The sequence below is a fragment of the Candidatus Endomicrobium procryptotermitis genome (genome assembly GCA_031279415.1).
GTDB lineage: Bacteria > Elusimicrobiota > Endomicrobiia > Endomicrobiales > Endomicrobiaceae > Endomicrobium_B > Endomicrobium_B procryptotermitis.
Window position 1 is genome coordinate 1 of the sequence record JAITIP010000030.1, and the last position, 56368, is coordinate 56368.

Annotated in this window: 52 protein-coding genes, 2 tRNA genes and 2 pseudogenes; 1 reads left to right on the forward strand and 55 read right to left on the reverse strand. The window is 36.8% G+C overall.

Going from position 1 to position 56368, the window contains the following annotated elements; all coding sequences use genetic code 11:
• Position 1: 1 nt before the first annotated feature.
• The 54 genes and pseudogenes from LBD46_05715 to rfaD form a co-directional block, all read right to left on the reverse strand.
• A complete protein-coding gene (locus tag LBD46_05715) occupies positions 2–2242 on the reverse strand; it encodes a type I restriction enzyme HsdR N-terminal domain-containing protein (GenBank protein ID MDR2426658.1) in 2241 nt (746 codons plus the stop codon).
• 55 nt (positions 2243–2297) lie between these two features.
• Positions 2298–3491, reverse strand: a complete 1194-nt coding sequence (locus LBD46_05720) for a DUF362 domain-containing protein (protein ID MDR2426659.1) — start codon at positions 3489–3491, stop codon at positions 2298–2300.
• The gene (smc, locus tag LBD46_05725; GenBank protein MDR2426660.1) at positions 3460–6930 is read right to left on the reverse strand and encodes a chromosome segregation protein SMC; all 3471 of its coding nucleotides are present in this window, start codon (positions 6928–6930) and stop codon (positions 3460–3462) included. The genes LBD46_05720 and smc overlap by 32 nt, the downstream gene beginning before the upstream one ends.
• Before the next feature lie 44 nt (positions 6931–6974).
• Positions 6975–7169, reverse strand: a complete 195-nt coding sequence (locus LBD46_05730) for a hypothetical protein (GenBank protein MDR2426661.1) — start codon at positions 7167–7169, stop codon at positions 6975–6977.
• Positions 7163–7624 (reverse strand): hypothetical protein, encoded by a 462-nt coding sequence (locus tag LBD46_05735; GenBank protein MDR2426662.1) that lies wholly within the window; start codon positions 7622–7624, stop codon positions 7163–7165. The genes LBD46_05730 and LBD46_05735 overlap by 7 nt, the downstream gene beginning before the upstream one ends.
• A 69-nt stretch (positions 7625–7693) precedes the next feature.
• Positions 7694–8806 (reverse strand): hypothetical protein, encoded by a 1113-nt coding sequence (locus tag LBD46_05740; GenBank protein ID MDR2426663.1) that lies wholly within the window; start codon positions 8804–8806, stop codon positions 7694–7696.
• A gap of 26 nt (positions 8807–8832) precedes the next feature.
• Entirely contained in the window at positions 8833–10020 is a 1188-nt protein-coding gene (locus LBD46_05745) for a pyridoxal phosphate-dependent aminotransferase family protein (protein MDR2426664.1), read from the reverse strand.
• Between the two features lie 24 nt (positions 10021–10044).
• Positions 10045–11025, reverse strand: coding sequence for an NAD-dependent epimerase/dehydratase family protein (locus LBD46_05750; GenBank protein MDR2426665.1), 981 nt, complete (start codon positions 11023–11025; stop codon positions 10045–10047).
• A 22-nt stretch (positions 11026–11047) separates the two neighbouring features.
• A complete protein-coding gene (hypE, locus tag LBD46_05755; GenBank protein MDR2426666.1) occupies positions 11048–12049 on the reverse strand; it encodes a hydrogenase expression/formation protein HypE in 1002 nt (333 codons plus the stop codon).
• A complete protein-coding gene (gene hypD, locus LBD46_05760; GenBank protein ID MDR2426667.1) occupies positions 12042–13109 on the reverse strand; it encodes a hydrogenase formation protein HypD in 1068 nt (355 codons plus the stop codon). Before hypD ends, hypE begins: the two co-directional genes overlap by 8 nt.
• Positions 13099–13701 (reverse strand): TIGR00730 family Rossman fold protein, encoded by a 603-nt coding sequence (locus tag LBD46_05765; GenBank protein ID MDR2426668.1) that lies wholly within the window; start codon positions 13699–13701, stop codon positions 13099–13101. The genes hypD and LBD46_05765 overlap by 11 nt, the downstream gene beginning before the upstream one ends.
• Positions 13701–13919, reverse strand: a complete 219-nt coding sequence (locus LBD46_05770; GenBank protein ID MDR2426669.1) for a HypC/HybG/HupF family hydrogenase formation chaperone — start codon at positions 13917–13919, stop codon at positions 13701–13703. Before LBD46_05770 ends, LBD46_05765 begins: the two co-directional genes overlap by 1 nt.
• A 1-nt stretch (position 13920) precedes the next feature.
• The gene (locus LBD46_05775) at positions 13921–15090 is read right to left on the reverse strand and encodes a HEAT repeat domain-containing protein (protein ID MDR2426670.1); all 1170 of its coding nucleotides are present in this window, start codon (positions 15088–15090) and stop codon (positions 13921–13923) included.
• An 86-nt stretch (positions 15091–15176) separates the two neighbouring features.
• Positions 15177–16388 (reverse strand): HNH endonuclease, encoded by a 1212-nt coding sequence (locus LBD46_05780; protein MDR2426671.1) that lies wholly within the window; start codon positions 16386–16388, stop codon positions 15177–15179.
• Complete coding sequence (gene hypF / locus LBD46_05785; GenBank protein ID MDR2426672.1) at positions 16363–18624, reverse strand: carbamoyltransferase HypF; 2262 nt, start codon at positions 18622–18624, stop codon at positions 16363–16365. Before hypF ends, LBD46_05780 begins: the two co-directional genes overlap by 26 nt.
• Positions 18599–18958, reverse strand: coding sequence for a hydrogenase maturation nickel metallochaperone HypA (locus tag LBD46_05790; GenBank protein ID MDR2426673.1), 360 nt, complete (start codon positions 18956–18958; stop codon positions 18599–18601). The genes hypF and LBD46_05790 overlap by 26 nt, the downstream gene beginning before the upstream one ends.
• Before the next feature lie 154 nt (positions 18959–19112).
• A tRNA-Gly gene (locus tag LBD46_05795) sits at positions 19113–19184 on the reverse strand.
• A gap of 85 nt (positions 19185–19269) precedes the next feature.
• Positions 19270–19351, reverse strand: a tRNA-Leu gene (locus tag LBD46_05800).
• 11 nt (positions 19352–19362) lie between these two features.
• Positions 19363–19671, reverse strand: a complete 309-nt coding sequence (gene secG / locus LBD46_05805) for a preprotein translocase subunit SecG (protein MDR2426674.1) — start codon at positions 19669–19671, stop codon at positions 19363–19365.
• A gap of 122 nt (positions 19672–19793) precedes the next feature.
• Positions 19794–21041: a phosphoglycerate kinase gene (locus LBD46_05810; GenBank protein ID MDR2426675.1), complete on the reverse strand. Its 1248-nt coding sequence runs from the start codon at positions 21039–21041 to the stop codon at positions 19794–19796.
• Between the two features lie 107 nt (positions 21042–21148).
• Positions 21149–22165 carry a type I glyceraldehyde-3-phosphate dehydrogenase gene (gap, locus tag LBD46_05815; protein ID MDR2426676.1) on the reverse strand — a complete coding sequence of 339 codons (1017 nt, stop codon included), beginning with the start codon at positions 22163–22165 and terminating at the stop codon, positions 21149–21151.
• Between the two features lie 110 nt (positions 22166–22275).
• Positions 22276–23319 (reverse strand): peptide chain release factor 2, encoded by a 1044-nt coding sequence (gene prfB, locus LBD46_05820; GenBank protein MDR2426677.1) that lies wholly within the window; start codon positions 23317–23319, stop codon positions 22276–22278.
• Positions 23320–23334: 15 nt separating this feature from the next.
• Positions 23335–24882 (reverse strand): apolipoprotein N-acyltransferase, encoded by a 1548-nt coding sequence (gene lnt, locus LBD46_05825; GenBank protein MDR2426678.1) that lies wholly within the window; start codon positions 24880–24882, stop codon positions 23335–23337.
• Positions 24860–26386 (reverse strand): apolipoprotein N-acyltransferase, encoded by a 1527-nt coding sequence (gene lnt, locus LBD46_05830; GenBank protein MDR2426679.1) that lies wholly within the window; start codon positions 26384–26386, stop codon positions 24860–24862. The genes lnt (LBD46_05825) and lnt (LBD46_05830) overlap by 23 nt, the downstream gene beginning before the upstream one ends.
• On the reverse strand, positions 26370–27902 hold the full coding sequence (lnt, locus tag LBD46_05835; protein ID MDR2426680.1) for an apolipoprotein N-acyltransferase: 1533 nt from the start codon (positions 27900–27902) through the stop codon (positions 26370–26372). Before lnt (LBD46_05835) ends, lnt (LBD46_05830) begins: the two co-directional genes overlap by 17 nt.
• Before the next feature lie 33 nt (positions 27903–27935).
• Positions 27936–28037: pseudogene (locus LBD46_05840) on the reverse strand (SEC-C domain-containing protein).
• Positions 28038–28121: 84 nt separating this feature from the next.
• Positions 28122–30566 (reverse strand): annotated as a pseudogene (secA, locus tag LBD46_05845) (preprotein translocase subunit SecA).
• A 90-nt stretch (positions 30567–30656) separates the two neighbouring features.
• Positions 30657–31784, reverse strand: a complete 1128-nt coding sequence (hemW, locus tag LBD46_05850; protein MDR2426681.1) for a radical SAM family heme chaperone HemW — start codon at positions 31782–31784, stop codon at positions 30657–30659.
• The gene (locus LBD46_05855) at positions 31785–32720 is read right to left on the reverse strand and encodes an SPFH/Band 7/PHB domain protein (protein MDR2426682.1); all 936 of its coding nucleotides are present in this window, start codon (positions 32718–32720) and stop codon (positions 31785–31787) included. It abuts the gene before it with no gap.
• A gap of 18 nt (positions 32721–32738) precedes the next feature.
• On the reverse strand, positions 32739–33164 hold the full coding sequence (locus LBD46_05860) for an NfeD family protein (protein MDR2426683.1): 426 nt from the start codon (positions 33162–33164) through the stop codon (positions 32739–32741).
• A 17-nt stretch (positions 33165–33181) separates the two neighbouring features.
• A complete protein-coding gene (gene lepB, locus LBD46_05865; GenBank protein ID MDR2426684.1) occupies positions 33182–33952 on the reverse strand; it encodes a signal peptidase I in 771 nt (256 codons plus the stop codon).
• Positions 33953–33983: 31 nt separating this feature from the next.
• The gene (lepA, locus tag LBD46_05870; protein ID MDR2426685.1) at positions 33984–35774 is read right to left on the reverse strand and encodes a translation elongation factor 4; all 1791 of its coding nucleotides are present in this window, start codon (positions 35772–35774) and stop codon (positions 33984–33986) included.
• 22 nt (positions 35775–35796) lie between these two features.
• A complete protein-coding gene (gene ptsP / locus LBD46_05875; GenBank protein ID MDR2426686.1) occupies positions 35797–37548 on the reverse strand; it encodes a phosphoenolpyruvate--protein phosphotransferase in 1752 nt (583 codons plus the stop codon).
• Positions 37549–37556: 8 nt separating this feature from the next.
• The gene (locus LBD46_05880) at positions 37557–37820 is read right to left on the reverse strand and encodes an HPr family phosphocarrier protein (protein MDR2426687.1); all 264 of its coding nucleotides are present in this window, start codon (positions 37818–37820) and stop codon (positions 37557–37559) included.
• A gap of 1 nt (position 37821) precedes the next feature.
• Positions 37822–38604 (reverse strand): PTS system mannose/fructose/sorbose family transporter subunit IID, encoded by a 783-nt coding sequence (locus tag LBD46_05885; GenBank protein ID MDR2426688.1) that lies wholly within the window; start codon positions 38602–38604, stop codon positions 37822–37824.
• Between the two features lie 2 nt (positions 38605–38606).
• The gene (locus tag LBD46_05890; protein MDR2426689.1) at positions 38607–39248 is read right to left on the reverse strand and encodes a PTS sugar transporter subunit IIC; all 642 of its coding nucleotides are present in this window, start codon (positions 39246–39248) and stop codon (positions 38607–38609) included.
• Complete coding sequence (locus tag LBD46_05895) at positions 39245–41311, reverse strand: DUF1926 domain-containing protein (protein MDR2426690.1); 2067 nt, start codon at positions 41309–41311, stop codon at positions 39245–39247. The genes LBD46_05890 and LBD46_05895 overlap by 4 nt, the downstream gene beginning before the upstream one ends.
• A gap of 6 nt (positions 41312–41317) precedes the next feature.
• Positions 41318–41818 (reverse strand): PTS sugar transporter subunit IIB, encoded by a 501-nt coding sequence (locus LBD46_05900; GenBank protein MDR2426691.1) that lies wholly within the window; start codon positions 41816–41818, stop codon positions 41318–41320.
• Between the two features lie 15 nt (positions 41819–41833).
• Positions 41834–42244, reverse strand: coding sequence for a hypothetical protein (locus LBD46_05905; GenBank protein ID MDR2426692.1), 411 nt, complete (start codon positions 42242–42244; stop codon positions 41834–41836).
• Positions 42241–43194 (reverse strand): YvcK family protein, encoded by a 954-nt coding sequence (locus tag LBD46_05910; GenBank protein ID MDR2426693.1) that lies wholly within the window; start codon positions 43192–43194, stop codon positions 42241–42243. The genes LBD46_05905 and LBD46_05910 overlap by 4 nt, the downstream gene beginning before the upstream one ends.
• A complete protein-coding gene (rapZ, locus tag LBD46_05915) occupies positions 43184–44044 on the reverse strand; it encodes an RNase adapter RapZ (GenBank protein ID MDR2426694.1) in 861 nt (286 codons plus the stop codon). The genes LBD46_05910 and rapZ overlap by 11 nt, the downstream gene beginning before the upstream one ends.
• Positions 44041–44985 carry an HPr(Ser) kinase/phosphatase gene (gene hprK, locus LBD46_05920; protein MDR2426695.1) on the reverse strand — a complete coding sequence of 315 codons (945 nt, stop codon included), beginning with the start codon at positions 44983–44985 and terminating at the stop codon, positions 44041–44043. Before hprK ends, rapZ begins: the two co-directional genes overlap by 4 nt.
• Positions 44985–45443, reverse strand: coding sequence for a PTS sugar transporter subunit IIA (locus tag LBD46_05925; GenBank protein ID MDR2426696.1), 459 nt, complete (start codon positions 45441–45443; stop codon positions 44985–44987). The genes hprK and LBD46_05925 overlap by 1 nt, the downstream gene beginning before the upstream one ends.
• A gap of 35 nt (positions 45444–45478) precedes the next feature.
• Positions 45479–46036 carry a ribosome-associated translation inhibitor RaiA gene (gene raiA, locus LBD46_05930; protein MDR2426697.1) on the reverse strand — a complete coding sequence of 186 codons (558 nt, stop codon included), beginning with the start codon at positions 46034–46036 and terminating at the stop codon, positions 45479–45481.
• A gap of 47 nt (positions 46037–46083) precedes the next feature.
• The gene (gene lptB, locus LBD46_05935; protein ID MDR2426698.1) at positions 46084–46803 is read right to left on the reverse strand and encodes an LPS export ABC transporter ATP-binding protein; all 720 of its coding nucleotides are present in this window, start codon (positions 46801–46803) and stop codon (positions 46084–46086) included.
• Positions 46800–47519, reverse strand: a complete 720-nt coding sequence (locus LBD46_05940) for a hypothetical protein (protein MDR2426699.1) — start codon at positions 47517–47519, stop codon at positions 46800–46802. The genes lptB and LBD46_05940 overlap by 4 nt, the downstream gene beginning before the upstream one ends.
• The gene (lptC, locus tag LBD46_05945) at positions 47467–48009 is read right to left on the reverse strand and encodes an LPS export ABC transporter periplasmic protein LptC (protein MDR2426700.1); all 543 of its coding nucleotides are present in this window, start codon (positions 48007–48009) and stop codon (positions 47467–47469) included. The genes LBD46_05940 and lptC overlap by 53 nt, the downstream gene beginning before the upstream one ends.
• Positions 47978–48892, reverse strand: a complete 915-nt coding sequence (locus tag LBD46_05950; GenBank protein MDR2426701.1) for a lysophospholipid acyltransferase family protein — start codon at positions 48890–48892, stop codon at positions 47978–47980. Before LBD46_05950 ends, lptC begins: the two co-directional genes overlap by 32 nt.
• Positions 48889–49428, reverse strand: coding sequence for an HAD hydrolase family protein (locus LBD46_05955; GenBank protein ID MDR2426702.1), 540 nt, complete (start codon positions 49426–49428; stop codon positions 48889–48891). The genes LBD46_05950 and LBD46_05955 overlap by 4 nt, the downstream gene beginning before the upstream one ends.
• Positions 49409–49684 carry a hypothetical protein gene (locus LBD46_05960; GenBank protein MDR2426703.1) on the reverse strand — a complete coding sequence of 92 codons (276 nt, stop codon included), beginning with the start codon at positions 49682–49684 and terminating at the stop codon, positions 49409–49411. The genes LBD46_05955 and LBD46_05960 overlap by 20 nt, the downstream gene beginning before the upstream one ends.
• Positions 49681–50505: a 3-deoxy-8-phosphooctulonate synthase gene (kdsA, locus tag LBD46_05965; GenBank protein ID MDR2426704.1), complete on the reverse strand. Its 825-nt coding sequence runs from the start codon at positions 50503–50505 to the stop codon at positions 49681–49683. The genes LBD46_05960 and kdsA overlap by 4 nt, the downstream gene beginning before the upstream one ends.
• 22 nt (positions 50506–50527) lie before the next feature.
• Positions 50528–51256: a 3-deoxy-manno-octulosonate cytidylyltransferase gene (kdsB, locus tag LBD46_05970; protein MDR2426705.1), complete on the reverse strand. Its 729-nt coding sequence runs from the start codon at positions 51254–51256 to the stop codon at positions 50528–50530.
• A 1-nt stretch (position 51257) separates the two neighbouring features.
• Entirely contained in the window at positions 51258–52244 is a 987-nt protein-coding gene (gene rfaE1 / locus LBD46_05975) for a D-glycero-beta-D-manno-heptose-7-phosphate kinase (protein MDR2426706.1), read from the reverse strand.
• Positions 52245–52260: 16 nt separating this feature from the next.
• The gene (gene rfaD / locus LBD46_05980) at positions 52261–53223 is read right to left on the reverse strand and encodes an ADP-glyceromanno-heptose 6-epimerase (protein MDR2426707.1); all 963 of its coding nucleotides are present in this window, start codon (positions 53221–53223) and stop codon (positions 52261–52263) included.
• Between the two features lie 206 nt (positions 53224–53429).
• Here rfaD and typA point away from each other — a divergent pair, with 206 nt between their 5' ends.
• Positions 53430–55268 (forward strand): translational GTPase TypA, encoded by a 1839-nt coding sequence (typA, locus tag LBD46_05985; GenBank protein ID MDR2426708.1) that lies wholly within the window; start codon positions 53430–53432, stop codon positions 55266–55268.
• Between the two features lie 130 nt (positions 55269–55398).
• Here typA and LBD46_05990 read toward each other — a convergent pair.
• On the reverse strand, positions 55399–56368 hold a 970-nt coding region (locus LBD46_05990), incomplete at its 5' end, for an OmpA family protein (GenBank protein MDR2426709.1).

The window sequence follows — 56368 nt, forward strand, 5'->3', positions numbered from 1 at the left end:
ATTACAACAATCCCTCTAACGTTAATTGTGCGTTTTTCCTTAAAGTCCAGCCGTTTTTGCCAGAACGGTAAGCTATATCTTCTAAAACACTTAATATTGTTTGCTTTTTAGGCGTCGTCCCATTTTTCAACAGAGGCATGATATTTAAAACTATCTCATCAAAATCAACAACTTTATTCTCTCTTTCCATTCTCCTAAGATAACTTATAATATAGTATTTTATCCTCAATTTAACATCTATTTGCGCCGTGAACTTTTTGTTTTCTTTTATACTATATATTTCTGTTTCTTCATCATAATCAAATTTTTCAAGCAATAATGGCGTCAAATCTGAATACTCTTTTTTTAATAAATCTAAAAATCCCAGCTCTAACCCTTTAATAATCAATTCGTCATTTATTTGCTCCAAACTAGCTCCGTTGTTTTTTGCAATTATTCCCTCTATCGTCTGCATTACTATATCCGCTATCTTCATCCCTAGATTCGCTTTCATTATTGATTTCGGATTCTTTACTTTCCTGAAATTTATTATAAGCTGCCCCGATAAAACTGTAAATGGATTTTGTCTTTTCTTAAAACTTGTCTGTCCGTTTTTTTGCGACACTGCTCCCGCATATTCAAAACCACAACTTTCCGCAGTATCTATAATCAAATGCCAAAATTCAGGGTCTTTATGTGCAAAAACAAAAGATAACCACCTATCATATTTTAATACACGATACATTTCTTTTATGCTCTTTGATATTAATTCATTGTAATCCTCTTTTGTTTTATTATGCTCCCCACCTTCTATTGCTTCAAGTTCATAATCTTCTTCGCTGACTTTTAAATCAAGCCATGCGTTCCACATTACAGATAAATCTAAATAAGGAATTTTTTTCCCGTATGGAGGATCCGTGTAAATATAGTCAACTGTTTCATTCTTTATAAATGATAAATCCGTTGCCGTACCTTTGACAATTTGAATATTGTCAATCGTCTGCTCATTGATGAAATACTCTATTTCTTTTTTGGCTTCTAATATGCGTTTAAATCTGAGTTCAAAATATTTGATTATATTAAGATTTGAAGGTTGAGGAGCGTTTCTATATCTAAAATATCTAAAAACAGATTCTCCTCCGCCAAATTCCCCACCGACAGCATACCAAGTTTTATTTGCTCTTCCTATAATACCTGAAAATATTAACAATAAAGAATCTCTTATATTTTTATCTTTCTGCTTTAAAATTGTTGATTTTAACAATGCAAGTTTTGCTGTCTGCTCATCGCTAAATAGCTTGTCCACTGTATCAACGTCAGAACTTTTTGGCAGTGCAAGTTTTCTAGGCAATGGATATTTCTTCAAGGACTGTTTAATTTCTTTTTCTGTTTTCGGCTCTTTCTCTATATATTCTTGCTTTACTTGGCTAAATGCTGCACCTAATTCAGACACTTTAACTGGCGATATTAAAGATTTTACTAAAAATACAGCCATCGGATTTAAATCTATGTTTATCGCTTTTCGCCCATTCATTAACGCTTCTATTGCCGTTACGCCCGAACCGCCAAAAGGGTCTAACACTATATCCCCTTTTTGCGTAAAATTTTTTATATATTCTGCGACAACATTCCATACTTGTCGTGTAAAATATCCATGAACTCCACAATGTCTTTTTGCTGCTCTTTTTTTTACTTCAATCTCATCTAATAAAGGCCTATTCCCATAATCAAAACTATTCCTATATTTTTTACACGGCTCATAAACAAAATCTTTCCCACTGTGAAAACTATCAGACGAAATGTAATATTTCAACTTTTCCCAATTGTCGTTTATATCTTCTATCGCAAAAAATAAAATTGGCCTCTCCAATATTGAAGTTCTAAAAAGTGAAAACTCTCTGCCATTGCATAAAGCAAAATATAAACTCCTTATTTCAGGATGCATCGCATAACTGTATACCTGCTCAATATTTCCACCGCTTATAATATTTTCTTTCGGCGCTTTCGCATCTATAACACAAGAATATTTCCCTTCTATTTCTAACAAATAATCAGGAATTATTGGAATTTCTTTTTGTTGACTCCCTATTTTCAATTTAAAACTTTTACTGCGCACTATGCTTTCTTGTCTATACCCCAAACTTTTCAGCAAAGGCAAAATTATCTCTTCCCTGACACTGTCTTCTTTAAAATCCAAGTTTTTAAAAAGTTCCTTAAATTTTAATTTATTAAATTCAGGAACTATATAATCTACCTTTGGCATTTCCAGCTCCATTTTAGAGGTATTTTTGTTTTTATTAAAATAGTGTTTTTTACCTTTATACAGCGTTTTTATTATATTTACGCTCTAAATACATCAAAATTTTAGCCAGGAAGCTTCTTTTAAAATCTACCGCTTTGTATGGACAGAGTTCATGACAGCAAAAACAGCTTATGCATTTTTCGTCTGTCACTGAAGGATATTTTTCGTTATCTTTTCTTTTTATGGCTTTTACTGGACAGGATTTCGCACAAAACATGCATCCAACGCATTTTGAAATATCAATTACCGGCCTAATCCATAAAAATTTGCCTATGATTTTTACCAGAGGTTTCGGCACTATATCAAGTGCTTTGGTTTGTGGAAACGAAAATTTATTTAAATTGAAATCTCCTGGAAGCACGCCAACAATCGACAAGCGGGTTAAATCTTTTTCTTTTATGTCCAAATTTTTGAAAACATGGTTTTTTGATATATTTCCACCTAAAAAACTAAAAAGAAAAACGTCAAGCATAAGCGTGTCTGTAGAAGCCGCTATTAAATCGGCTTTCCTTATATCGCCAGAACTAGGACCATTGCCTTCCATAGCCAAAATCCCGTCAATCAAAGTAAATCTTATTTTATTTTTTAAAAATAAATATATATTGGACAAAAGACGGGCAAAATCGGCATTCTTTGAAGCGTATTTGTGATATTCAACTTTTATCATGCCGGGAATACAGCCATATAAATTTTTAATTCCGGCAGTAAAAGCCATAAGAGAATGAGTTTTCAATTTTGGAAGATTTATTATGCCGTCGCAGTCCAAAACCGCTTTTGAAAAAAGTACTTTTTTAATATTTGCATCGTTAACATCGATTTTATGAGACCCTGCGGATTCAAAGCTTATAAGTTCGACATTTTCTTCTCTGCAAACATCCGACATGCCGGTAACTTTCCACAAATTATTTATATCCAACGAATATATTCCACCCGGACTGTCTCCAACTGAGACAACCGCCCCAACACTTTTTACAAGACGTATTATGGCTCTCACTATTTCTGGATGAGTAGTAACGGCTTTATCAGGAGTTTTAGCGCTTAGAAGATTGGGTTTGATGAGAATTTTTTCGCCCGGCTTTATAAACGACGAAATTCCGCCTAGAAGATTTAACGTTTCCCTGACGGCACTATCTGCTTTGTCATAGCCGCAGCATTTTAAAAGGCTTATTTTTGTCATCTTAACCGACGGATGTCTCTTGGGAATTGTCATCTTTATTGATTCTAACCGAAATAATTTTCGACACACCGTGTTCTTCCATAGTAACTCCGTAAAGAATATCCGCCATCTCCATAGTTCGCTTATTGTGCGTAACGACCAAAAATTGCGTTTTTGAAGAAAATTCTTTTATCATCGCTATGTATCTTCCCACATTGGCGTCATCAAGAGACGCGTCAACTTCATCCAGTATACAGAAAGGAGAAGGTTTTACCATAAAAAAAGCAAAAAGCAGAGCTACCGCAGTTAAAGCTTTTTCTCCTCCGGAGCATAAGGAAATATTTTGAAGCTTCTTTCCGGGAGGCTGTGCATAAATGTCAACCCCGCTCTCAAGAAGATTGTTTTCATCGGTCAGCATTAGATCGGCTTCCCCTCCGCCGAAAAGCTTTCTGTAGAGATCTTTAAAATTGCCTCTGACAACATCAAACGTTTTCCTAAAATTCTCTATTGTAGATGTATTTATTTTCTTTATAACTTCATGCAAATCGTCTTTGGCTTTGAGCAAATCACGCTGCTGGGTCAATAAAAAATTGTATCTCTGTTCCAAAGCATCGTACTCTTCCTGCGCGGCCAAATTTACAGAACCTAACGATTCCATTTTTCTTTTTATTTTGTTTATTTCCTCATGATTAACTTCTACTCCGTCATAATCATTTTTTATCTCTTCATAGGGCTTGCCGTAAGTTTCAATAAGACGTTTTTGTAAATCGCTTTTTTGGTATTCAAAATTTTTCAAATCAACCTGCATGGCGGTCATTTCGGTGTTCAAATCGTCAACTTTATTTCGCATTTCGTGACATTGCGCAGTTTTTTCATCTATGCTGTCCTGAAAATTTTGCTTGTCATTTAGTGAAACCTGAATTAACGCTTCTTTTTGCGACTGTTCTTCGTAGTGCCGGCGGATTTGCACGGTTTCGGTTTCCTGCGAGGTTAAAAGCTCTGAAAGCTTTGCTTCATTTTCGGCAGTTTTATTTATGGCATATTCTATCTGCCGTTTTATGTTTTCTATATTGTCGAAAATATACTGTCGGCCTTTCTGTTTATTTCCCATTTCGGAAGCTTTTTTATCCCATGCGCTTCGCGCGTCCATCATAAGCGGAGCGATTTCCTCCTCTTCTTTTCTTACGAAAATTATCTCGCTTTCGGCATTTTTCAATTCTTTGTAAAGAGCATTTTCTTCATCGTCAATTTTTGTTATCCGTTCGTCAAAAATGGAAATTTTTTCGCTAAGCGAGCCGATATCTCCACTTTTTGAATCGATTTCTTTTTTATGCCTGTTTATCTCATCAACCGTATTTTTTATGTCGTTTCTTTTCTCTTCAATCTGCTCCCGCCTGCTTTCAATCTGTGTTTTAATTTTTACCGTATCAAAGCTGAATTTTTCTTTTTCAAGTCTGGAATTTATCTGATATTCATCAATGCTCTCTATTTCAGATTGAACCAAAGTGATTTCTACTCTAATTTCGGCACTTTTCTCCCGAAGTCTTTTAATCTGATCTTCGATTAAAACAGGTTTTTCAAACGAACTTTTTCCACCGCCCTGAACTATGACGTTTCCGTAAACTTTTGAACCTGAAGTTATAATATTTGCACATATAAATTTAATTATTTTTTCATTTTCCGAAGAATATCTGATATACTTTATAAGTTCTGTAAAACCCATCGGCAATCCCAGCGCAGGTGAACCCTGCCCTTGCGGAATTTTTTCTTCAATGATAAATGAAAGCCTGCAAAGCCCGTTATCTTCCAAAAACTTTATGGCTTCTTCAGCTTTTGCCGAATCTGTGCAGACCAAATAGTTAAGTTTTTCTCCTAAAGCCGAAGCTATAAGTTCGTCTTTATCGTCATCTGAATCTATTAAGCTGCTTACCGGGCCCCTTGCTATACCTAAGTTTAACACGGATCTTATGGCGGAACGCAGCGGATCGCGTTGATCAAATTCCTGAAGAGTGGCGATTCTTGATTCATTTGAAGCAAGATTTTCTTTAAGCGCGGAAAGTCTGCTTTCCAAATCGTTTGTTTTTTCTTCATTTTCCAAAACGGTTTTATTTATTTCTTCTTTTTTTGACTCAATTAAAATTAAAGATTCGTTTGCAGCGGCAAGTTCCGCTTTGATAGCGGAAATTTCGCGGTTTGCAGGTTCTATTTCGCTTTCAAGCCTTGCGATTATTCTATTTAAAGAAGCCATTTCGGCGTCAAGATGTATTTTCGTTTCGGAAAATTCGGCCTTTGAATTTATCAGGGTTTCCTTTTCTGTTTCAAGTTCAGAAAGCCTTGAACGTATTGCTGTTTCCTGAGTTTCTATTTCCAAAAGTCTAGATTTTATCGAATTATAGCGCTGCTCTTTTTCTTTATATATTTTCTCAAGATTTTCAGTTTCTGCCACAAGAGAGCTGTCATCGGTATTGATCGAATTTAACTGCTCTTCATATTGAATGACTTTTCCCCTGTTAATTTCAAGCTCTTGGGAAAGAGCTTCCTGTTCAGCTCTTATTTCCGACTCTCTTTGAGCGGAATTCCGTATTATTTGATCGGCAACGCCTATTTTGGTTTTTATGTCGCTTAATTCTCTGTTAATATTTACATATTGTTCGTTTTTTTCATCCAGAGAAAGACGCATTTCCTGAATGTCGGCGTCCAGACGGTTTGCCGAAGTATTATTTTCTTCGAACTCTTTTATCTTTGGATCGAGTTCTTTTTTTAATCTGTCAATCTCATTATTTCCGTAAGCAATGTGCTGCACAAGCGCGGCGGTTTCGTATTTGGCAATATCTTCCTGATATTTTTTATATTGTTTGGCTTTTTTTGCGGCAATATCTAAAGCCGCAATCTGATGTTTATGTATTGCAAGAGAGTCGGATAAACGCGACATGTCTATGTCGATTTTTTCAAGCCTTCTTAAAGTCTCTTCTCTTCTGACTTTATATTTTGCCACACCTGCGGTCTCTTCGAAAAGTTCTCTTCTGTCTTCGGGTTTTGCAGTAGTAAGAAAATCTACTTTCCCCTGCTCTATTATGGAATATCCGTCGGAACCTATTCCCGTATCTAAAAACATATCTTTTATGTCTTTAAGCCTACAGTGCGTCTTATTTATAAAGTATTCGCTTTCTCCACTTCTAAAAAGCCTTCTTGTTACGGTCACTTCAGAGTAATCTATAGGCAGGACATTTTGCGAATTGTCAAATGTAAGAGAAACTTCCGCCATACCTGTAGTAGCTCTTGTCTGTGTCCCGCCAAAAATAACTTCCTGCATTTGAGAACTTCTCATGGATTTTGCGCGCTGTTCTCCTAGGCACCAACGTATAGCATCCGATATATTGGATTTGCCACAGCCGTTAGGTCCTATAATGCCGGATATGTCTTTTTCAAAGCTTAAAACGGTTCTGTCGGCAAAAGATTTAAAACCGCATACTTCGATTTTTTTTAAATACATTATTTTTTCCGTGATTTCATGATTTATTTATATCGGCAAGAGATTCAATATTCTTCTGGAGAAAGCCCTGCATAAGCTTTTCTGAGCCTGTCCTGATAATCATCATCTTCGTTTTTACTTAAAACCGTAGCTATCAAAACAAAAGTGGAATAAGCAAATGCCGCAAAAATACAGAGTTTGCCTATATCTTTGTAAAGTCCGCTTATTCCGTCAGTAGTATTTTTTTTTCTAATCAGCATATTCTGCACTTCCTAGGAGCAGTTTCCATGATAAGATTTCCGCCGGGATCCATAAGCCTTACAACTATAAAATAATCGTCCTTTGCGAAATATGTCCAGTCAAACCACCAATATCCCGCGTCATATCTGCAAGGCTGCCATTCGCCGTTATTAAACGAAATTTCAACATACCCATCAGTTGATGCACCCACTCTTATTGCATAATGATTGCCGTATATCGTCTCCATATCTATCGGATGATCTATTACTATATATGCATTCGGGTAATTGTTAACCTCAGTTTTTATTTCTTTAGTTTCCTCTACAGATTTCATTTTCTTGGCATCAGAGGTTTTTGTCGTCTTTTTTCTTGTTTTTGTCTTTGTCTTTTTTGCAGTGGTTTTATTTTTTATTTCATTCTTTTCTTCAGAATCGGATATAGTCGTAACTTTTTTCTTTGATACCTTCATTGCCATTTCTTTTCCTCCGCAAAAGTTTTTATAGTATTTGATTTTACAAACTTTTCACTATAAAATCAATTATTATTAAGCACCATATATGCTGTACTTTTTATATATTTTTCCATTCATCATTTCGGCGGTACGCCGCGTCATGACATTGTCATCAAGTACCCATGAAAGCTCACAATGTTTATACCCGTTTTTTAAAGCGTTTTTCAGCCCTTTTTCATACATTATAGCTTCAATACCTTTATGTCTGTACTCTTTTATCACTCCCATGACCATAAGTCTGAGTCTGTCGATTTTATTCTTATAATACAGATATTTGAAGATACCAAAAGGTAAAAGACTTCCATTAAGCTTTTTTAGTACCTGATTATAATCTGGCAAAGAAATAAGCATTCCGACAGGCACACCAGAAAGCGATGCTATTATTATCATATCAGGATCGAGAAGCGGCTTCATTTTTGAAGCCAACACTGCAAACTCCTCATCGCTCCAAGGAACAAAACCCCAATTTTTTTCCCAAGCTCTATTATATATGGATATCGCGGATTTTAAATCTTCGTCAAAAGTATCTTTGCCTAGCGATTTCACTTTTAGAGTCGGGAGCTTTTTTTTTGCCATTTGTACTACTTTTTCAAGACGCCCAAGTCTTGAATCCCCAGTAACATCCATATCATAGGCATAAAGTTCTTTTATTTTTTTGAGTCCTGATTTTTCCGCAATACTGAGATAGTACTGCGGCGTATAACTCATCATAAGAGCAGGAGGCAAATCAAAACCTTCCGACAGAAAACCGAGTTCGTCATTTGTAGATGGATTCATCGGCCCCATCATTTTATTTATGCCTTTTTCGTTAAGCCAGTTTTTTACGGCATCAAAAAGAGCCTTTGCTGTAACATCATCATCAATGCATTCAAAAAAACCGAAAAAACCGCAGTTGTCATCTTGAAAATTTATATAATTGTAATCAATTATAGCCGCTATCCTACCTGTTATCCTTCCGTTTTCATCATAAGCAAGAAAAAGCTGTTTTTTTGCATGAAGCCAAAAAGGATTTTTGTCATCCGACAAAATTTCTATCGTATCGGATATAAGAGGTGCTACCCAAGGGCTTTTTTTTGAATAAATCTTCCATGGAAAACGGATGAATTGCCTGAACTGTCTCGAGGTTTCGACTTTAGAAATTCTCATGTTCTTATCCTGCCGTGTATATATGTTTAAGAGATTATGCCCAGAGCTTTGCCGACTTTTGAAAACTTGTCAAGGATAAAGTTCAGATGTTCATCCGTATGGGTTGCCATGTAGCTTGTTCTTATTATCGCCTGCCCTTCGGGAACAGCCGGAGTGACTACTGGAGAAGCAAACACGCCTTCGTCAAAAAGCATCTTCCACATTTTAAAAGCCGTCAAATCACTGCCTACAGTTAAAGGTACTATCGGCGACTGAGAATTGTTTGTTTTATAGCCCATAGACTGAAAAGCCGTTTTCATTTTTTTGGAGTTTTCCATAAGTTTCATTCTTCTTTCGGGTTCCTGAATTATTAAATCTAAAGCCGTATCTATCGCACCTACACACGCAGGAGGAAGGCTTGCGGTAAAAATCATTGATCTTGATGCATGTTTTATATAATCTATCACTTCGTTTCTGCTTGCGATAAAACCGCCTATCGATGCCAAAGATTTTGAAGCAGTTGCCATCAAAACGTCAACATCTTCTTCTATATTAAAGTGAGAGCCAGTTCCTCTGCCATTTTCGCCTATTACGCCAAGTGAGTGTGCTTCGTCAACATAAACTTTTGCTCCATATTTTTTTGCAAGTTTTGAAATTTCAGGCAAGTTTGCTATGTCGCCTTCCATACTGAATATGCCGTCAACTACTATAAGCATTCCCCTTCCCTGATTTTTTGCAAGCTGTCTTTCAAGATCGGACATATCATTATGCCTAAATCTTGCCATTTCTCCGAAAGAAAGGCGGCAGCCGTCAATAATGGAAGCATGGTCAAGTTTATCGGTTATTATGACTTCGCCTTTTCCCACAAGGCTGGAAATAGCACCTAAATTCGAATGATGCCCCGTAGTAAAAAGAACGGCTGACTCTTTATTGATAAATTTTGCAAATTTCTTTTCGACTTTCTCATGCAGATCGCTTGTTCCGTTAAGAAATCTTGAACCCGTTCCCGAAGTTCCATATTTCTTTACAGCTTCTATTGAAGATTCTATTACTTTAGGATGGCTTGCAAGTCCAAGATAATTATTTGAACAGACAACGATTTTTTTCTTACCGTCAACTACAGTTTCCGGACCCTGCTGCGATTCTACTGTATGAAAATATGGATAAAATCCGGATTTTTTAAGTTCGTTGGCATCATGGAAGTTGAGACATTTCTCAAAAATATCAGAACTCATTTGAACGATCTCCCTTTTTGCATACTAAAAAAATTTATTATTTAAATACCAATTATATGTTATTTTAGAAGCAATTTCAAGTTTGGTAAACTCAATACCTAAATCAACCCGGGCGCAAGTATTATCGGCAATCCAGTATTCTTGGAGCATTTCGTTTATTTTTTGCTTATTAAGCACCGCAGGCTTTCCTGTGATATATGAGAACGACTGGGCTGCCATGCCTGCAAACTTAAAAACAAAATCCGGAATCGGTATAGGCATAGCTGTTCTGCCTACGGCTTTGGAAATTACCTGTCCCACCTGTGACCACGTGTAAGGCGTTTCCTCAGCAAGATAATATGTCCTATTATCGCTTTTTTTGTTATCAAGACATGTACAAACGCATCGTGCTACATCTTTTACATATACCAGTTGCAAAACCCTTTTTTCAACTGTAAAAGGTCTTAAATGTTTGTTTACAAGATTGAAAAATATAAAAATATCTTTATCCCTCGGACCATAAACCGACGCTGGTCTTAATATTGTATAGGGAATTTTCCCCAAAAAGAGTTCCTGTATTTCTTCTTCGGCTGCAATCTTACTCAAACCGTAATCCGAAACAGGTGTTTCTTCTTCATTAAGTTTTTTTGGATTTGCGGAACTGCCAGGACCCATAGCTGCCTGAGATGAAATAAAAATGAACTTTTTTAATGATGGATTCATTTTTAAAACGGCATTACATAGGTTTTTGGTATACTCGACATTGCCTTTAAAATAATCTTCTCTGTTAAAAGCTCTTACGCGGCCGGCACAATGCACTATTATGTCAATATTTTTTACGCATATTTCTAAAAATTTTATGTCGTTTAAATCTCCGTATTTAAAAAAAACCGGCAGATGACTTATCCACGACAAGTCCGATGTTTTTCTTACGACACAGGTAACCTGGTGCTTTTTAGACAATAATGCTTCAACTATATGACTACCTATAAAACCGTTAGACCCAGTAACAAGCACCTTTAGCATAATATTCTCCCTCTGCTGCATATCAGCAGATTCTCGGTAATTGTTCAGTATCGATATTAAGAATTTTTCTCAGATTTCCCGAAACGGTTTTTACCCATACCCCTTTAGGATCTTTCACGACTTTCCCTATAACCGCAGCTTTTTTCCCTAAAGAATTTTTTTTGTATGCTGTAATAACTTTTCCTGTATCGGACTCTTTCTGAAAAGAAATCATCTTTCCTTCATTCGGCATATATAAAGGATCTAAACCAAGTATTCTGCAAAAAGCCGCCACATTATTTGCCATAGGAATTTTGTCATATTCTATTATTATGCCGACATTGGAACTTTCGGCAATTTCATTAAGAACCGCCGCAGCTCCACCTCGGGTCGGATCTCTCATAACGCGAACGTCAGGGCATACTTTTAAAATATCCTGCACCAAAAAATTTAAACAAGCGCAATCACTTTTTATTGAAGATTTAAAACCAAAATCATTTCTTGAAAGCATGACGGCTGCTCCGTGCTCTGCTATATTTCCGCTCACTATTATAGTATCTCCATATTTTGCGTTTGAGCCAGAAAGATTGATTTTTTTTCCGATAATTCCTATCGCACTCGTATTGATAAATATTGCGTCAACCTCGCCTTTTTTCATGACTTTCGTATCCCCGGTAACTATATTGACGCCTGCCAGCTTTGCCTGTTTTGCCATTGAAAACGTTATTTTTTGCAAATCTTTTACAGGAAAACCTTCTTCTATAACCGCCGCAGCAGATAAAGCCAAAGGTCGTGCACCCATCATCGAAATATCGTTAACGCTTCCGCAAACAGCAAGTTTTCCTATGTCCCCGCCTTTAAAAAAAATCGGATTTATGACAAATGAATCCGTAGCAAAAGCAAGTTTCATATTTTTTATTTTTAAAACAGCTCCGTCGTCAAGAGGATTCAGTTCTTTATTTGAAAACACTTTTTTAAAAACTTTGTTTATAAGTTCTTTGGATGCGTTGCCTCCGGCACCATGTGCCAAGGTTATTTTATCCATCGTATTTTCCGTATTTGTAATATGCGCTGCAAACACCTTCGGAAGAAACCATGCACGGACCCAAAGGTTTTAACGGAGTACATTTTTTTCCGAAAAAGCCGCAGCCATAAGGATTTATTTTTCCTCTCATTATATCTCCACATCTGCAGGGCTCTTTTTTATTCATGTCTTTTTCATCTTTAACTTGAAATTTGATGTCTGCATCAAAAGTGGCATATTTTTTGTTCAACCTAAATCCGCTTTTTTTTATACAACCGAGCCCGCGCCATATGTCATCTTTCAAATCAAACACTTCCGATATCAAATTTTTAGCTTTAATGTTTCCTTCTTCGTTTACAACCGCCTTATATATATTTTTAAATCCGCATGAGCGCGATTTGATATTTTTAATCAAAAAATCTATGGCTTCTACTATTTCTTTTTTTGAAAAACCCGTTACTGCACAGGATATTTTATATTTTTCTGCCACATATCTAAAAGCGCCGGCACCGGCTATGGCAGCAACATTTCCGGGGAGAATAAACCCGTTTATATCAAAATCATCATCAGAAACAAGCATGTTTAAAGCCGGAAAAATACTTTTAAACATCGAAAAAACAGAAATATTTTTGATTTTTTTTTCATAAGCTTCTTTTATGACTGCCGCCGCGGCAGGTAATGTAGTCTCAAAACCAGCTCCGATAAAGACAACTTCTTTTTCCGGATTTGCCTCGGCGATTTTCAAAGGGTCATATACGCAATAAATTACCCTGACATCAGCCCCTTTCAAAATTTCCAATTCAAGAGATGAGGTAAACGCCGGAACTCTAAGCATATCGCCGAATGTCGCAATTACTATATTTTTATTTTTTAACAAGTGCAGGCATTGTTCCAAGCGATTTGAAGGAGTTACACAAACAGGACAACCAGGACCTGAAATAAGTTCCGTTCCAACAAAATAATCGCGCAGTCCGTATCTGGCTATCGTCATAGTATGCGTACCGCATACTTCCATTATTTTTATCCCTTTAGAAAGACGATAGGATTGTCTTGTCGTCTTTTTTGATTCTTCAGCCGGCACAGGGCTGCTCCTTGGTTTCTTTTGTCCATTTATCTATTTGTCCAGGATGTATAAAGGAACGGCATCTTTGAAAGGCGTCTTCAAGAGAATCCGTTACGATAAGCATGTCAAAGTGTTCCTTCTTAAAAAATTTTTCTTCAATGCTTTTTTGTAAAAACTTTATGAAATCATCAAAATATCCGTTTACGTTTATTAAAGCGCAGGCTTTTTTATGTATGCACAGTTGTGACCACGTAAGTACTTCGGCAAGTTCGTCTATAGTCCCTATTCCCCCGGGTAACACAAAAAAATAATCAGCAAGTTCGTACATCTTATTTTTGCGTTCATGCATATTTTTTGTTACAATCAGCGAGTTTAAACCATTATGACAAACTTCAATATCTTTTAGCTGCTGCGGTATAATGCCGATAACTTTTGCGCTGTTTTCAAGAACGGAATTTGCCAAAACTCCCATAAGCCCGACCTTTCCACCACCGTAGACCAATTCGGCATTTTCATTTGCAATAAGTTTCCCTAGTTCTACCGCGGTTTCTATAAACTTTTTGTCTTTTCCCAGACTGGAACCGCAGAAAACACATACTTTTTCACTCACTATATCAACCCCGACTCTTTTGACGCATCTACAATATCTTTAGCGTCTTTTTTAGAAAGTTTGCTAATGGCAAAACCGGCATGTACTAAAACGTAATCGCCCAATTTTAAATTGTCCAAAAGCGTTATTTTTATTTCGGATTTAATTCCTCCAAAATCAATCTCAGCTGTACTTGAATCAACTATTTTTAATATTTTCCCAACTGTTGCAAGACACATTTTACCTTTTTGCCTTATATATTTTATCGTAAGCTTTTTTTGCTTCTTGGCGAACTTCTTTGTTGGTATCTTTACTCGAAAGATTACTCAAAAAAGTTAAAGCGGAGCTTGCCGATTTGCCCATATCCGACAATTCCGCTATAGCTCTAAGTTTTACATCTATATTGTTATGTTTGAGAAGATTTATAAGACCTGGGATGGCTTCATTTGAAGGCTTCCCCACTCTTGTCAAAGCATTGGCGGAAGCAATTCTGATAGTATGATTTTTATCTTGAAGCAAAGGAATTAATACGGGAACTGCATCATTAGCCTGATTTCCCATAGCTGCAAAAGTGTCTATCGTCGCAATTCTTATAATGTTTGGATTTTTACCGTCTGTCAAAGCTGCTAATTGCGAGACAGTACTTTTTGCAGCAGCACCTATATCCGATATGGCCTTCTTTGCTAAATCTCTTATTTCTTCCTGTCTTGTAAGCATTTTAATTAAAGCAGGAACGGTTTCATTGGCACCACCTTTTAAAATTCCAAAATTCTTTATAGCTTCTGCTACGACTACAATATTTTCGTCATTAAGGCGTTCCAGCATTTTATCAATAGCTCCTGACGACTTAAGATTTAGTGCATCAAAAGTACCGAGAGTTTCCAAGGCCGCTTTTCTTATTCCGAAATAATCATTATCAAGATACTCTGCAACTGTTCCTGCGCAAAAAGAAGCAGGTTTTCCTATTCTTGCAAGCGCATTTAAATGATCTATTTTTACATAATTATTACCTTCGGCAATACGTTTCAATATTTCACTGATAACTTCCGTTCTTCCGTTCCCAATATCTTTAATCACATCGGAAGCCATATCTCTTACATTTTTGCTGTAAGAAAGCATAGAAACCAACTCTCTTACCCCGTAAGCAGGATTCGCTTCAATGACTTTTTTATATCCCTGAATGGCGCCCTGAAAATCTTTTTTTACAAGTTTAATGTCGGCGACAGATTTTAAAGATACTATATCTCCCGGTTTCTTTTTAAGTATCGCTTCATATATCACCAGTGCTTCGTCATATTTTCCTTCTCTGAGAAGAGAATTTGCTTTTTCAGGAGTATTTCTTTCTACACATGCAAATAAAAATAATAAACTTAGAAGCATAAAATGTAAAAACTTAAATTTGCCTATCATATCATTTCTCTTTTATATTAATAAAAATTTTTCAGAATTATCCCTTTAAATCTTGGTAAGATGGGGCGACAGTATTATTAAATATCCTACTCGCCAAAAACAATTTTAGTTTTCATGATTTCTTCGCGATATTTTATTTTCATACGCAAGTATTCCATTGGTCTATCGCCTTTTGTCCTATTGCAATGAGGGCATAATAACTGATAGTTTTCATAGTAATCCCCGCCTCCCTTAACTTTAGGAATAATATGGTCTATTTCAAATTGGAAAATATCCATTTTAACGCCGCAAGCTCTGCACATTCCTTGTTGGTCTGCATAAAGCCGTTGTTTTACAGGCTGATTTATAGGTTCTTCTTTAATGTCTGTACGTTTTGGAGGTTTATCCGCTGCAACAAAATCACTAAACAACCCTGCATCGTCGCTTAAGCGGTCAATCAACACATTAACTGACTGTTTTTCAATGTCAATACCTATCCATTTTCTACCTAATTGCTGCGCAGCAACGCATGAGGTCGCACAGCCGCAAAATGGGTCAAACACTATGTCGCCTTCATTTGATGAGGCTTTTATAATGCGGCGCAAAAGAGCAAGTGGCTTTTGTGTGGGATAACCCGTTTTTTCTTTACTAAAACTTTTAATTGCGATAGAATCTAATACATCCCCGTTATTACAATTCCAAGTATCCTCTATTGGAATACCGTTCCCTGTAGGTTTTTTACCATCTCTGCGGACATAGTTTTGAGGATATGTTATGTATTCTTTATTAAATACAAAATTATCACTTTTTGTATAATATAAAATTATATCATGATTTCTAATAAATTTGCCTGCTTGTGTTTTATACCCTGAAACCCACCCAATTCGCCACACAATTTCATTTCTAAAATTACCTTTCCCAAAGATTTCATCTAACAGCGCTTTTAAATAATGGCTTGCAGTCGGGTCGCAATGCAGATACATACTGCCTGTATCTTTCAAAATGCGATACATTTCTATAATTCGTTGTGCCATATAAGTTAAATATGCTTTCATCGCTTTGCTGTGCATCACACCAACAGATGAAATAAATGTTGTCAATACAGGATATTTGTCCGCCATAGTTTCTAAATAAGATTCGTCAATATCTTCCCAACTCCACATATCTTTAAAACTTGCACCTGCGGCTTTTGTCCCAATGGGAGCGCAATACATACGTTTAGAATTAAATGGCGGATCTAAATAAATCAAATCCACAGATTGACTGTTCATCCCGTTCATAATATATAGATTGTCATTTGTGTATAATGTGTTTTTCATTTTTATTTTTTAAAATTAAATTATTTATATATGCCTGACCCAGACATAGACCTCCATCATTTATAGGAATTTGTTTATTGTAATAAATATCAAAGCCCAATGACAACAGTTTTTTTCCGATACTGTTTAATAAATATACATTCTGAAATACTCCTCCGCCAAGAGCTATTTGTTTTATTTTATGTTTTTTTGCTGTTTTTACGACAATATCGGCAATCGTGTTGTGAAATTTAGCGCTTATACATTCAACTGGAATTCTGCTTTTAATATTTTCTAAAATCCCTTTTAATAATTTCGATATATCAATTATGCCATTTTCTATATTATATCCATAACATTCTGACGTTTTATATGTATCTGCCGCTGACTCTAAAGCGATGGCAGCTTCCGCTTCAAAAGTGGATATATTTTTTATTCCGAGCAAAGAAGATACGGCATCAAATATCCTGCCAGCACTTGATGTCAAAGGCGAATTGACATTATTTTCAATTATTTTAATTATGGTTTTATAGTCATATTTTTTTAAATGTGTGGGCATATATTGTAAAAGATTGTATTTATAGAGAAGAGAGACTGCCAAACGCCATACTTCTTTTACGCATACGTCTCCACCTGGAAGACAAAAATAACCGAAATGTCCAGCTCTTTTAAATTTTTGTTTTGAATACAAAATAAACTCGCCACCCCAAATATTTCCATCTTCGCCATAGCCGTTTCCGTCAAATATAAAACCCAAAACATCCCCGTTTAAATTATGTTCGACGATTACCGACGCCATATGCGCATAATGATGCCAAACAAAATTTACTTTTTTATAATGCTGCTTTGCATACAAGCTCGAATAATATGTCGGATGCGCATCACAAACTGAAATCATCGGATTTATATCAAGAAAAGATTTCATTTTATTTATGCTTTCACTGTAAAATTTTAAATTCGCGTTTTCTGCCAAATCGCCAACGTACTGTGAAAGATAGGCATTGCCTTTTCTTATGAAACAAAAATTATTTTTTAAATCTCCGCCAGCTGCAAACATATCCGTGCCAATGCCGGTTTTTACTGGCATTGGAACATATCCTCTACTTCTTCTTATAATTATTTTCTCTTTGCCTCCAGGCAAAAATTTTACGATTGAATCATCCGCTCTGTTTTCTATATCTCTGTCATGCGTGAGAAAATAATCAGCTGTTTTGTTGAGATTTTCAAAAGCTTCTTTTTCATTAATGGATATAGGCTCATCGATTTTATTCCCCGAAGTCATTACAAGAAGCGGTATCTTTTCCATTAAAAGATAGTGAAGCGGCGCATACGGCAGCATTATTCCCAACGACGAATTATCTGGTGCAAGCATATCAAGCATAGGTATTTTAACCTTTTTTTTTAAAAGAACTATCGGTGCACTTTTTGACAGTAATTCCGCTTTTTCATACTTATTTATAAAACAAAGGTTCTCGGCGATTCTTATATTAGTCATAACTGCGAAAGGTTTATGAGGTCTTTGTTTTCTTTTTCTTAATTTATTTACGGCTCTCGGATTTGAAGCGTCGCAGCACAGATGATAGCCGCCTATACTTTTAACGGCTAAAATTTTACCCGTTTTTAAAAACTTGACTGAGTCCGTTAAAGCTTGATTTCTATATGATAAAAGTTCTTTATCACGAGTAAACAAAGACAATTTAGGTCCACATTTATGACAGGCGTTTGGTTGAGCATGAAGCCTCCTGTTTGAAGAATTGTTGTATTCACGCAGACAATCGCCGCACATGGAAAACTTATTCATCGTGGTATTTTTTCTGTCATAAGGAAGTTTTTTGATTATCGAAAAACGTGGACCACATTTTATGCAGTTTATAAAAGGGTACAAATATCTTCTGTCGGTATTTGAAAACAATTCCTTTCTACAGTCATTGCATAAAGCCAAATCATACGGAAAATCGGAAATTATTTCGGTTTTTTTACTTTTACTGATTGTAAAATTCAAAAATTTTTTAGGAACGATTTCTTTAACAAAATATTCTGCGTCGAAATCGGATTTTCTCAATTCCAAAACAAACTTTTTCAAATCGCATTTTTTCCCACAGGCTGTAATTTGTACGCCTATACCGGTATTGCACACAAAACCCGTTAAATTATTTTTAACGGCAAGATTATAAACAAAAGGTCTAAAGCCCAGCCCCTGTACTGTACCGTAGACTTCAATTAAGAAAGCATTACTCCCCTTCGATATTTTTAACATACACTTCATGACCTGAAACAATCTTTATGTCGTTTGCTCCGCAATGAGGACACGTTAAATATTCCATTTGCGAAGGTCTTATCTCTTCTAAACATAAATTGCATTGAGCTGCAAGCGGCACGATTTCATATTCGATTACCGCATCTTTGGCAACTGCGTTTTCGACAAATATATGATCTACAAAAGAGTGATTTAGAAAATCCTTTTCAATCCCCGAAGCCGTTCCTAAAACTACTGTTATTTTTGTTATTTTTGCCAAATTATTTTTCTCAGCCTCACTTAAAATCACTTTCCACAAATCTCTGGCAATACCGTGCTCATGCATCAGCAGCATCCTCCTTATAAGTTTTAATAATTATTATACGAAAATATCACTTAACGGTTTGCAGAAAATGATAGCATATTCTAAAATTTAACTAAAGGGAACTCTGTGCTATACAAGACAAAAAACTCCGCTTTTACTCGGAGTTTTCATTTTATTCATTATAAGCGGGCGATGGGACTTGAACCCACGACCTTCTCGTTGGCAACGAGACGTTCTACCGCTGAACTACACCCGCAAATAAAGCAAATTTTTATTTATACTCGAAGGCACGATTTGAACAATATTTATTTCTCATGCTTCTTTATCATCGCCGAATTTTATGCTGAGGGCGGGACTTGAACCCGCATCCCGTTAAGGACACGCCCCTCAAACGTGCGCGTATGCCAATTCCGCCACCTCAGCGTAATTTGCCGTTACTGAACAGGCTCCTGCGGAACTGCTATAGGCAGATTAGAGAGCTGGTTTACCACTGACATCATGCTCATGTTTGTAGAAACTTTCGTGAGCGTCAAAGAAGTAAACATAAAAATACATGCCATAGCTACTGTCAGCTTCTTTATGAATGCCATTCCCGAAGGGGCATTAAATATTTGATCTGATCCGCCTCCACCAAAAATACCCGCCATACCGCCGCTCTTTCCAGCTTGCAAAAGAACAACAAGTATTAAACCCAAACAAACCGCATAATGTGCAAATTGTAATGCATAATATATTATATTCATATTGTGTGATTATACTACAAAACCGTTTATTTGTCAAACTAACAGTTTTTTCCGTTATAAAGCCAAAAAATATTTTAATTTTTTTGCAGTGTCGCCGAAAAACCACGAAAAATCATTGTCTATTATTTTTCCGGAAGAGCTTCAATTCCTGGAAGTTCTTTTCCTTCCAAAAATTCTAAAGAAGCTCCACCGCCGGTTGAAATATGTGAAATCTTTTTATCAACACCTGCTTTCTTTACAGCAGAGACCGAATCTCCTCCTCCAACAACGGAAGTCGCTCCTTCTCCAGTAGCTTCCGCTACGAGTTTGGCTATTTCGACTGTTCCTTTTGAAAATCTGTCGATTTCAAATATCCCCAAAGGTCCGTTCCAAACTACCGTTTTAGCCGACTTGATGGTTTCGGCAAATTCTTCAATGGATTTCGGACCTATATCAACGCCCATAAAATCTTCGGGAATAGCTTCGTCAGCTGTAATGTTAATGACAGCATCCGACGGAACCGCTTTGTTTGCAAAATCGACTTTATTTGCGATGACATGATCGACTGGCAAGAGAAAATCTATTTTTTTTTCTTTTGCTTTTTTAAGAAGTTCCGCAGCCAAGTCAAGTTTATCGTCTTCAACTAAAGAAGTGCCTGTGCTTACTCCCTGCGATTTCAAAAACGTATATGCCATAGCACCACCGATAATTATCGCGTTTACTTTATTTAAAAGATTTTCTATGACATTTATCTTATCTGAAACTTTTGCTCCACCCAAAATCGCAAGAAATGGTCTTGCGGGATTGTCAAGAGCTTCGCCTAAAAATTTCAATTCTTTTTCCACCAAAAAGCCCGCGGCTGCGTCTTTTAGGTATTTTACTACTCCGGCAGTCGAAGCGTGCGACCTATGCACCGTTCCAAAAGCGTCCTGAACAAAAACTTCACCCAAAGAAGCAAGCTCTTTCGCAAAAGCGTCCATAGCGGCTTTATCTTTTTCCCCTGCAGAATTCTTGCCTTCCTCTTCGGGATGAAATCTGAGATTTTCAAGCAAAAGAATTTCGCCGGGTTTTAAATCCGCAGCAGCTTTTTTTGACTCTTGACTTATGCAGTCTCCATCTATAAATTTGACTGGTCTTCCTATCAATTCGCTTAAACGCGGCGCAACAGGCTTTAAACTCATTTCTGCTGCCACTTTTCCTTTCGGTCTGCCCAAATGAGCCATGAGAATTATTGCAGCATTTTGTTCCAAAAGATATTGTACCGTCGGAAGAGTTGCAGCTATTCTTTTATCGTTTGTAATATTGAGATTAGCGTCAAGAGGCACGTTATAATCTACTCTCACCAAAACTTTTTTACCTTTTACATCAATGTCTTTAAGCGTTTTTTTCATAAATTACCTTCTTTTTAATAGTAATTTTTTAAAAAATCGGGCTCAGCCGAGATTTACGGCCAAACCCGATTAAAATTAAAGCAAGATATTTTTACATAACATCGTAATTATTTTACTTCTGCAAAATATTTTATTGTTCTGACCATCTGGCTTGTGTAACTGTTTTCGTTGTCATACCATGAGACGACCTGAACTTGATACGTATCGTCATCAACTTTAATTGCCGTCGTCTGAGTAGCATCAAACAAAGAACCGTAAGCTATTCCTATGACATCAGATGATACCAGCTCTTCTTCAGTATATCCAAAAGATTCATTAGAGGCTTTTTTCATAGCGGCATTTATAGAATCTTTTGTTATGTCTTTGCCTTTTACGACTGCTATCAAAATTGTGCTTGAACCTGTTTTTACAGGAACTCTCTGTGCAGAACCGATAAGTTTTTTGTTAAGCTCTGGAATTACCAAACCTATCGCCTTTGCAGCTCCCGTTGAATTCGGGACAATATTTTCTGCAGCGGCTCTTGCTCTTCTCAAATCTCCTTTGGGATGAGGTCCATCAAGCGTCATTTGATCGCCTGTATAAGCATGAATCGTAATCATGATACCGCTCTGAACGGCTGCATAATCGTTGAGCGCTTTTGCCATAGGGGCAAGGCAGTTTGTCGTGCATGAAGCAGCTGAAATTATATTGTCTTTGGCAGTCAGTATTTTATGATTGACATTATATACTACCGTAGGAATATCGTCCCCTGCAGGAGCTGAAATGACGACTTTCTTTGCGCCTGCATCGATATGAGCCTGAGATTTTGCTTTTGACGTATAAAATCCGGTACATTCAAGCACTACGTCAACGCCAAGCTTTCTCCACGGAAGAGCTTTTGCATCTTTTTCCGCATAAATCGTGATTTCTTTTCCATCAACAATAATAGAATTGTCGGTAAATTTTATTTTGTCAGCAAGAGCGTATGTTCCCTGAGCCGAATCATATTTCAATAAATGAGCCAGCATTTTAGGGCTTGTCAAATCGTTAATAGCAACGACTTCATACCCTTCTACGCCGAACATCTGTCTGAACGACAATCTTCCAATTCTTCCGAAACCGTTAATTGCAACTTTTACTGCCATGATGATCCTCCTGATATGGTTATTTGTAAATAAATAGGTTGGGCTATTTAAAATCTATTGACAATGATAATATAAAATAATAAAAACCTTGTCAAATTAACAAAAAAAGACTAAATACTCTTTTTTTTATTTTCGAGTTTCCAATTAAGATAAGCACTTATAAAACCGTCAATATCGCCATCCATGACCGCTGCAACTTGAGATGTTTCATATCCCGTACGGGTATCTTTGACAAGCTGATAAGGCATAAAAATGTATGAGCGTATCTGGCTGCCCCATTCTATCGAACCTTTTTCACTGTAATGTTTTTCGTATGAAGCTCTTTGTTTCTCGCGTTCAAGTTCGTAAAGTTTTGCTTTAAGAAGTTTCATGGCGGTGGCGCGGTTTTTTATCTGCGAACGATCATTTTGTGACTGTACTATTATTCCTGTAGGAAAATGCGTGATTCTTACCGCTGAATCCGTCTTGTTTATATGCTGTCCGCCGGCTCCGGAAGCTCTATAAGTGTCAATTCTGATGTCCTTGTCATCAATAGTTATGTTTATGCCGTCGTCAATTTCCGGAATAACGTCAATTGAAGCAAAAGACGTATGCCTTCTTTTATTGGCGTCAAAAGGAGAAATTCTGACAAGCCTGTGAACGCCTATTTCCGACTGCAAAAACCCGTATGCGTACCCGCCTTTTATTATCATAGTCAAACTTTTTATGCCTGCTTCATCGCCGTCAAGGCTGTCTACGACTTCCGTTTCAAAACCTTTATCTTCTGCCCACCTCGAATACATTCTAACAAGCATCTGAGCCCAATCGCACGATTCCGTCCCGCCGGCACCTGAATGTATTGACATAATCGCGTTATTTCTGTCATGTTCTCCATCGAGTTTTGTCTTCGTTTCAAAAACTGATAAAACCTTTTCAAGTTTTCTGCTTCCATTTTCAACGTCTTTCAAAAGTTCTTTATCATTTTCACTTTCGGCAAGTTCTTTTAACTCGATTAAATCTTTTATTCGCATGTCTATGTCATGCCAAAGAGTGCATATGTTTTTTAGCGCATCAAGTGCAGACATAGTTTTTTTTGCTTTGTTTTGATCGTTCCAAAAATAAGGATCTGAAATTTCAATCTCAAGTCCTTTGATTTGTTCTAATTTTGCGTCAATATCAAAGAGACCTCCTTAATCCGTCGATTCTTTCCTTTTGTGTTTCAAGCATTGTACACTCCTAATTATTAGTATCACTATAAATAAAAAAACCATTACCAAAGCGCATAATTTTACGAACAAATCTCCGTGCAAAGTATAAAAAGACAGATAATCATTCTGTAGGAATTCTCCACTTATTAACGCCGATTTCATCACTTTAGTCGAATTAGTAATTCTCCCCGAAGCTTCGATTATCCCGGAAACTCCGGAATTTGCCGCTATAATCACAGCTTTTCTGTTTTCAACAGCTCTGAAAATATTCATCATAAAATGCTGATACGGTGCTGCTGTGTCGAAAAACCATGCATCATTAGTATGATTTGTTAAAACTTTCGCTCCGTTAAGGCAGAACCTTCTGGAAATATCGGGAAAAAAGTTTTCCGAACAAAGAGTGGCTCCTGAATATATTTTATTATCGGTAAAAATTTTTGCATCTTTTCCTTCTACAAAATTTCCGAGTTCGTTTAAGACTCCGAAAAACCTACTTAAAAACTTTTGAAAAGGAACATATTCCCCGAAAGGAACAAGATGACTTTTTTTGTGAATAGCAGTATATCCCTCGACATCAGGCCTGAAAGAAAAAATAGCATTAAAAAATCTGCCGCTTCCATCACTGTATGGAGCACCTATAATACTGAATCCTCCCGCAGTCTGCGTTATTCTTTTTACCGTTTTATATGTCTGCTTATCCCAAGGCAAAAAATCCGGCAGAGCAGTTTCCGGCCATGCTATCAAATCCGGTTTAACTTCGGAAGCTTCAAAAGCATATTTTTCAAGATCGAACAAGATATCGTCTTTATAACTTTGATCCCATTTTTTATATTGATCAACATTAGGCTGTACTATAACCGCCGTAAAAGTTTCATCTCCAAAATACTTAAATTTGTCCAGTCTGAACACGCCAAAAACAGAAACCAAGACAATAAGAAGAAAAGCGGTCAATAAATATTTATTTCCTTTATTGCTGGAAATCCAGAAATAAAAAAACATATTGCATATTACTAATAAGAAAGATATTCCATAAACTGCACTAAATTCCGCTATTTGTATTATTTCAGTAAATTCATACTGGGAGTATCCTATAAGCATCCATGGAAAACCAGTTAAAAGGTAGGTGCGTGCATATTCCAGCAACACCCATGCACAAGCCGCAAAAACAGATATAACCCATGTACAGGAAAAATATCTTTTTGATACATTAACAAAAAAACTCCAGACTGCCCAATATAAACTGAGATACACCCAAAGCGCACACGAAGCGGCAAAAGCCTGGACATAAGAATCCGTGTTAAATTTCAGCATAGGAATAAGCCAGTAAAGACCAACGGCATTAAAAACAAATCCGGATGCAAAACCAAATATAAGCGAATTTTGTACAGAGGAATGCATTAAAATGCTGACTAAAGGGATAAGCGCTATCCATGCTAAAAAGAACAGATTCATTTTTGGAAAAGACACGGCAAGTGCAGCTCCGCTCAATGTACTTAATATAATATATTTACAAGTTTGCCTTAGCGCCATTTTTTGATTTATACCTTTTGAAAAAAGTAACCGCCATAAAAAGCGCGACAAAAACAATACATATTTTTATAAAAACATCTCCATAAAGCACATAAAAAGATTTATAATTATTTTGAAAAAAAGTCCCTGTTATCAATGTGCGTTCGTAAACTTTTGAAGAAACGTTTATTTTTCCAGAAGCATCTATTATTGCCGACACTCCGGTATTTGCGGCAATTATTACCGCTTTGCGGCTTTCAACCGCTCGGAAAACATTTGCAGAAAAATGTTTATACGGAGCCGAAGAATCAAGAAACCATGCATCATTTGTATGGTTGGTTAAAACCTTTGCTCCCGATAAAACAAAGCGGCTTACGATATCGGGAAACAGATTTTCTGAACAAATTAAAGCACCTACTGAAAGTTCGCCGTCACTAAAAACATTTGTATCACTGCCTTCAATTGAATCATCATTTTTATCAGCTATATCAAAAAAATCCGCTACCCATCTCGGTATAGGCATATATTCACCAAAAGGTATGAGATGATTCTTAAAGTGCATATCTCGATAACCGCCTGCACCGTCAAAATAAAAAACTGCATTAAACAGATTTCCCAGTCCGTCTAAATACGGAGCTCCTATAATATTGAATCCTCCCGCCGTTTTTGTGATTTTATCAGCAAATACGTAAGAGACATCATCGGCAGGAATCAAATTTATTATTTCACTTTCCGACCATACATTAAGATCTGCTCCGATTTTTGACAATTCGATTGCAAAATCATCAAGAATTTTTGATGTTTCCAACTTATAAGAGTTGTCAAGTTTTTTATACTGTTCTATATTGGATTGCACCACGGCTGCAGTATGTTCTTTTTCTCCAAAATCCTGAAATAAGTGGTATCTGATTATTCCGAAAATAAGAACTGCGCAGAAAATAAACACTGCCGAGGCAATGTAAGATTTTTTTTTATCCGCTATGCCGAAATACAACAAGCCATTTATAAGTATTATTACAAAAGAAATTCCATAAATGCCGGTAAATTCTGAAATTTGTACAATATATGTAAATAAATATTGGCTATAACTTATAATAAGCCACGGCCATTGTCCCAATATATAAGTGCGTATATACTCAATAATTATCCATAAGCATGCGGACAAAATAATAAATAACCAGGGTTTTGAACAATATTTTTTTATAATTGCACAAAACAGTCCCCATAAACCCCAATACGCCGCAAAATAAGCACAAAATGCAGTATAAAATATTATTGAAATCGCATAATCTTCGGAAAATAAATAGATGGTATCAACCAGCCAATAGTTAGCTTGCGCATTAAAAACAACACCTGCTAAAAAAGCATAAAAAAATGAAGAAACAGCAGACGATCTAAAAATTACGCAAATAAGAGGAACAAAAGCAACCCAAGTCAAAAAAATAAAATTGGTTTTAGGGAAAGATGCAGCGAGCGCAATACCCGTAAATATGCATAATGCAATATATTTATAAATTTGTCTCATTGCTATTTTTTAATATATGCCTTCTTAAAAAAACAATTATGACAAAAAAGAAAATAAAAAATATACAAATGACAGAAAAAACATCTCCGTAAAGCATATAAAAAGTCAGATAGTCGTTTTGGTAAAAAGTTCCGGTTATTATCGCTCTTTCGTAAACGCCCGTCGAAACAGCTATTTTTCCCGATGCGTCTATTATGGCTGAAACTCCAGTATTTGCGGCAACTATTATCGCTTTACGGCTTTCTACTGCTCTGATCACATTTGCCATGAAGTGTTTGTACGGCCCAGACGAATCTAAAAACCATGCATCATTGCTGTTGCTTGTCAAAACTTTCGCTCCGGCTAAAACAAACCGCCTGCTGAGTTCAGGAAAGAAATTTTCCGTGCATATCAGAGAACCTGCGTAAATATCTCCATCGGTAAAAACAACAGTGTCATAGCCTTTGACTTTATTTAAATCAATATTATCCGCGCCTATTGTAATATATTTCGATAAACCAAGCGGCAGATATTCGCCGAAAGGGATAAGATGATTTTTTGTATGCATCGAAACATATCCGCCGTTGCCGTCAAAATAGAATACTGCTCCGAACAGTCTTCCGGTGCCGTCAAGATACGGAGCGCCTATGATATTGAATCCTCCCGCCGTTTTTGCAATTTTATCCGCAAAAATATAGGATTCTATGTCAGCAGGAATAAGATTTATTATCTCGCTTTCTGACCATACGTTAAGATCTGCACCTATTTCTGACAATTTTTCCGCAGCTTCTTCAAGTTTCAAAGTTGTCTCGGTTTTATACGAATTATCGAGTTTTTTATATTGTTCGATATTAGACTGTACAGCTGCCACGGTATATTCTTTATCACCGAAATTTCTGAACGAATTGTATCTGAATATTCCGAAAATCACTACAAAAACAAATAAAGCTGCCGCGGCAAGCAGATAAGTTTTTTTTCTTTTGAAAACCGCAAAATATAAAAATCCATTTATAAGCATTATGACAAAAGAAACGCCGTAAACGCCCGTAAATTCCGCTATCTGTATTATATATGTAAACAAATATTGGCTGTAGCCTAATAATGTCCAGGGCCAGCCTGTCAAAGCGTATGTTTTTATATATTCAAGAACAACCCACAGACAAGCCGACACAAGTACAAAAAGCCACGGTTTATAACAGTATCGTTTTATAAATGAAGAAAGCGCTCCCCAGATACCCCAGTATAATGAAAAATATAAACAAAGCGCGCCGTAAAAAAAGAACGCGATAAAATAATTGCCGGACAACAGCCGCACACTGTCGAGAACAAAGAAAACGCATAGCATATTTGCAACCAAGCTGGACAGAAAAGTGTAAAAGAAAGACTGCCTGACAGAAGAGTTAAAAATAATATGAAAAAGAGGAATTAAGGCTGCCCACATTAAAAAAAACAGGTTTATTTTTGGAAAAGAAAAAGCTGACAAAAACCCTGTAGATATGCTAAGCAATATGAAAAGATTCTTTTGTTTTAATTTCATTATAAAAACCTAATACTTAACTATGCTGCAAAACTAAAGGTTTGCTCCGCAGCATTTTTTATATTTTTTACCGCTGCCACAAGGACACGGATCGTTCCTTCCTATTTTATTTATGTCTCCAGCTTTAATTTTTTTATTTTGTTTGCTATCCAAGACTAAATTATGATTAATTTTATTTCCCTGCCCTTTTAAAGCCGCATCCTGAAGCGGTTTCATGATTCCCTGCGGTCTTATTTCGACATGAACTTTAAATATGTATTCTATCGTGCTTTCTCTTATTCTTTTCATCATCGACTCAAACAAGGCAAAAGACTCTCTCTGATATTCTATTTTTGGATCTTTCTGAGCATAGGCTCTAAACCCTATTCCTCTTCTCACTTGATCGAGTTCATACAAGTGATCTTTCCATGAAGAATCTATCATTTGCAGTAATACCATTCTCTGAATATGCGATAATAGCTCAGGAGTAAGCTGCTCTTTTCTTTTTTCATAAGATTCCATTACTTTTTCGTAAATGTCTTCTTTTAAAGCATCTTGAGTTATGTAATTTAAAGCATCTTCATTTTCCAGTTTATATTTTATCGTAAAAGTTCTTTGCAGCCAGGCTTCTATGCTTGCCCAATCCCATTCTTCTGCATATTTTGCCGAAGCCCAAAGCTGAACTTTTTCGTCAACGGACTCATTTATCATGTCTTTAATCGTGTCGGTTACGTCTTCGCCTTCAAGAATTTCATTTCTAAGTCTGTAAACAGCTTCTCTTTGTTTGTTCATGACATTATCGAAATCTATGAGCTGTTTTCTTATGTCAAAATTCATGCCTTCTACTTTTCTCTGCGCACCTTCGACGGCTTTAGATATCCACGGATGCTGAATGTCTTCACCCCTTTTAAGTCCGAGTTTATCCATCATATAAGCCATTCTGTCAGAACCGAAAAGCCTCATCAGTTCGTCTTCCATAGAGAGAAAAAACCGAGAAGAACCTGGATCGCCCTGCCTTCCGGCACGGCCTCTGAGCTGATTATCGATTCTTCGCGATTCATGTCTTTCTGTACCTATTATGTGCAGCCCTCCGAAAGATTTAACTTCTTCATTTTGTACTGGATCTCCCGCACCGAGAACTATATCTGTACCTCTTCCCGCCATATTTGTCGCTATGGTTACCGCACTTTTTGCTCCTGCCTGAGCGATAATTTGCGCTTCAAGTTCATGATATTTTGCATTTAAAACCTGATGCGGAATTCCTTTCTTTCTTAACATTGAAGCGATTTTTTCAGATTTTTCAATCGATCTCGTTCCGACCAAAACGGGCTGCCCTTTTCTCCAGCACTGTTCAACCTCATTTACAATGGCTTCATCTTTTTCCTGCTCAGTTTTATAAATTACATCTGGAAAATCTTTTCTTATCATCGGATTATTCGTCGGAACTTCCACGACTCCGAGTTTATAAATTTCCCAAAATTCTGCCGATTCCGTTGAAGCCGTACCCGTCATACCAGAAATTTTGTCATACATTCTGAAAAAATTCTGAAATGTGATCGTCGCAAGAGTTTGATTCTCTTCGGCTATTTTCAAATTTTCTTTTGCTTCTACAGCTTGATGAAGACCGTCTGACCATCTTCTTCCGGGCATAAGCCTCCCTGTAAATTCGTCAACGATTATCACTTCGCCGTCTTTTACGACATATTCCACATCTCTGTGATACAAATTATGCGCTCTTACCGCCTGCGTCAAATGATGTACCCATTCCGACTGCAAATCGTCATAAATATTTTTAATTCCCAAAACTTTTTCGGCTTTTTGTATCCCCTGCTCCGTCATGACTACGGTATGATTTTTTTCATCAACCAAATAATCGTATCCGACGGACAAATCGACGCCGTCATATTTCGCTTTTATTTCTTCCGCTTCGGTGATTTTTCTGCCTTTTAAGAGAGGCACTATTCTGTTGCATACGTAATATTTGTCCGTTGCCTGATCTCCAGCTCCAGAAATAATCAAAGGCGTTCTAGCTTCATCGATTAGAATCGAATCGACTTCATCTATAATCGCGTAATTAAGCGGCCGCAAAACTCTGTCTTCTTTGGTAATAACCATATTGTCCCTTAGATAGTCGAAACCGAGCTCGTTATTAGTAACATAAGTTATATCGCATTTATAAGCCGACCGCCTTTCTTCATTAGAAATATCATGCGAAACATTTCCTACGGTAAGTCCCAATTTTTCATGTATCGAACCCATCCACTCTTTATCCCTTTTCGCTAAATAGTCATTTACTGTAACAATATGCACGCCTTTTCCCGGCAAAGCATTTAAATACGAAGCGAGCGTGGCAACTAAAGTTTTGCCTTCGCCAGTACGCATTTCTGCTATTTTGCCTTTATGTAAAATGTATCCGCCTATAAGCTGAACGTCAAAATGTCTGAGACCTATAGTCCTGATGGAAGCTTCTCTTACACATGCAAAAGCTTCAGGAAGAATATCATCGAGAGTCTCGCCTTTCGTAAGTCTTTCCCTGAACTCCGCTGTTTTTGCTTTCAGTTCTTCATCAGAAAGTTTTTGAATTGAGGTCTCCAATTCGTTAATTTTTTCCACTATCGGCTTTATCGCCTTAATGTCTCTTTCATTTTGAGAACCAAAAATTGCGCTCAAAATACTTTTTAACATTTATTTTCCCCTTAAATAAATTATTTTATTAAACAATAATTATATAATTTATTAAGATAAAAAAGAAGCTTTAGAAGCACAAAAAATTTACTATTTCATGAAATGCGACATGATTACATTTGAGATAAAAATCATATTTTTTGGAAGTTTGACTCTGCCGTTTTCATTTATAAGCTTATTTTCCCTGAGAAGCTTTTGAAGAGCTTTTTTGTTTGACTCATTTTTAAAGGTATTTATGTCGGCGCCTTTATCAAGCAGGCGTAGTCCAAGCATTATTGCCTCCGCTTCATAATCTGTGTCATCTATAAAGTCATTTTCCTGTTTTACCGGCAATCCTTTCACAATCAGTTCCATATATTTATCAACGTCTATGATGTTTAAATATCTGAATCGGTTTTCATAGCCGGCGGCACCCGCACCGACAGCTATATATTCAAAGTTGCGCCAATAATTGCCATTATGCAGCGATTCTTTTCCGAGTTTCGCCCAATTCGATATCTCATAATGATTAAAACTATTGTCAGCCAAAATTTTTACGGCTACTTCATACATCTCTCTCTGTAAATCTTCGTCAACAGAAATGCCAGAATTAAAAAAAGGAGTATGTTCTTCAATATTTAAAGGATAAAGCGAAACGTGTCCGCAGCCAAATTTTACGGCCGTGTTCAAATCGTTCTCCCAATCAGAAACAGACTGTCCAGGTAAACCGTAAATCAAATCCAAATTAAAATTGTCAAATCCAGATTTAACGGCGGATTCATAGGCTTTTTCGAATGTAGCAAAATTATGAACTCTACCTATTTTTTTCAACATCTCGTCATCAACCGACTGAAGTCCCATGCTCAGCCTATTTACCCCAAATTCTTTAAGAATTTTAAGTTTATCGCATGACGTAGATTCTGGGTTTAATTCAAAAGTGAACTCTTTTAACGATCTCGTTTCGAAATTATCATTTACGGCTTTAAGAAGCGTTGAGATTTGTCTCTCGGAAAGTACTGAAGGAGTGCCTCCTCCGATATAAGCGGTGTCAATTTTTCTGTTTTTATGCTGCCCACAGTGCATAGACAGCGATTGCACATACTGTGAAGCTTTTTTTTCTTCGTATTCAACGGAGAAAAAATCACAGTAAAAACATTTTTGTTTGCAAAATGGTATGTGAATATATAATCCGAGCATATAAAAAAGCGCCGTTTTTCTAGACGGCACTTTTGAACACATTTATTTTTCCACTATTTTTGGAAGTTTTGCAGGATCTTTAAAAAGCTCCGCAATACCGCCTATTGAAGCTGTAACTCCAGTAGTTTCCAAAGGCAAAAATATTTTAGTTGCTTTTCCATCGGCAACTTTAGACAGAGCTTCAAGATATTTTATCGCGATAAGATCATTCGTGGGGTTTCCGTCATGGATTGCATTGTACACTACCTCAATTTGATATTTTTCGGCTTCGGCAACTTTCCTGATGGCTTCTGCTTCGCCTGTAGCTTCAAGAACCTGCTTTTCTTTCGTCGCTTCCGCTTCAAGAATAACAGCTTGTTTTGTTCCTTCAGCTTTAAGAATCGCAGCCTGCCTCAAACCTTCGGCTTCCAGAATATTCGCCCTCTTTTCTCTTTCGGCTTTCATCTGTTTTGACATTGCATCGGTAATATCTCTTGGCGGGTCGATTTTCTGTATTTCAACTCTTGTAACTTTAACGCCCCATTTATCAGTAGCCTCATCCATAACGACTCTCAATTGCGTGTTTATCTTTTCTCTTGACGTAAGAGTACTGTCCAATTCCATATCACCTATAACATTTCTAAGATTTGTCTGCGCAAGCTTTAAAGCCGCAAGAGCAAAATTCGCGATATTATAGACGACTCTGAAAGGGTCGGTTATCTGAAAATAAATAATAGCGTCAACAACTACTGTAACGTTATCTTTAGTTATAACACTTTGAGGTGGGACGTCAATAACCTGTTCTCTCATGTCGACTTTTCTAAGATTCTGGAAGAAAGGAATGATAATCGCTACTCCCGGATCTTCAGTTTTACTGTATTTTCCCAAAGTTTCCACAAGACCCTTTTCATGCTGCCTTATAATGTTTACCGAACTTGCAACTAAAATAATAACCGCAAAAACAATTACTAAAATTAACATCAGTATCCCGCTTCCCATAAACACCTCCTTAAAAATTCATTTTTTCCTTACTATAACTCTTGTTCCTTTTACAGAAATTATTTCCACAATACTCCCTTTTTCTATCTCTTCACTTTCAGAAAAAGCGCTCCATATCTCACCCATAACTTTCACAAAACCTTGAGTTTTTTTGGAAATTTTTTCCGTAGCTATGGCCTCTTTCCCTATTATCGCATCAATATTGGATTTCTCCGTATTGACATTTTTCATATATTTTTTTAAAAGAGGTCTTATAAACAAAACTGAAAGTACTGACGCGACAGAAAATATTATTATCTGAATCCATATTCCCGCTCCCAAAACGGAAGCTATTCCCGCAAAAATCGAACCTGCCGCAAGACAAGTAAAGAAAAATAAAGACACGGTGGCAATTTCAAGAATCGCAAGAATTAGGGCAGCAATAATCCATATTATCCAGCTCATGATTTCCTCCTCTATTCTTATATTATTCTTATGCGTTTTAAAGGCCAATAAAGAAGTAGCGCCTTTCCCTTTATATATTTATCTGGCAAAGGTCCCCAAAAGCGTGAATCAAAAGAATAATCCCTATTATCACCAAGCATCATGTACGAATTTGCTGGAACGGCGACGGGTCCAAAATTGTCTCTCATAAAAGTTGGAGGAACTGTTGTAAACTTACCGTTTTCCCATGCCTGCTGATATTCTGTTTCACTGTTGAATAGGTTAAAACTTTGAAAAATAGACGGATCTGAATAGCTTATATATGGCTCGTCAACCGGTACTCCATTGACAAATAGTTTTTTATCTTTTATCTCGACTATATCTCCCGCAACGGCGACACATCTTTTAATATAATCTTTCTTAATTCCCGCTTCTCTTTCCGATACAGTCAAAGCTTGAGTCGGACATTTGAAAACGACTATATCTCCTCTTACAATGTTTTTTATGGCAAAAATTCTCTTACCATCGCTGAAAGGCACATGAAAACCATAAATGAATTTATTTACAAATAGATGATCTCCTTCAAGAAGAGTTGTTCTCATGCTTCCGGAAGGAATTTTGAAAGCCTGAATAAAGAAAAACATTAAAATTGACGCTATTATGAGAGCAGACCATGCCGTATCTACCCACGAATAAACGTTTTTAAACAAACTCTGTGAAACTTTTCCCGTAAACTTATTCTTTATCAACAGCATAAACATTGCAACACAGAAAAGAATACAACCCGCGATAAAAAGTTTAACTTCCATTTTTTCTCCTTTAGTACGAAATCAATTTCTGTCAATCATCTATTTTTAATACGGCAATAAACGCTTCAGGTGGAATCTCTACTCTCCCGAACTGTCTCATTTTACGTTTTCCTTCTTTCTGTTTTTCCAGCAGTTTTCTTTTTCTCGTTATGTCTCCACCGTAACATTTTGCCAAAACGTCTTTTCTTACGGCAGAAATCGTTTCTCTAGCTATAATTTTATTGTTTACTCTTGCCTGTATTGGAATTTCAAACATATGTCTCGGAATTATTCCGCGTAGTTTTTCCGTAAGATAATGCGCGGCATTTTGCACTTTGTCTTTATGTACTATAACGGTAAAAGCATCAACGACTTCTCCGTTAATCATAATTTCAAGTTTAACTAAATCTCCAGGCTGCGGCTCTATATGCTCATAATCAAAAGAGGCATACCCTTTTGACACTGACTTTAATGCATCGTAAAAACCGACTATTATTTCCGCAAGAGGTAGATGATATTTCAGTACTATTATTTTTGCATTCAGATATTTCATTTGTATTTGTTTTCCCCTTCTTTTCTGGCACAAATCTAAAATAGCGCCGAGATAATCTACTGGGGAGATAATTGCCGCCTCGACATAAGGTTCCCAAATTTCTGAAATTTCTGAGTTGTTAAGAAATTTAGCGGGATTATCTATAGTTACAAACTGACCTTTAAGCGTTTTGACTTTATACACGACATTCGGCGATGTCACCAAAAGGCTCAACCCAAACTCCCTTTCGAGTCTTTCTTTGACTATCTCAAGATGAAGAGAACCCAGAAAGCCACATCTGAAACCAAATCCCAATGCTACTGAGGTTTCTGGAAAATAAACCAAAGAGGAATCAGAAAGTCTCAGTTTTTCCAAAGCACTTTTTAATGCATCATAATCGGAAGTGCTGTTAGGATATAAACCAGCAAAAACAAAAGGATGTATTTCTTTATATCCCGGATGCTGATTTTTCGTAGGTTTTGCGCTGTCGGTTATCGTGTCTCCAATTTTTATGTCGTGTATGTCTTTTATTCCAGCAACCATGTATCCGACTTCTCCCGAAGACAAACTGTCGGACTCAATCGGCCTTATTCTCATATATCCGACTTCCAAAACGTCATATTCCACATCAGAAGCTATAAATCTTATTTTCATTCCTTTTCGGATACTTCCATCAAAAACTCTTATTATGACAATAACGCCCCTGTAGGAATCATAAAACGAATCAAAAATTATTGCAGACAAAGGTTCGTCTAAGACAACTTTTGCCGGAGGAATGTTTTCAACGATGGAATATACGATTTCGTCGATGCCTATCCCTTCTTTCGCACTTGCGAGTATCGGCTCTGCATCAACGTTCAAACCTTCTTTCATCTGCTCGTAAGTGCTGTCAACGTCAGCGGTAGGCAAATCGATTTTATTTATAACTGGAATTATTTTGAGGCTCGCGTTTTTTGCAAGCATGGTATTGGCAAGCGTCTGTGCTTCAACGCCTTGTGTGGCGTCTATTACCAAAAGAGCTCCTTCACATGCCGCAAGAGCGCGCGAAACCTCATAGGTAAAATCGACATGACCCGGAGTGTCTATAAGATTTAAAATATATTTTTTTCCGTTTTTGTCAGTATAATTCATTCTTACGGCTTTCGCTTTAATTGTAATCCCTCTTTCCCTTTCAAGCTCCATTCCGTCAAGAATCTGATCTTTCATCTCTCTTTTGGATATTGTTCCTGTATATTCAAGAAGCCTATCGGCCAAAGTGCTCTTACCGTGATCGATGTGCGCTATAATACAAAAATTTCTTATGTTAGACATTGCTTTTTATTTTCCCACCTGCCTAATACATTTCTTTGCTTTTTAATTTTTTCATAATTTTAGTTATCGACTCTTTATCCTTACATTTTAAAATCTGGTCTGCCGCTTCCTTTGCATCTTCATAAGAAATGCTTCTTATGACTTTTTTAATTTTCGGTATCTGCGCCGGAGAAACGCTGAATTCATCAAGCCCCATTCCCAATAACAGAATAGCGTAGTAAGGATCGCCGGCCATTTCTCCACACATACCTACGTCTATTCCGGAGTCATGCCCTGCATCTATTATTCTTTTTATAAGCCTTAAAATAGCAGGATGTGAAGGTTCGTACAAATGCGTGACATTTTCGTTTACTCTGTCAACCGCAAGAGTATATTGGATGAGATCATTTGTTCCTATGGAAATAAAATCCAGCTCTTTTGACAGAACATCCGCGATAATCGCAGCGGAAGGAACCTCTATCATCGCTCCGACTTCTATGTTTTCATCGAATTTGATATTTTCTGAATGCAGGCTCTTTTTCACTTTTTCAAGTATCTTATTTGCTTCCCTGAGTTCTTCAAGCCCGGAAATCATCGGATACATAAGCTTTATTTTGCCTTCAGCTGAAGCTCTTAAAATTCCTCTCAGCTGATCGATAAATATTTCTGGATATTTTAAACAAAGTCTTATCGCGCGCAGTCCCATAAAAGGGTTCTGCTCTCTTTTCATATTTAAAAATCCAAGATTGGTAAGCTTGTCTCCTCCCAAATCTATGCTTCTGACAATAACGCTGTGAGGCATCATCATTTTAGCGACTTCCATATAGCTTTGATAATGATCTTTTTCCGAAGGCATAGTGCTGCGGTTAAAAAACATAAACTCGCTTCTGTATAGACCTATTCCGCTTGCTCCGTTATTTATAACGGATTTTACTTCATCGGGGTTGTCTATATTTGCCAAAAGCTGCACTGTATGTTTATCTGTAGTTTCCGCAGGCAAATCTTTCAGTTTTGCAAGCTCTTTGCTTTTTGCCGCCTGTATGTCAAGTTCTTTTTTATAATTGGCTATCGTCTCTTCGGTAGGATTTAATATTACAAGCCCCTGATTTCCGTCAACGATAATCACGCCTCCCGACAATGCGTTTGCCGAAATGCTTCTTAATCCTACGACCGCCGGTATTTCAAGGCTTTGCGCCACAATGGCCGTATGCGAGGTTTTACCACCTATATCGGTCGCAAAAGCTTTAACGAATTTTTCTCTTATTGCCACGGTGTCCGCCGGAGTCAGATTATGCGAAACGACTATCGACTCATTATCAATATTTGAAAGAGTTCTCTTTTCTTTACCCAGCAGATTTTCAAGTATTTTTTTTGTAACGTCTTGTATATCTTGTTTTCTTTCCCTGAAGTAGTCATCTTCTATGGCGTCAAAAGAGCGTATGATTTTATCCAAAACTTTAAATACGGCATACTCGGCGTTCACTCCATCTTCCACCATTTTTACGACATCTTTTTTCATCACAGGATCGTCAAGAATCATTAAGTGAACATCGGCGATTTTCGCATAATTTTCACCCAAAAGACTGTTGATTTTCTGATATGTCGTTTTAAGTTCGGCTCTCGTTTTTTCGATGGCTTCGTCTAAACGTTTTAATTCACCGGCGCGCTCATTTTTCGGTATTTCTTTGTGTATAAGAAAATATTCATCATCTTCAAGCAAAAATACCTTTCCGATAGCTATGCCTGGAGAGGCCGCAACACCTTTTAAAATAATATTTTTCTTTGTTAAGTGCATATTTTCTCCTATTCCACCAAATCCGAATTAAAAAGTTCTTCTATGGAATTCAAAGCTTCTATTTCGTCAGGTCCTTCCGCTACAAATTTAAGTTCGCTGCCGAACGCCGCCGCCAAAGTCATTACTCCCATAATGCTTTTGGCGTCAACTTCAAAATCATCTTTTAAAATTTTGACGTTTGACTGAAATTTTGAAGAAGTCTGCACAAGCTTAGCCGCAGGTCTGGCATGCAGCCCCATTTTGTTTGAAACCTTAATTATTTTTTCTTTCATTTCATAATCCTAAATATGAGATTAACACGCACAGTAAAACTACGCTGTAAAACATAAAAGTCGCACTCAAACGTCCGAAAATCATCGAGAAAACAAGCAGTGTTCCGAATATAAGAGTGTCCGGCACTTTTGCTGCAAAAAAATTCGTACTTAGTGGGCTAACAAAAATCATAAAATAAACAACCAAAGAGGCAATCACTAAAAGAAGACCGGCATATCTGGACATATCTCCTAGAAATTTAATTTCAAGTTTAGGGATTACTATAAGCATTTCTCTGTCAAGCTTGAAGCTTATAAAAAAAAGCCAGTATCTAATCGGTATATGCACGCAGTTGTAAGTAAACAAAAAAATCAAAGGCACAATCCAGCAATAAGCGGGATCTAAAACCCGCGAAAACAAAATCACGAAAAAAATGCTCAAAAAAGCTGTAAGCGGACGCAGCGTGCCCCAGAAAAATGAATCTCCTATTGCTGCCAAGGGACCTGACATAACGCTTTTTATAAAATTAACGTCCGGCAGTTTTTTGCCCATACCTTCGTCTTCGGCTATTTCTTTTTCGGCATTTGCAGCTATGGCAACTATTATATTTGCCATGTAAGGATGTGTATTAAAAAAACCCGTATGTCGCATAAGCGCTTCTTTTTTTCTATCAGGATTTAAATAAACCTTATCCAAAAAAGGCTTCAATATAAAAAGAAAACCTATATTTTGAAGCCTTTCAAAATTCCACAAAGCTTGTATAAAAAAAGTTTTTAGAAACATTTTTCCATATATTTTAAACATTTTTACCTTTTAATAAAGGGAAGTCGGATATTTTTAAAATTATACAGGACCGAACCAAACCCTAAAATTGGAAGAAGATACCATGCCTTTTTTAATCCAGCTATCACAAAAGCCGGAATCTGCAAATATATAAGCTGAAATATTACGCCGCCCAAAAACATTACTATAAGATAAAAAATAAAAGCTCTCAACAAAAATAAAAACAAACTAAAAAATACTCCTGCATTAATTTTCCATTCTTTCCCTTCTTTAATACCATTTTCAACCCATTTCATAATTCTTATATTCATATTTCTTCCATTGATGTCTATTTCTTTATAAAAATAAGCGAATGGAACGGCAAACAGTAATGCGCAAATTGCGGCTTCTTGTATTGAAGGATAATATTTGCATGCCCAAAATGTCGCGTTTATGCTGATTGACGCAATATCAATAGGCACTGCAGTTCCCAAAGGTATCGAGTTAATCCATACCATTTCAACTATCATTCCTATCCAAAGACCTATGCTTATGTCTCCCATAAGATAACCGAATAGCGGAGCGCAAAAAATAGGACGACATATCATAAACTGTCCGAATGCCGTAACGTCCATACTGCAAACAGCGGCAATAAACGCCAAAATTACAATGTTTTCTATGATCATATTTTTATATGTACCGACGTTTCTATCTCAAAATTAAAAGATTCTTCAGGCTTTAACGATTTCCTTACCAATGCTACGGCAGCACTTCCCTGATAAGTTTTTTCATAACCACTTTCGGAATTCGAAACAGTCTCTATCGGAACAATCCACATATCGCATTTTTGCGATAAAGTGATTTCAACTTCGATTTTAAAAAAATCATCATATCGCTTCCATACCGATATATCTTTTAAATCGGCGTTATCATCACCGGTTTTTGAAGAAAAAGCAAAAACCTGTTCTGGAGCAAAACACAAATCAATTTCCCACTCAGAGATATTTATTATTTCATAATGCACACTATACCCGCATTGAGAAGGAATTATTGTTTTAATTAATTTTATATCGCTGCCCGATACTTTCCCGATTCTTTCCAATATAAGCTTTGGATAAGAAATTTTGGCTTTATATTTTCCAAGTACGAAATCTCCCAGCTCCTGAAACCTAACAAAAGCAAAATCCTCACGTTTAGTTTCTATTGCAAGAAAATGATCAACTAAAGAAATTCTTCTGTGCCAATCATACGAAAGATATTTGTCAAGCCCGGCTTCTTTTACTTTGACTTCATTACTATGAATGGTATGCGCTTCCTGTTCATTATCGTTAGCAATAACGGCATTGGCAATATTATCGCGGAGATTTTTATGATAAGATTCATACCGTCTCGTAAGTACGTCTAGAAGATTGTGATTTATCTTTAAAATATCAAACTCAAAAATTCCGCCGCCAAGTCCTGCTTTAACGTATATATTCTGGCTCTTGCTTTCATATAAATATTCATCTTCCATATCACAATCAAAATCAAAAACCGTCCATGACGGATGTTTTAAAAACGACTTATTATACGTATTTTCCGCTTGAAGCAAAGAATTGTAAACGGCATTTCTTAAATGAGGAAGATACAAGCCGCCGAAAACACCGTGCCAGTAAGCGCAATTGCACTGTCCAGAATATAAGCTGTCCAGAACTTTTTCCGAATTAGGCTTTTTATTGTCCATATATTTTTTTATTTTATCGCTTACATACAACATTTTTTTGTGCATATTATTTGATTCATCATATTTGCTCAAAAAATTACGCCAAAAACCGCCGCGCAAAAATATTCTGGCTTCATTATCTGTACCATATCTTCCCAAAACATTTTCGAACTTTTGCTGAGTATCAGAAGGAAGCGCCCATTCGGACATTTCAAAATACGAAGCACAAGGCAGATAAACCCTTCCGGAGGATTTCTGCATCTTTAAAATTTCCGAAAAACCGGCAGTTTCGACTATATCAGAATTTTCCTCGAGAACGGCAAGAAATTTTTCAAGCCAGCCGTTTTCATAGACGTGTTTGTTTGTGCCCGGCCACATGCCGAATTTTTCACCGTCATCGGCCATAACCAAAATGTGATATTGTTCAGCCGGTTGCGAAACAATGCTTTTGAAATAGTTTAGGGTGTTTTCTATAGATTGAAAAGGAATCAAATACCTCAATCTTTGACTTATCGGAAAAATATTTAAGCGGTATCCCTGCTCTTCGGTAGTATAATATCCTCTTAAATTTTCAGCATCCATTCCGGCAGCGGCAAAAGAAGCGTCATCAAGCACCGTGTACTCTATTCCCGCTTCACACAAAAATTTTGCAAATCCCGGCTCCCAGACTCTTTCAGCAAGCCATACACCGTTAGCTTCTTCGCATCCAAATTTATTTTTTAAATAATTCGTAAGCTTTTTTATCTGCCCTATTTTATCTCTGTCCGGAATCGAAACCATTATAGGCTCATAATATCCTCCGGAAAGAATTTCCAAATTTCCGGAAGAGACAAGCTTTTTGACATTTTTTATGTAATCGGGATGTTCTTTAGACATATACTCCCAAAGCATGCCACTGGCGTGCATGCTCCATTTTATCGATGGATGATTAAGCATGACCTGCATAAAAGGTTTATACGAAACCTGATAAGCTTTTTCAAAAACCCAGCCAAAATTTCCTACGGGCTGATGATTGTGCGTACAAAAAATAAATTTTACCTTGCTCATTTTAATTTACCTGTTATTTAATGCACATTCCTTTTCGATTATACGGAAAACATCTATTCTGTCGTCATCCGGTAAAATTCTTCCTTCTATTTCAATTCCCTTGTGGTGAATTTTTTCTAAAGCCTCTACGTCTTTATTGTCTACAGACAAATTGCAAAGAAGCTGTTTTTTCCCATCAGAAAAATGCATGCCGCCTACATTTACCGATTTGATTCCGACGCCATTTTCTATCATATCCAAAACATCGGAAGGGTTCGAAAAAAGAAACATCGTTTTTGTTCTGTCATATTTTCCGTATAAAGCGTTAACGGAAACGTCTTCTACCGTTTCTATCTCCAGCTCGACATTGCTCGGAACCGCCATCGTCAAAAGCATCTGCTGCATGCGGTCGTTGGCTACTTCATCGGACACTACAACAATTTTATTTATGTCTATAACTTTAAGCCATCCTTGAACTATTTGACCATGCACAAGCCGATCGTCAATTCTTACAAGTTCAATCGTCATAAACAAATACCCCTTTTATTTCATCTTGCTAAGCAGCATCTTTTTTACATTAATTACGCTTTTCTGTCCATCGATAAACACTTTATCGGCAAGCTCGGAAACGTCTTTTGCCGTCTTGACAGCAAATAAAGCTGACAACACCATAGGAAGATTTACCCCAGCCAAAATTTCCGTATTAAAAGATCTGCACGTCGGCGCTGCTGCATTACATGGCGTTCCGCCAATCATATCCGTAAGAATCAAGACCCCATCTTCATCGCTTATATTTTTAAGCAAAGAGTCAATTTTTACCTGCATATTGGCAAGACTATCCTGTGATCCTCTGTTTAAAGCATAAATATTCGGATGTTTTCCCGCAATCATCTCGGCAGAACTCAAAAGTTTCTGTGCAAGTTCCCCGTGAGCGACAATAATAATTTTAATCATTTCCTATTTTCCTTAATTATTTTCATTAAAGCTTTTACCAGTTTAAAACTGTCGTGGCGGGCGTAAATTTCATTGGAAAACAGGATGTTTTTTACTGTCTTTATTTTTACTTTATCAGCTTCAACCTGATATGAGCCGTATTTTTTATATCTTGCAGCGACATTATTCGGAATTTTTCCTCTGTTGATCAAAACGCAATCTATGATTCCTTCATAAGAATGCTTTTCTATCGCATTAATATGATCGGAGAGTTTATAATCTGTAGTTTCTCCGGGCTGCGTCATAATATTGCATACGTATATTTTATAAGCTCTGGACGATTTTACCGCGTCAACAACGCCGTCTATCAAGAAATTAACTATTATTGAAGTATACAAAGAGCCAGGTCCGAAAATCATAACGTCGGCATTTTTCAATGTTTCCAGCACTTCAGGTGCAGCAGGTGGATAAAAAGGATCCAGCGTTATTCTTCCGATTCTTTTGTTCGCTTTTGATATCAGACTTTCGCCTCTTATTATTTCCCTGTTTTCAAGTTCTGCTTCCAGAGTGATGTTTGAAAGAGTCGCAGGCAAAACTTTCCCTCTTATCGCCAACACTTCTCCGCTTTTGGCTATGGCATTGTCAAATCCACCGGAAATTGCGGACATCGCAGTCAAAAACAAATTGCCAAACGAATGCCCTGCGAGAGTTCCTTTGGCGGGAAACCTGTATTGAAAAAGCCTCGACATCAAGCTTTCCTCTTCCGAAAGAGCGACCAGACAATTTCTTATATCGCCCGGAGGCAGCACTCCCAATTCACTTCTGAGTATCCCCGAACTTCCACCGTCGTCTGCAACATTAACTATGGCAACGATGTCGCCGAAATATTTTTTCAATCCTCTCAGAAGTGTCGATAACCCACTTCCTCCACCCAAAGCGGCAATGCTTAAATTTTCCACATTATTTTCCACGTAAAATATCTCTGTGACTGACATTTACCTTATATTTTCTGTTTTTCAAAAAATCTGCAAGCTCTTCCACAGTAAAAACCGACCTGTGCCTTCCGCCCGTACAACCAACGGCTATCGTAAGATGACTTTTTCCTTCTTTAATATATCCTGGAAGAGTTTTTTCTATAAGTTTTGAAAATATATTGAAAAAAGACAAAAATTCTTTTTGTTTTCTTATGTAATCTTTTACCGCTTTGTCGCATCCCGTTTTAAATTTCAACTCATGCACATAGTTGGGATTAGTGATAAAACGCACATCAAAAACTATGTCAGCATCAGAAGGAATGCTGTATTTATAACCGAAAGAAGTTACTGAAATATTTAAATTTTCTTTTTTTGCGGACGTCCCCGTAAACTTTGAAATCCTGTCTTTAAGTTCTCCGATGGTCATATTCGATGTATCGATAACTTCATCCGCTATTACAAAAATTTTATCTATCACTTTTCTTTCAAGTTTTATACCCTCCATAACAGAATTGCTAAGTGGATGTTTCCGCCGCGTTTCGGAATATCTTTTGATAAGAACGTTTTTATCGGAATTAAAAAAAATTATTCTGTAATCTATCTTTTTATTCTTTAATATTTTAAGAATGTCCGTGATGGAATTTATCGACTTTCCTGCTCTGGCATCCACGCTCATTGCCACATTTTTATATTTTTCCGGATTTTTCAAGCATATGTCAATGAAATCTCCCGTCATTTGAAGAGGCATATTGTCAACACAGATAAAACCAAAATCTTCAAAAATTTTGAGCGCCTGGCTTTTCCCCGCGCCCGACATGCCCGATACTATATAGAACTTTGTCTTCATATTTTTTCTTTTGTAGAAATGATTTTTTGAAGTTTATTGCTTAAATCTTTCGCCGTAAAAAGACCTTTATTTTTAAGCCTCTGGTTAAGGCTGGCAGTTTCAACCAATATTGCAAGATTTCTTCCCGGTCCTACGGGAATAGTAACTTCTGGAACTCTTACCCCAAGTATATCTGCAAAATATTCGTCGATTCCCACTCTTTCGTACTTTTTAACCGATTCCCACTCTTCGAGTTTTATTACTAGCTCAATATGCGATTCATCAAGAATGTTCCCTATGCCGAATAGATTTCTGACGTCGATAATGCCCACGCCTCTTACTTCAATCAAATGTTTAGTTATTTCAAGTCCCGAACCGACCAAAGTCCTTCCCGAGCGTTTTTTTATATCTACTATGTCGTCAGCAACAAGCATATGTCCTCTTTTTACAAGCTCAAGAGCGCATTCGGACTTTCCGATCCCGGCTTTTCCGACTATCAACACTCCAAGCCCATAAACATTTGTGAGAACGCCGTGTAGTTTTATTGAAGAAGCAAGTTTCCCTTCAAGATAATAAATCAAGTCACCTATAAATGATGATGAGTTTAAAGTAGTTTTTATTAAAGGCACTTCAAGATCCGAAAATACTTTTATCATAAATTCGGAAGGTTTCAAATTCCTTGTCAAAATGCAACATGTAGAGTTTTTATGCGAGAAAATATTTTGAAGAAACTCAAACTGTTTCTCGCCAGGCAAAGAGCTTAAATACGTATATTCACCTGTTCCTATTACCTGAGTTCTTTCATAAGGAAAATGCTCAAAATAACCTGTAAATGCAAGACCCGGCCTATTAATATCGGAAACAGTGATTTTTCTGTCCAAGCCGCCTTTTCCAGTCAAAAGTTCAAGCTTTAAATCTTCGCTTTTTTCTTTTAAGAGAGTGCCCACATCCAAAAGCGGCATTAATAAGAGTCCTCTTGTTGTATGATCTTTATTATTTCTTCTTTTGCTTTTGCGTCTCTTATAGCCTGTCTTAAAAATTTATCTTTAAAAAGCCTAGATATTCTCGACAGCGCCTTAAGATGCTGCCCCGCGACTTCAACCGGACCTACCAAAAGAAAAATGATATGAACTGGCTCACCGTCAAGAGAATTAAACTCTATGCCTTTATGAGAGATCCCGAGAGCACCTACCTGCTCCTGTAAAACGTCGGTTTTTCCGTGCGGAATCGCGACGCCCTGCCCTATGCCGGTGGAACCGAGTTTTTCGCGCTCTAACACGACTTCAATAATTTCATCAGTCTTTTTAACTTTTTTTGTAGCTTTCAGCATCTCCACAAGCTCTACAATCGCAGATTTCTTGTCTGTAGCTTTGAGCTCAACATTAATTGAATCCGAACTTAAAAAATCCATAATCTTCATTTTCTATCCTCCGCTGATTATTCTTATATCGTTTTTTATCTTACTTCTTCGGGTTCAAGTAAAATGAGCGAACCGCCATCACTGCGGTACAACGCGTTTACCTTGTCGGTTTTACTATTTAAAAACATATACACTTTATATCCCAAAATGTCCATTTCACTTATAGCTTCTTCTATGCTAACGGGCTTTAAATCAAAGCGTTTAATTTCCGAAATTTTCGTTCTCGAATCTTCCATGGTATCATAAGAAAACACTTCCGATAAAGAACTTTTCTTTTCTTTGGAAACTTCAAGATTTTCTTTTCTGTGTATTTTTGAAATTTCTTTCCGCTTTCTGAGTTGTTTTTCAAGTTTATCTACGGTGAGATCTATTGACGCGTAAAGATCGGGAGATTGCTCTTTTGCCCTGAAAGTCATCTTGCCGACATGAAAATTGATTTCCGTTATCTGTCTGTTTTTCTCAACCGATAAAATAACATGAGACCAAACGCTATCACCGTCAAAGAATTTGCCGGACTTTGAAACCTTTTTACGCACATAAGAATCAATTGCGCTGGTAAGTTTAAGATGTCTTGCCGTAATGTTAATCTGCATTTTATATCTCCTTTTATATCAAATTCTTTCACTGATTTCAACGCTTTTTACATCTTAAAATTTTCTCCGAGATATACTTTTTTTGCCTTTGGATTTTCAAGAAGCTCTTTAGCATTTCCTTCCAGAAGTATTTTGCCTTCATAAATTATATATGCTCTGTCTATAATTTCAAGAGTCTCTCTTACATTGTGATCGGTAATGAGTATCCCCAAATCTCTGGTCTTAAGTTTCGCTATTATTCCCTGAATATCCGAAACGGTTATCGGATCTATTCCTACAAAAGGTTCGTCAAGAAGCAAAAATTTTGGGTCGTTTACCAATGCTCTGGCAATTTCAAGCCTTCTTTTTTCGCCGCCGGAAAGAGTAATGCTGAGCTGCTTTCTGAGTTTGGTAAGACCGAAATCCTCAAGTAGATTGTTGACTTTCTCCTTTTGCACTTTTTTTGAAACCGGGAGCATTTGAGCAATCGCGGACAAATTATTTTCAACGCTGAGACCTCTAAATATGGAAGGTTCCTGTGAAAGATAACCGACGCCAGCCCTCGAACGCTGATACATCGGCCAATTTGTTATCTCTTTATCATCGAGATAAATGCTGCCATCATAGGGTTTAATAAGCCCGACCGTCATATAAAACGTAGTTGTTTTTCCCGCGCCATTAGGACCCAAAAGTCCCACGACTTCTCCCTGCTTAACGTGAATATTCACTCCGTTTACAACCATTCTGTACTTATATTTCTTAAAAAGTTCTTCTGCTCTCAATATCATTTTATTTCATCTTCCATTTCAATCTTTCCAGTAACTTTACCATTCATTAATATTTTTTTATTATCGTCAGAATTATAGAAAGTCATTTTGTCGGCTTCATAGAGACCTTTTCTTCCATCATAATAAACGTCCGCAACCGGCCTTTTTTTGTCTTTTACCGTGACAACGCTTGACGTTTTTTTATAGAAAACCGCATTATCCGAAACAATCGTTCCTGAAGAAGTTATTATTTCTACATCTTTATAAGCGCTCAGCATTTCGAGGTTCTTGTCCAGATATATCTCTTTGGCGTTTAACATAAGAGGCATTTGAGAATCTTTCATAAAATATTCCACAAAAGTCTTTTTTCCCCAAAGTTTTCCTTTTTCGCCTTTTAAATCGTATGACGCGAAATCGCCGTAAGCTTTTACGAGTTCATTTTCATCGGTTTTCGAAAACAGTTTTACATTTCCGGAAGCATTAACGAGTTCTTTTGTTTTATCGTACGTCATTTTATAGGCTTCTATCGTATTTTTTCCGTTAACAGCTTTTGAATTGCCTCTGGAAATTGTAATATCTCCTGATCTCCTTATTTCCATCTCATCGCCAGTTATAACGGTTTTTTTTGAAGAAAAACCTTCGGCAAAGGATAAAACAAAAAAACAAAACAACAAAACTAACGAACTAAAGATTCTTATTAAGTTCAACTCTTTGTTTTTTAATGATAATTTTTTCAAGATTTGTATCCGCCTCAAATCCTTTGCCATAAACGATTTCATTCCGCCTTGTCAATTTGACATTATTGTTACTGAAAACGACATTTTTTTTGGCATTATATTGTAAATCTGTCGTTTGAAGATGTTCGTTATTAGCGCTGTCAACCGTACATTTGCCATAGCCTAAAACGTCATAAGTATCCAAATCTATAGCGGCGGATTCAGTTACAAGTGTCGAAACATATTCGCCGTTTTTATAAAATTTAATTTTCGGCAATTTTAAAACGGCTTCTTTTTTTTCTTCGTTAATAATTGCAGAGTCCGATTCCAAAACCATTTTAAGTTTTCCCTCTTCTGTTTCGGTTATCGTAAACTGCTCGACCAACTGTTCGACCATCAGCGGAGTTTTTTCAATAACAGTTTTTTCCTGTCTGCAGCCGAAACATAAAATAAAAACTGCAAAAACCGCCGCGTAAAATTTAATTTTTCTTCTTTGTTTTCCATCTTTCATGGAACCACACCCATTGTTCAGGATATCTTTTTATATGCTCTTCCAAGACCAAAGAAGCTTTTTGAGTAAGATTTATCACGTCTTTATCGAAATCTCCGCAAGTCTCTATTGTCAACGGTCCAGAAACGACGGTTTTGTGTCCGTATTTGTCGATTCTTTGATCTATGCCGACTAAAACTTCCGCGCCCGTCTTTAAAGCTAAAACCGCAAGTCCAGAAGGCGTCCATGCTGGTCTGTCAAAAAAGTTTACAAAAACGCCAGGAACGCTTGTATCCTGATCTATAAGCATGGCTATTATTTCACCTCTTTTGAGAGCTTTAAGAAGTTTTTTGCCCGTATCGGGAGCGTCTCTTAAAATAACACGAACATTTTTGCCCATCCTATAATTTACGAGCATATCGTTCAATTCTTCTATATATATTTTTTTTGCTACAACGTTTACGGGAAAACCCATATCTGCAACCGCCGCAGCCGTAATTTCCCAGTTGCCGGTATGCGCGCTTACAAAAAGTATACCTTTTCCCCTTTTTATCCCTTCTTTTATAAGATGGCTATTTTCAATGACGGAAATGCTTCTTAAAAAGGCGGGATCGATTTTTGGAAAATTGGCAAACTCAAAAAAATTTTTTGCCTGATTTATAAAAATTTCTTTTGTTATAGCGGCTATCTCTTTTTTAGTTTTTTTCTGGAAAACCCTTTTTAAATTTTGCTTAGCTCTGACCCTTGCACTTATCGCAAAATAATAAGCCAGTATGCCAAAAATTTTCGCAAGTATGGTAACGGAAAATCTGTAAGGCAAAAATAAAACTATCACTGTGGCAAAATACGCACCGTAATAATAGCATTTCCTTCTGACGTTTTTAAATATCGCGGTTATTTTCATTTATATTTTTCTAAAACTTCTTTCCACTTGCCATTAGCTTTCAAAAGCGTTTCAATAACATCTCTGACAACACCTTCGCCGCCTTTAAAAGAAGAAACCATATCTGCATGTTTTTTAACTTCCTCTACGGCATCCAATGGACATGCCGCAAAGCCCGCAAGCATCATTACCGGAATATCCACTATATCGTCACCGATATAAGCCGCTTCACAGGCTTTAATTCCGGCTTTGCGCAATATGTCGTTAAAAGCGGTTTTCTTGACCATACAGTCTTGCACCAAATAATTTATTCCCATACTTTCGGCACGACATTTTACCTGTTCGGACTCTCTTCCGGTAATCCACGCCGTTTTTATAGGAGGCACTATCTGTTTAAGCTCATGATAACCGAGACCGTCTTTGACATTCCACAATTTAATTTCTTCTCCATTGTTAAAAACTATAATTTCGCCGCGCGTTAAAACGCCATCGACATCACAGGCAATAAGTTTAATGCCTTTGGCCTTTTTAATCAGCTTAACTTTGGACTGCGTCATTTTGCTGCCCCTGTTCAATTTGTTTAGGCTGTTCTGCTCTTATTTCTTTTTTTGATTTATCCAGCCACGGCGTTATCTCCGGAGGAAGTTTTCTCATGTAAGGTTTTAAAATAATATTTAAAACAAAAAAAATAATTATCAAAATGACTAAAATAATAAACGCCGTAATGCTCATCCATCTATAAGTAGGTATCCACGGTCTGCTTTTATCTTTATTTGATAAATCTTTGGATTTGAAAAAATCAGTAATTTTCATTTTACAGCCTTATCTATTGCAATCGCTTGCTTAAGAATATCCTCTAAATATTTAAAATTAATACTGTTTGCTCCATCTGAAAGAGCCTTTTGTGGATTTTCATGCGTTTCAAGAAAAAGGGCCGCCACGCCGACCGCACACGCGGCTTTTGCCAAAGGCATTACGAATTCTCTGTCCCCGCCGCTTTTTATACCTTGTCCGCTAGGCAGCTGCACGCTGTGCGTAGCGTCAAAAATAACCGGAGACCCTGTTTTTTTCATTATTTCCAATCCTCTGAAATCGACAACTAAATTGTGGTAGCCAAAAGAAACTCCTCGCTCGGTTAAAGAAATTTTATTATTGCCGAACTTTTGCGCTTTTTTTATGGCATTGTCCATGTCCTCAGGGGCTAAAAACTGGCCTTTCTTAATATTTATCGGTTTTCCAGTAAGAGCGCAGGCTTTTATTAAATCCGTCTGCCGTGACAAAAATGCCGGAATTTGTATCATGTCCACAATTTCACCGGCAATTCCCGCCTGCTCTTCTGTATGAACATCTGTAATAACCGGAAGATTTAGTGTTTCTTTGACTTTCGATAATATCTTAAGTCCTTCTTCAATTCCGGGTCCCCTATAAGACGATATTGAAGAACGATTTGCTTTATCATAAGAAGCTTTAAAAATGAACGACACATTAAACTTATGGGCAATCTTTTGAAGTTTCGCCGCAATTACCAGCGTATGTTTTTCGCTTTCTATAACACATGGACCCGCAATCAAAACAAAAGGCAGATTGTTCGCCAACATTATATTCTTACCGATTTTAATTTTTTTATCTGACATTTACATATCCTTTTATGCCGCTCTATCGTAAAAATTTTTCGACTTTGAAAATATCTTCCGGAATATCAACGCCTACTGAATCTTTGGCGGATACTATAATTTTTATTCTTTTACCGCTTTCAAGGATTCTGAGCTGTTCAAGGTTTTCTGTTTTTTCAAGCAACGCGGTTTTCAATTTTGAGAAACTTATAAGAAAATTTTTTTTGTATCCATATATGCCCATATGCTTGAAATACTTGACATTTTTTATTTTATCCCTATTATAAGGTATAGCGGAACGTGAAAAATATAAAGCGTACCTATCTTTGTCGAAAACCGTTTTAACTATATTGGGATTATTTATGTCTTTTTCTTTTTTTATGGGAAAAACTGCTGTAACGCACTCGAGTTTCTTATTTATTTTCAGTTCTTCAGAGATAGAATCTATCAAAGTAGTATCGATTAAAGGTTCATCACCCTGTACGTTAATAAAAATTTCGTAACCGCTTAAATATTTTGCAGCAGCAAAAGCCAATCTATCCGTTCCGCTTTTACAGGTTTTAGGTGTCATAAAAACTTCACAGCCAAAGTCTTCTACAACTTTATAAATTCTTGCATCATCGGTAACCGCGGCAATTAAATCTATTTTTTTACACTTTCTGACTCTTTCAATGACATGACATATAAGAGCTTTCCCTTTTATTAAAGCCAAAGGCTTTCCCGGAAACCTACTTGAAGCATACCTCGAAGGAATAATAACTGCCGTTTTCATTTTATTTGCATTTGTAAAAGTCTATTATTGTTTTTTTAAGTTCGTCATGGCTAGTTGTTTCCGTACCGAATTTGGCAACGACTATACCTGCGGAAAAATTGGCAATTTCTGCGGCGCTTACCAAATCCGCTTTTGCGGCCAGGGCCAAAGTCATGGTAGAAATAACGGTGTCCCCAGCGCCAGTAACGTCATAAACTTCTTTAGCTCTCGTAGGTATTGTCGTAACTTTATTATTGGGCTGTATCAAAGTCATCCCCATTTCGCCGCGCGTTATGAGAACGGAATCAGATTTTAACATTTTTAAAATCTTCTTTCCAAGATTTTCAATATCCTGTTCCGTAGCAATATTTTTGGCATTCATGCCTTCAATCGCTTCTTTCGTGTTAGGCGTTATCGCTGTTACTTTTTTATATTTTTTGAAATTTTCTATTTTAGGGTCGACGGTAATCGGGATTTTATGTTTTTTCGCAAGAAAAATAGTTCTTTTTAAAACTTTTTGACTTATGACGCCTTTGCCGTAATCAGAAATTATTACTCCATCGGCTTTAGGCATAAGAGCTTCAACATTTTTTATTATTTTCAATTCGGTCGAATGTGAAAATATACCTTTAATTTCCCTGTCAACCCTTACTACTTGCTGATTTGTGGCGATAATTCTCGTCTTTATAATCGTCGGTCTGTTAGGGTCATAAACCAAATAATCCGAATTAATGCCTCTTTCCTTAAGCATATCAATCATGGCTCTTCCCGTATTATCTTCACCGATTGTGCTTACGATTATTGCTTTTGCTCCTAGAGAAGTAATATTGTTAGCGACATTTCCCGCGCCGCCTAAAGTTTTGGTTTCTTTTGTGATTTCGACTACGGGAACAGGCGCTTCTGGAGAAATTCTTGCGACTTTTCCCCATATGAACTTATCCACCATAGTATCGCCGATAACAAGAATGGTCTGTTTCTCAAACAAGTTTAAAAAATTAATAAGTTTCATGAAGTCTCCGTATATTTTATAAATAAGATTTATTTTTTAAATAATCGCAATAATCTTTAACGGAATCTTCAAGTTCCATAAAAGGTTTGTCATATCCGGCCGCACGAAGTTTTGTCATATTGGCCTGCGTAAAATATTGATATTTAAGTTTAAGATGTTCGGGCATTTCGATATATTCAGCGTTTTCTTTTTTTCCTAAGGAAATAAACATGGATTTCGCTATATCGTTCCACGTCCTCGCTTTTCCAGTGCCCAAATTGAAAATGCCGGTCTTTGAAGGATTTTTAAGAAAAAACCAGATGACGTCGACAACATCTTTTATATAAACAAAATCTCTTTTCTGCCAGCCGTCCGCATATTCCTCTTTATAAGATTTAAAGAGTTTTAAAACGCCTTTTTCAGCGACTTCATCATAACTTTTACATATGATGCTTCTCATATCGCCTTTATGATATTCGTTGGGGCCGAAAACATTAAAAAATTTTATTCCCACAGCTTTATCCATATACTTATTGCTCTGCAGCCATAAATCGAACATATGCTTCGAATATCCGTACATATTCAGTGGAAAAAGTTTTATAAGTTTTGATTCTTCATCATCATAACCGTTTTCACCATCTCCATACGTCGCCGCAGAAGAAGCGTAAATAAACGGAATCCCGAGTTCAAAAGCCCATAAAGCCATAACTTTTGAATATTCATAATTGTTTTTGATATAATAATTTGCGTCAGTCAGCGTCGTGGAGCTGCATGCTCCGAGATGCACTATAGCTTCGGGTTTGGGAACCTGTCTGTTAATTACGGCATTATAAAAATCATTTTTTTGTATATAGTCGTAATATTTTTTCCCTGCAAGATTTTTCCACTTTTCCGACTCGTTTAAATGATCTACAACAAGCACGGTGTCTATGCCTTCTTTATTAAGTTTCCAGAGAAAACAGCTTCCTATAAAACCCGCGCCGCCAGTTAAAATTATCATAAAAACTCCTTGCATTTTTAAAAATCTATTTTATAAAACTCCCACATACTATGTCAATGAATTACATGGCGAAAAATTACGAAAAGACCAAGATTTAGATGTTTATTTGTAAAAAAAATTAATAAAATATATAATATTAAAAATTTATAAAAGGAAGAAAAATACGACCCCGCAGATTATGGGTCGCTTTTTTTAATTAATCAAATATGAAAAGAAATGACGTCAGAAATATAGCCATTATTGCACATGTTGATCATGGAAAAACGACAATTGTAGATTCTTTGCTTAAATATGCAGGGCAATTCGACGTAAAAGTCGATGAAGCACAGGAAATGGTTTTAGACTCTAATCCTTTAGAGAGAGAAAGAGGAATTACAATTCTTGCAAAATGTACTTCGGTAAATTTCAATGGAAATACAATCAATATTGTGGATACACCTGGACATGCGGATTTTGGCAGCGAAGTGGAAAGAGTTTTAAAAATGGTAGACGGTGCAATACTTATGGTAGACGCAGCCGAAGGTCCTATGCCGCAGACAAGATTTGTGCTTCGCAAAGCGCTGGCTTTGGGACTGTGCCCAATAGTCATTATCAATAAAATGGATAAACCACATATAAATCCCAGCAGCGTAATAGACGATGTCTTTGATTTGTTTATGAAACTCAGCGCAACAGACGAACAGTTGGATTTCCCGATACTTTACGCTTCTGGACGTGACGGCTGGGCAAGCAGAGTAATGGAAGAAAAAGGCGTAAACATAAAACCTGTTTTTGACGCTGTATTTGAATATGTTCCTCCACCTGATGCCGATGATAGGAAACCCCTGCAAATGCAGATAACTATGCTTGACTACAATAATTTTCTCGGACATGTCGGAATAGGGAGAATTTTAAACGGTACTGTCAAAAAAGGACAACCCGTAGCTTTAGTTAACTCCAAAAAAGGCACATCTTCAGCAAAAATATCAAAAGCTGTAAGAATAGATAAATTTTTAGGACTTGGAAAGGTTGAAGTTGAACAAGCAAGGGCTGGAGATATAGTGTCAATAGCAGGACTTGAAGGCGTTGAAATTGGCGATACGGTTTGCGGAATTTACGATATTTTACCGCTTCCTCCTCTTTCTATAGACGAACCTACTGTGTCCATGGATTTTCTTGTCAATGATTCACCTTTTGCAGGCCGCGAAGGAAAATTTTTAACAAGCCGTCATCTTAAAGAAAGACTTGAAAAAGAGGCGCAAACAAACGTCGGGCTTAAAGTCGAGCCTCTTTCAGGAGAAGGAAAGTTTAAAGTTTCGGGCAGAGGAGAACTTCATTTAACGATTTTAATTGAAACTATGCGCCGCGAAGGATTTGAACTTGCCGTATCTTCGCCGGAAGTAATTTACAAAGTAAAAAATGGACAACTTTGCGAGCCTATGGAATATTTGACGCTTGATATAGACAGCCAATATCAAGGCGCGATTTTTGAGCTTGTTGGGAAACGCTCTGCAAAACTTGAAAATATGGCAAGCGAAGGAGAAAATAGAATAAGATTAGAATATATAATTCCATCAAGAGCGCTGATAGGTTTTAAAAGCGAATTTCTAACAAATACCAGAGGAGAAGGTATAATGCATCACAGTTTTTACAATTACATGCCTAAAGTAAACATTTCAGATTTAAGAAAAAACGGAGTTTTTATAGCTTTGGAATCCGGCAAAACTACTGCTTATGCTCTGGATAATCTACAAAGCGGAGGCATTTTTTTTGTCGACCCCGGAGTTGAAGTTTATGCGGGAATGGTTGTGGGACAAAATTCAAGAGATAAAGATTTAGTCGTTAATCCATGTAAATTAAAAAAATTAAGCAATATGAGAAGCAAAGGTTCTGACGACGCTCCTATGCTTATTCCTCCGATAAAATTCAGCCTTGAGCAAGCCGTTGAATATATTGCTCCCGACGAACTTGTAGAGGTAACGCCGTCATCGATAAGACTCAGAAAAAAAATACTAAACCATTTGGCTAGAAAAAGAACGAGCAAAAATGAAGAGGAAGAAGAATAGCCGGGAATAAAAGGTTTATCGGGAATGTCAAAAATATTGTGTAAAGTGTCCTTTTGACAACATTTACTTTCTTTACATCTTTATACGATTCTGCTTTATCAAATTTCTTAGTCATTTCCAAGCTGCCAAGCTACTCAATAATCACCACTACCCTTCTGTTTGCCATTCGGCCTGCCTCATTGTCATTTGCTGCTGCCGGTAAGACCGAAGACAGACCTGTATAATTTATCTTTTCAGCGGGAATTCCGTTATTTATAAATTCATCACACACTGCTTTTGCTCTTAATCTTGATAACTTCTTTGGCATTTGTTCCGTTGCATCCGCATGACCTTCTATTGATATTTTATTATATGTATATTTCTTTACCGCTTCACTTTGTTTTTCCAACTCTATTTTCCAATGCGGAGTTAATTCATATTTTCCCGACATAAATTTTACTTCAAACGATTCTATTATCGGCTTTAACATTCTGTTTTCTATTTCTTTCTTTTTTTCATAAAGCTCTTCATCGGTGATTTCTCCTGAAATATTCTTTCTTTTCTCTTCTACCTTTTTTGCCTGAGCCAACTGCGCACTTCTCTTTTCAGTCAATATTTTTTCTTTCTCTATTTTTATTCTTACTTCCTCTTTCCTCTGCTCTTCTGCAAGCATTATTTCATACTCCATTATACGCGCGTCCTGCTTCACTTCTGGTTCTTTTTTAAACTTTTGATATTCCTGTTCCGCTTTTTTTATTCTCTTTGTACGTTCTTTTTCGGCTTTTATTTTTGCCTTCTCATAAGCTTTTATTTCGGCATCAATCTGTTTTTCCTCTTCTCTTGCTTTTTTCTTTGCCTCTGCGGCAAGCTTTTTCTCATAAGCATTTCTTTCTTTTTCCTCTTTCCTTGCCTGCTCTAAGTCAGCTTTTAATATTTCTCTTTCTTGTTGTTCTTCTTGTATTTTTGCTTTCTCGTAAGCTTTTATTTCTGCTTTTAAGCGTTCTGCTTCTTCTTTAGCTTTCCTTGCTTCTTCCTTTGCCTCTCTCTCTGTTTCCGCAATCTCTGCTTTTTCTTTTTCAATTTGCTGCTGTTGGGCTTTTGTCTTTTCTCTTTCTTCTTGT

Bases quoted from the DNA above. Each gene is read 5' to 3' on its own strand.
- LBD46_05880 (MDR2426687.1), bottom strand. From the start codon at position 37,820: ATGAAAGAAAAAATAATTAAGGTTTCAAACAAAATGGGGCTGCATGCC.
- LBD46_05745 (MDR2426664.1), bottom strand. From the start codon at position 10,020: ATGAGTTCTGATATTTTTGAGAAATGTCTCAACTTCCATGATGCCAAC.
- secG (MDR2426674.1), bottom strand. From the start codon at position 19,671: ATGAATATAATATATTATGCATTACAATTTGCACATTATGCGGTTTGT.
- typA (MDR2426708.1), top strand. From the start codon at position 53,430: ATGAAAAGAAATGACGTCAGAAATATAGCCATTATTGCACATGTTGAT.
- rfaE1 (MDR2426706.1), bottom strand. From the start codon at position 52,244: ATGAAACTTATTAATTTTTTAAACTTGTTTGAGAAACAGACCATTCTT.
- LBD46_05770 (MDR2426669.1), bottom strand. From the start codon at position 13,919: ATGTGTCTTGCAACAGTTGGGAAAATATTAAAAATAGTTGATTCAAGT.
- LBD46_05730 (MDR2426661.1), bottom strand. From the start codon at position 7,169: ATGCTGATTAGAAAAAAAAATACTACTGACGGAATAAGCGGACTTTAC.
- lepA (MDR2426685.1), bottom strand. From the start codon at position 35,774: ATGTCTAACATAAGAAATTTTTGTATTATAGCGCACATCGATCACGGT.
- smc (MDR2426660.1), bottom strand. From the start codon at position 6,930: ATGTATTTAAAAAAAATCGAAGTATGCGGTTTTAAATCTTTTGCCGAC.
- hypE (MDR2426666.1), bottom strand. From the start codon at position 12,049: ATGGATAAAATAACCTTGGCACATGGTGCCGGAGGCAACGCATCCAAA.
- LBD46_05895 (MDR2426690.1), bottom strand. From the start codon at position 41,311: ATGAGCAAGGTAAAATTTATTTTTTGTACGCACAATCATCAGCCCGTA.
- rapZ (MDR2426694.1), bottom strand. From the start codon at position 44,044: ATGAAGACAAAGTTCTATATAGTATCGGGCATGTCGGGCGCGGGGAAA.
- LBD46_05780 (MDR2426671.1), bottom strand. From the start codon at position 16,388: ATGAAAAACACATTATACACAAATGACAATCTATATATTATGAACGGG.
- kdsB (MDR2426705.1), bottom strand. From the start codon at position 51,256: ATGAAAACGGCAGTTATTATTCCTTCGAGGTATGCTTCAAGTAGGTTT.
- hemW (MDR2426681.1), bottom strand. From the start codon at position 31,784: ATGTGTTCAAAAGTGCCGTCTAGAAAAACGGCGCTTTTTTATATGCTC.
- LBD46_05775 (MDR2426670.1), bottom strand. From the start codon at position 15,090: ATGATAGGCAAATTTAAGTTTTTACATTTTATGCTTCTAAGTTTATTA.
- LBD46_05790 (MDR2426673.1), bottom strand. From the start codon at position 18,958: ATGCTGCTGATGCATGAGCACGGTATTGCCAGAGATTTGTGGAAAGTG.
- LBD46_05720 (MDR2426659.1), bottom strand. From the start codon at position 3,491: ATGACAATTCCCAAGAGACATCCGTCGGTTAAGATGACAAAAATAAGC.
- lptB (MDR2426698.1), bottom strand. From the start codon at position 46,803: ATGATATTGAGAGCAGAAGAACTTTTTAAGAAATATAAGTACAGAATG.
- LBD46_05885 (MDR2426688.1), bottom strand. From the start codon at position 38,604: ATGTTTAAAATATATGGAAAAATGTTTCTAAAAACTTTTTTTATACAA.
- LBD46_05890 (MDR2426689.1), bottom strand. From the start codon at position 39,248: ATGATCATAGAAAACATTGTAATTTTGGCGTTTATTGCCGCTGTTTGC.
- rfaD (MDR2426707.1), bottom strand. From the start codon at position 53,223: ATGATAATTTTAACTGGCGGCGCGGGTTTTATAGGAAGCTGTTTTCTC.
- LBD46_05900 (MDR2426691.1), bottom strand. From the start codon at position 41,818: ATGACGATTGAACTTGTAAGAATTGACGATCGGCTTGTGCATGGTCAA.
- lnt (MDR2426679.1), bottom strand. From the start codon at position 26,386: ATGAGACAAATTTATAAATATATTGCATTATGCATATTTACGGGTATT.
- kdsA (MDR2426704.1), bottom strand. From the start codon at position 50,505: ATGTCAGATAAAAAAATTAAAATCGGTAAGAATATAATGTTGGCGAAC.
- lepB (MDR2426684.1), bottom strand. From the start codon at position 33,952: ATGGAAGTTAAACTTTTTATCGCGGGTTGTATTCTTTTCTGTGTTGCA.
- LBD46_05855 (MDR2426682.1), bottom strand. From the start codon at position 32,720: ATGGGAAGCGGGATACTGATGTTAATTTTAGTAATTGTTTTTGCGGTT.
- LBD46_05735 (MDR2426662.1), bottom strand. From the start codon at position 7,624: ATGGCAATGAAGGTATCAAAGAAAAAAGTTACGACTATATCCGATTCT.
- LBD46_05925 (MDR2426696.1), bottom strand. From the start codon at position 45,443: ATGAAGATTATGGATTTTTTAAGTTCGGATTCAATTAATGTTGAGCTC.
- lptC (MDR2426700.1), bottom strand. From the start codon at position 48,009: ATGAAAGATGGAAAACAAAGAAGAAAAATTAAATTTTACGCGGCGGTT.
- LBD46_05715 (MDR2426658.1), bottom strand. From the start codon at position 2,242: ATGCCAAAGGTAGATTATATAGTTCCTGAATTTAATAAATTAAAATTT.
- LBD46_05955 (MDR2426702.1), bottom strand. From the start codon at position 49,428: ATGACGCAGTCCAAAGTTAAGCTGATTAAAAAGGCCAAAGGCATTAAA.
- lnt (MDR2426678.1), bottom strand. From the start codon at position 24,882: ATGGCGCTAAGGCAAACTTGTAAATATATTATATTAAGTACATTGAGC.
- raiA (MDR2426697.1), bottom strand. From the start codon at position 46,036: ATGCAGATTAACATTACGGCAAGACATCTTAAACTTACCAGCGCAATT.
- hypF (MDR2426672.1), bottom strand. From the start codon at position 18,624: ATGTTAAAAATATCGAAGGGGAGTAATGCTTTCTTAATTGAAGTCTAC.
- LBD46_05750 (MDR2426665.1), bottom strand. From the start codon at position 11,025: ATGCTAAAGGTGCTTGTTACTGGGTCTAACGGTTTTATAGGTAGTCAT.
- LBD46_05950 (MDR2426701.1), bottom strand. From the start codon at position 48,892: ATGAAAATAACCGCGATATTTAAAAACGTCAGAAGGAAATGCTATTAT.
- lnt (MDR2426680.1), bottom strand. From the start codon at position 27,902: ATGAAATTAAAACAAAAGAATCTTTTCATATTGCTTAGCATATCTACA.
- LBD46_05960 (MDR2426703.1), bottom strand. From the start codon at position 49,684: ATGAAAATTACTGATTTTTTCAAATCCAAAGATTTATCAAATAAAGAT.
- hprK (MDR2426695.1), bottom strand. From the start codon at position 44,985: ATGCCGCTTTTGGATGTGGGCACTCTCTTAAAAGAAAAAAGCGAAGAT.
- LBD46_05810 (MDR2426675.1), bottom strand. From the start codon at position 21,041: ATGAAAAAAACGCTTAAAGACATTGATGTAAAAGGTAAAAAAGTTTTG.
- gap (MDR2426676.1), bottom strand. From the start codon at position 22,165: ATGGCAGTAAAAGTTGCAATTAACGGTTTCGGAAGAATTGGAAGATTG.
- LBD46_05740 (MDR2426663.1), bottom strand. From the start codon at position 8,806: ATGAGAATTTCTAAAGTCGAAACCTCGAGACAGTTCAGGCAATTCATC.
- LBD46_05860 (MDR2426683.1), bottom strand. From the start codon at position 33,164: ATGAGCTGGATAATATGGATTATTGCTGCCCTAATTCTTGCGATTCTT.
- LBD46_05905 (MDR2426692.1), bottom strand. From the start codon at position 42,244: ATGATTAAAATTATTATTGTCGCTCACGGGGAACTTGCACAGAAACTT.
- ptsP (MDR2426686.1), bottom strand. From the start codon at position 37,548: ATGCACTTAACAAAGAAAAATATTATTTTAAAAGGTGTTGCGGCCTCT.